The sequence below is a fragment of the Haladaptatus sp. DYF46 genome, assembly GCF_021083305.1.
Taxonomy (GTDB): domain Archaea; phylum Halobacteriota; class Halobacteria; order Halobacteriales; family Haladaptataceae; genus Haladaptatus.
On the sequence record NZ_JAJFAY010000003.1, the window covers coordinates 1 to 57,671 of the forward strand.

A 57,671-nucleotide genomic window follows, 5' to 3' on the forward strand; every position below is an offset into this window, starting at 1 on the left:
TGGGTTGCGCGGTCGGCTCGACTACACCGAGCGAAACCTGATCGAAAAGTGGTTTCACACGCTCAAACAGCGGATCGACCGCTTCCATACGTCGTGGGTGGGCAGTCGGCCCAGCGTCCAGCAGTGGATTGAACAGTTTGTACATTACTATAACCATCAGAGACCGCACCAATCGCTTGACAACCGAACACCTGTCGAAGAGGAGCTAAACTAGACAGTGCCGCCCGTTTCAAGATGCGTGATTGGTTTGATAACTGAAGTAGAACGTACGACGGCAGCGAGGTTGATTTCCTATAATCGGTGTTTTTGGGTGGTTTACTACCGCTGGGCAGTATAAGCAGAAGTGGATGTCTCCCAGAACTCTCAATTCGAGCTATGCGCAATTTGTGGTGATTGATTCGTGAGGGCTCCTCGATCAACGATTCTGAATCGCTGATTCGTGTTATGAGCAGTTCAGAGGAGTCAGCGCTGTCTCTTCACCCTTCTAAATCGAATAGGAGAGCACATCCGAAAAACACCAGAATTGCAAGTGAAATAGTTGTCAAATAGACTGCTGAACTCGGACGGGAGAAAATGGGAAGTGAAACTTCCACCAATTATGTGGCCGACTGAAATGAACGTCGGGCTATAGTTCCACTTAAGGGTTCACCGAGCATATTGGTTGTTGCATGCCAGAAGAAGTTTTGTTCAAGTCCGAGAGCGATCAGACAAGGGAAGAAATCGCTGCACTGCTGCGAAGAGTCGCGGACAATCTCGAAAATAAAGACGCGATTACGCTGAAAGCAGGGAATGAGTCCGTGACGCTGGATCCGCCCGCTCGCCCAACCTTCGAGGTCAAAGCAGAACGTGAGGGACCGGCGAATAGCCCTGGTGAATTGAGTATCGAATTTGAACTCGAATGGGACGAAGACGGTGGCGGTGACGGTAGCGGTGGGGGCGGTCCGTTAGAGATTGAGTGAGGCACAGACGCCAATTGCCTCTACGCTTGAGTACAACAATCCGGTCGAATCGGTTCATTCGATTTATGAACCAGTAGTTGAACTGATATTCAACCTGATCTTCCGTGATTTATTTTCCATATTTTGTCATTTTCTAACCGTCTCCACCGAGGAGTACGGACTGTGCGACCGAATCCAGCGGTCGCTTGCTGATTAAGCGGTTTTTCGAGTTCAGCCATCAACGCTTCACTTACGTGGGTCGCTGTGAGAAGTCCAATGAGCCTCCATCTTCGAAGCCACGCGGTAGTACGTGGGCTTCCCCTCGGAACTGATCGCACGTGTGGTTGACGATTGTCTCCGCTGTGGTCGGGGTCGATGTACTATTTATCGTTGAGTCGATTGTCGCGTGCATTGGTTGACTCGACCAGCGGGGGGAATCCAGATGGGAGAAATCAAAAACCATCACCTTGCCCTACGTTTTACAACACAATGAGTACTGAGTCTATTATCGGATATCGAATATAGAGAGATACTTTTAAACAATACTCCCAATGGTATGAGCAAGTGAATGGTTGATATCAGCACGATCGGTCGGTTGACAGCTGGACTGATTCTCCTACTCGGCAATGGATATTTTGTCACAATCGAATTCGCGATGACCCGTGTTCGCCAGTTCACACAAGAGGAATTCCAAGGATCACGTGGTCTTGAACGCGCCTGGGAGATGACCGAACGACTAGAAATCTTCCTCTCAGGATGCCAGCTCGGAATTACTATCTGCAGTGTTGGTCTTGGTGTCGTCGCTGAACCTGCGCTTGCCGCAGTGGTCAATCCACTCATTACTGCGCTTGGAATCGGAGGGTTCCTCGGCTCAGGAGGAGGTGGACACACTGCACTGGCAGCAATCACTTCCCTTGCGATCATCAACCTTCTTCATCTCACAGTGGGTGAACAAGCACCGACGTACCTCGGGATTGAGCGATCCAAACAGGTTGCAAAATACGGTGCACCCATTCTCTACTGGTGGACACGTATCTTCTCGCCAATCATTCGGCTTGCTGATTGGACAGCAAAAGCACTGCTTTCGCTCTTTGGAGTCGAAATGACCCGATCCTGGGCTGAAGAAGAGATTGAGGAGGGGGCAGACACGCGTCAGGGGTTGATTAATCAGATGGGATCAACCATGGCGAATATGGATATTCCTGCTGATCGACGGGAAGAAATCATCAACGCAGTTGCAATCGATCATATTCATGCATCTGATCTCATGATCGATCGAGATGCAATCATCACTGTCTCAACGGAGGAGTCATTTGAGAGGAATCTTGAAACAATCCGCTCACATCCACATACGCGCTTTCCTCTCATTGGAGAGAGCATGGACGACATTATCGGGACTATCTATCTTCATGCTGTTGTTCAGTCACAGCAGGCACTCGAACAGGAGGAGTCAAACCTTGCTGACATAGCGTCCCCTGCATTGACTGTTGCACCGGATATTCCGATCAGCGACCTAATCGACACGTTCCAAGAAGCAGATCAAGAGATTGCACTTGTAATAGATAATGGTCGAACAGTGGGAGCCATAACTGCAACTGACGCGTTTGAAGCGATTGCTGGCGAACTCGAAGATCCCCTCAACGGGTCGCAGTAATCTTTGGACTAATTATAGTCTCCGTCAAATATCATCTAAAATATGTACTCTCTCCAATGGCGAGTAGAGACTATCATAGCGAGGGCTGCACTGAGTACGGCAGAGAAAGCTATCTCAATCGAAAGGTGACTCAAAACGGGAAAGCGGAGCAAGACTTGTTGTAGAAACAGTCAAAAAAGTCAATGAGATGTGATTAATCCACGACAATGTCTACTACGATGAAGAACAGGAGATTGATAATAGTATGTCTGTAAACTATCTCTGAATGAATCTCGGCGATTTACACGCTGACTTACAGTATTCTGACTATTATCAGTTCTTGTTCATTTCACTGACTGTCGGATTGGGAAGTATTCTACGAGTTCATACGGTCGGCTTTGACAGCTTCTGGTTGGATGAGGCGATTACAATGTACTTCATCCACACCATGACGTTCCCGGAACTTGTTACTGAACTCCCAAAAGCTCAACCCCACCTTCCGCTGTACTATATTCTGTTGAAAGCATGGATTTCCATTAGCGGAACCGAAGAGGGAACGGTGCGGATGTTGTCCGCAGCGTTCAGTATCGCTTCGATTCCTGTTCTCTATGCCCTTGGAAAACGGCTATATGGGTTTCAAGTGGCTGCAATTGCGGCACTAATGCTGACAGTGAGTCCTTTTCAGATATATTTTGCGCAGGAAGCGCGAATGTATTCGCTTCTCGCTTTTCTCACCGTCGCATCGTATTACTGCTTACTTCGCTATTTGACCTCGAAGCAAACCAAGGAGATGGCTCTCTTCATCATTTCGGCTATCCTTCTCGCATATACCCACGTGTTTGGATTCTTCGTTATCACATCTCAACTTCTCTATCTCTTTTGGGGAGAGTGGATAGGTACCGAGAACTGGCGGTCTTGTATTCGAGAAGCAGGAAGAATAGCCATCCCGGTAGGTATAGGAGCAGCACCGGCGGTCGGGATGATTGCAGCGAAAGTGTTCATCCCGCATTCCTATGGGAGCGGAAGCCAAGTACAGCACATTCCTGCGCCACCAAATTGGCATGATATCATCTCTGCATACACCCATTTCACGGTTCGATATCCGCATCCACCGATGAGTATCGCCGTTCAGGTTGGGCTACTCATCGGCATCGGAGGTACGTTGTTCGTCCCCTCTCACTTTCTCTCCCGGAAAAAATCAGTATTCCTTTGGAGTTGGTTGTTAATCCCCACCAGTTTGGCAGTCGTCCTCTCGTATCTGATCCAACCAATATTCTTCCCCAAATATTTGATTGGCTGCTCCGTTGCACTGTATCTTCTCTTTGCGCGTGGTGCTGCGTTCATCCCGCGTCCCAATGTCCGAACAGTACTATTCGCAATCATCCTGCTCAACGCCGTCGCCCTAAATAGCTTTCAATTTACAGAACACCAGAAACGGGAATTTGAATCCGCTGCCAAGTTCGTCGATCAAGGCTATTCGCCCGATGACCTGATCATCGTCGATAAACGAAAGTCGTCGTCGCCATTCGGATATTACTTCGATCGAGCCGGGATGCCGACAGCTGGTGATATTACAGGACCACTTCGCCCAGAGATTCGAAAACAAGTCAGGAATGTCGACACAGTATGGGTCGTCTTTTCGTCCTCGAAACAACCACATCGACGAAAGGTTCTCCGTGTAGTACGTCGGACGCATAATCGTGCAGCCATCAAACACTTTGCCGGTATTACAGCATATCGCTTTGTCGAAGACCCGAAACACCCGGTACGATAGAAGACCCAGTTTTGAGTCAGACAGACACCTTCAAACTGCGAATTACTAGACGCCGTTATCACGCTATCTTTTTGAAGCAAATATCTTCTGGCAATCTGGGGATGCAGTTGCCTGGGTTAGATAATAGAATCCGATGAAGATAAATCCCTGTCCGAGAAATAAGAAGAAGAGCAATTCGATCGGAACACGGTACTCTCCAAGCAACCGGACTACTGCAAGACTAACAAATATACTCCCGATGACTACCCACGACAGCATTTTTAGGATTTGGTCGGAGAACAGGAATTCAATGAGACGCATACCTGTTCGGTCGAATGGATCTTGCCACTCCCCCTGATTGGTCATCCTTGGCTTGTTAAATGCCACCACAGGATATCAATCCCGACGATTATTATCTTAAAACCGACATCGTTTACTCAACTAAGAATATCCAGTATAGGTAAGAGTCAACGGCGGTTTTTCCACCACAACTTCACTACTCCCCAGATTAACACAGCAAAGAGGCCACCGAACACCGCAATGATCTCCTGATGAGTCACCATTTAATCGACGAATTCAGATTCTCCGTCATCGACGATAAGTGATCGGATTTCATTGTATCGCCTGATGGCGATACTAAATCATTCCTTGTCTATTATTCGGCATTTGTAGTAACGATTGTCCAGCGCAAATTTATCAGCTTTCTGTGATGAAGGGCCTGTTGTGGGGGATTAGAAGGCAAATACTTACTAATTGCTATCTCTCATTTTGTGCTGTGATTCCGTCTTGATAAGTACCGAATTCGGGCAAAATAGCGAATTACTCAACCTTGTTGACGGATTTAATCTCGCCATTGAAACGGCGACTGGATGGCCAGGCATTGGACTTGTATTCATCTACTCTTTCTTAATTGCCTTTGTATTACCGGGACCAAGTGAAGTAGTATTAGCTGTACCTCTGGAGCTGGGGCTCCCATCCTGGGCACAACTCGCACTTATCATGCTCTGCAGTGCTTTTGGTAAAGCTCTTGGTAGCTTATTAGCGTTCCATATCGGTCAAGAGGCGAAAAGGGCTGGACCAATCATTCGCTGGTTACGCCGTTCTCGTTTTGATGTCATAAAGTGGTCTGAAAATCGGTCTGTCCAACTGGCCCAAACCTATGGGTATGGAGGGTTGGCAGGTGCCTTATGTATCCCATTTTTTCCGGATACGATCTCGATCTATGCCTTCGCAGTTCTTGAAGACGATTATTTTAAATTCGCTCTTGCCACATTTCTCGGCAGTCTTGGCCGACTCGTGGTAACTGTTCTCTTTGTCGGGGGCGCCTTCACTTTACTTTAATATATAACTAGATTACGTCAGGAATTGTCTGCTAACAGTAGCCTAACAAGACGGCACAGAAACGCCACAGGTCGGACGAGATTGACACCAATCCCGTTTTTCACGCCTATGATCGGGAACAATGGCTGAAAACAGTTGTCTACCTATGATTAGTGCTTGTACCGGTTCTCATAGAATTTATACAGATTCGTATCGAGTGAGGTCACAGAGTCCTCCCTAGTTGTAGAACGCTCTGTATCGTGATGTATGATCGCATAGAAGAGCAATCCAAGCCCAAGTGGTAGCAACATTCCTTCACATGACTGGTAATCAAGAGTTTGTTGCCAATCAAATTGTAATCACCCTTTCGCTAACCGTGTTCTGATAGACACGTTTGTATACGTTCACTAGAAACAATTCTCTGCTCAGTCGGTAGCACTCGGCATTTCCCACCAGTGGTTCTTCACTCGAGATCAGGTGTGTCCACGTCTGCTTAGTGCAACATGAGGCAGTGGATCGCCACCACAGACACACTCATCTCATTCCTTTTCGACTCCGGTGGAATCATAGAGATCATCAATCCCTTCCACCACGAATAGGTTCCGTATCCACGAGTAGTGGTTGTCGTGTAAATCCGGGACGGCAATATCCTGATGAATCGAAACCCTGCCGGTGCGATAATAGATCCAGCCAACCACAGCGACGGATCCGAGAAGCAACGCAGCGAACGAGAGCAGATCAAGGGGGGTGACGTTGCCGATGAAAGTGACAGACGTCGTTGCGGTGGTCTCGATGAGTTTGTTCGTTGGGAGCTCGTGTGAGGCAAAAAGAGATGTTTCGGCCATATCCCATGCAGTATGCAAACCAATCGGGAGCGCAATCGAATCCGTCAGTGCATAGCTGAGTCCAAAGAGAAGCCCGAATACCACGGCAAAGATAAGAAAGTTGACTGACCGACCCCAGTGCCAGAAGCCAAAACAGATCGATGATATACCGATTGCAATCCAAACTGCCATCGACCGGTCAACACCATCAAACCAGAGCAACCCCTCCGCGACATTTGTCATTAGGTAGCCACGAAACAGGACTTCTTCTCGGACACCAATACAGAGATAGAAGACGAAAGTCATGATGAACCACGGGATCAGTTCGAGACTTACTTCGCCTGTCAGCCATCCGGTGATCGTAAGCCAACCGGCAGCAAGCCCGATGAGCAGCATAGCACCTTGCAGAGCGATACCAAGCAGAAATCCAACGCTGAACTCACCGACCCATTCACGGGTGATTTGTAGCCCCATATCAGAGGGATAGCGCCGGTCGAGAAACCAGGCAGCAACAATAAAGCCAAGAACCCACGACGCAGAGCCGATGAACTGGCCACTCACCGCCGAGACCATCCGCACGATAAGAATGTCGTCAAGACCAACCGATGGAAGATAGCCTAGGAGAGTAGTTCCGAGACCGAACACGACCTGTCCGATCACAATTGCAAACATGACGATTATCAATGAGAACAGGAGCCGAAGTGGGGTGCATGGTCGATCGGTGCGCTCGATCCAGCTGAGTTGGAAAACGTTCATCAGCGTGTGCAGGTAGTCCGTTCGGGTCATCAATACGTGAAGGGACTATTGCTGCGGATTCCATTTAAATTAGATGCGTCAACACTTCATGAGTATGTTTTCTGGGAGGGAGTCACACACCGATTAGAATAATACCTTAGTGTTAGTGAGAATTAAAACAAAAGCCGACACATGGGGTAATTATTAACTAGTCACAGCATAAGATAATATCAAATGGAAACGTTCCCAATCGCCGGCCAGATCATCAACACAAAGCTCATCTTTGGTCTGACCGCCCGCGACATTGGCGAAGCACTCGTCCTTCCGTTTCTCGGCCTCGGCATCGCGCAGAGTCTCGGCGCCTCTGGCGATCTCTTTCTCATGGCGACCGGCCTTGCGCTCGCGCTCGGTGTGGTGATTCTCCTCATCACGCCTGCCGCACAACGGCCGCTGAGCTACGCGCGAGCCTGTGTCCACTACTACCTCGGCACCACGACCTACCGTAATCGCCGGACGCGACCCGCCACAGAAATGACGAAAACTCAAGATGTGGTTGGTGTCCGCCACGCTGGCCTCGACATCGAGACGATCGAAGCGGAAGACGACCACGACTCCCATCAGTAAACGACCATGGATTCACCACCGCCTGCCACTGAACCCTCGACAGCCAGTACTGGACAGTCTACCAGTCGAGACGAAGCCGAAACCGAGACGGATGAATCTGATTCCACGTCAGCACCAAATGAATCATCCGCTGATGGCCCCACAGTACGGACAGCGCTCGGGATAACCGATCACGCATCCAAAACCGATGCGGAACGGCCCGAATCAGATTTGGACGTCCTCCGAGCGATGGATGCCGCCCTCGCAGACATCGACACGGATCTTCCGACAGCTCGTGACGAAGCGCGAGCTCGTGATCAGTTCCACCTCGAGGACAAACTCAACAAGAAAACGACAACGCAAGCCCAGCTTGGCTTTGACTACGTTCGTGATGACGGCGTTGCAGTCGACGGTGACGACTATATCGGACTCGTGAAAGTCAAGCCCCGGAACTGGCTGACACTCAATTATGACCAGCGCCGGCAGGTCATGAGCGACTACATTTCGTTTCTCATGGCGCTCGACTGGTCGATCGCTATTCCCTGTTATCCCCGGGAGTTCAACCTTGGTGAGCACTACAACAAGTTCATTCGCGGTGGCACCAGCGTTGCTGCACGCGGCCAGTCCCCGATCCTCCAGTATGGACGCCGATATTACATTCAGTGGGCCCAGGACAACATTGACGGCTCTGGGATCAAGACTCGAGACTACTACATCGTCATCCGCGTCAATGCAGCACAGGTCACAACAAACCTGGATACCGGAAGCGTCCTCAACCAACTCAGCACACTCCCGCTCATCGGCTCTGCTGGCGCAAACATTCTCAAACGGCTTCCGTGGGTCAAGAATCACGAGAACGCAGAAACCGAGCTGTGCATCCGGGAAGTGCACAATCGCCAGCGCCGCGTCATCGATAAACTCGGGCGAACAGACGTCGCGACTGAATTAGTCAGCACTCGCCAGGAGACGATGGAAATCCTGTATCACTACTACAATCACGTGAAACCGGAGTTCGACCGCTTTGATCACGCGACATTCTCCAAGGGGGAGATCTAACAATGGGCTCTCGTCTTCGGTCACTCATTCCAGGTCTGAAGAGTGAGCCGGGACTGGATGAGATCGATGATGAAATCTTCGACCGGGCGACCGCCATCCTCGAAGCGAATGGGGACGAACTCTCGAAGGAAAATATCCAGGCCCAAGCGAAACATCTCCTCAAACTCGAAAATGCCGAGGACGGTGAGATTCGTCTTGGCGTTCTCCAAGATGAGACGGAACGCTCGCTTGCCGATCGAGATATCATCGCCCCACACGAGATCTCCGAGGAATCAGGGCTCTTAGAGTCAGGGTACATGGTGCGTGGTGGTCAGTACGTGCACACCATGACGATCCACGGCTATCCAGAGCGTGTTCCGCTCGGCTGGCTTGACGACCTCTATACAACGCACGACAACATCCGAGTTACACAGCACATCCGGCCGCGTGATTCCCACGAGATCCTGCGGAAACTCCGCAATCGCCTCACACAGCTCCGTGCTCGTCTCTATCGGAAGGACGAGAAAAATCAGAGTGACACCCACGAACTCGAATCCGATCATGAGGCTGTCTCTGATCTCATTTGGGATATCATTCGTGGCGAGACGAAGCTGTTCACGTTTGCCATCTATTTCGAGATCATCGCCGACTCGAAGCAGGAACTGAATGAGGCAACCGAGCGTGCTTTGGAAATCATCGCCAAGGCGAATACAGAAGCGGTTCCCTTGGAGAAGCGCCAAGTCGAGTCCCAGGACGCGCTTGCGCCGCTCGGGAATGACCCGATCAAAGCCACGCAACTCATGCAGGAGACAGCTGTCGGCACGATGTTCCCATTCATCGAGCCAGCGTTGGCCGATGACGAGGGTGTCTATTACGGGTTCGACGGGACGCATACCCCCGTTCTCCTCGATCGTTACCGATTCTCCTCGTATTCGAAGGTGATTGCTGGTGAGATGGGCTCGGGGAAGACGTTCGCTGAGAAGTATGAGATGTTCCATCGGATGATGATGGATCCCGAAATAGAACTTCTCGTCCTGGATCCACTCGCGGATTTCGTCGACTTTGCAGAGGATCTCGGTGGACAGGTGATCCGCTTTGGTGGCGAGAACACGATCAACCCACTCGAGATTCGTCGTGGGATCGACGACGTCGTCGAAGATCCGTTCCTCAAGAAGTACCGATCGGTCATGGAGTTGTTCCGGCTGCATTTTGCTGCGGGTGATGGCCAAGCCCTTTCAAATGAGCAAGAGGGGATTCTTCGGCGTGCCGTCTTGCTCTCCTATTACCAGTACGGAATCACCGAGGATCCAGCCACGCACGAAAACACGAGTCCAATAATCGGGGATATCATCGATATCCTCGAACACATCACCGATGGCGATGATCCCACTGAGTTTCTCGACTATCATTCTGATGCCGATAAACGACGAGTTGCTCCGAAAGTGCAGGATATCGCCGATCGATTCCGAGAGACGGACGAACGACTCGCCTACCAGTTGTTGCTCGGACTCGAGGCCTTCCAAGAAGGTGGCGAAAATGCGAATCTGAACGGACGGACGAACGTCGAACTCGACAATCGGCTCGTGACCATCGATATGTCGATGTTCTCCGATACGGGACAAGCCCCGCTGTTTATGCACGTGATGTTCGACTGGATCTACCAGCGAGCACAGAGCAGCGATCGCCGGACGCAGGTGACGATTGACGAAGCTCACTATCTCTTGCGCCGAGCAGCCACGACGGATCTAATCGACTTGTTCATCCGGCATAGTCGTCACTTCAACACCGGCCTGACGCTGATTTCCCAGACGGTGGATGAGTTCCTCGTCGAATCCACCGAACAGTCCGCGGATGCACTCGAGAAAGCTCGTGAGATCTACAACCTCTGTAACATCAAGCAGATTTTCCGGCACGAATCAGTGAGCGAGGAGATGATCGCTGCCCACGATCTTACCCACAACGAACAGCGATTCATCGCCTCTGCACAGACCGGTGAAGACGGAACGCACTCGGAGAGCCTATTGCTCGTTAATGACTGGAAAAAGCGCATTCAGCTGCACGTTGATGAGTTTGCCGTTCATGTCCTCGACGAAGATCTCGATCCGTGGGAATACTTGATCGAGCAGAATGCGCTCGACACGAGCGATGTATCCTATTTGCTTGCGGACGGACGCGCCGAGGAGTATGACATCCCACCGTCGATTCTAGAAAAAGCTCGCGAATCCACACCGACCACCAGCTAACGCGCAAAATTACAGGAACCAATTCACCACCCATGACCAGCACACGTCGCTACATTCGAATTGAACCAGCCCACGAACGTGTCACACCCTCCGATATCATCTCTCGGCTTGCCGGCCTGCGTAAGCTGAAATCCGGCTGGAAGGTCAAATATGATCCACGGAAGAATGCCCCGACGTTCGAATTCCTCGCACTTACCCAAGGGAATCAAACGCCGGTGCGCTTCTATCTCGGTGCCACTGACGAATCGCTCTTGTCGACGGTCCGCTCGGAGTTGACTACTGCATATCCGGCGAGTTACAATCTTTCAGAGGAAGAACTCGTACTTCCCGACGAACTACTTGGGCCATCCACCAGGGAACCCGATACGGATACCGACGAAGATACTGTCGAGTCCCAGCCGATCAATGATGCGCGATCGGAACTAGTGAACCGGTCGCCAATCGCGGCTCGGTGGCAGGGCGTGGCAACGCGCACTGACGACTGGATGACGCCGCTCACACAGTATTCACAGCTCCACGCGACACAGAGTGGCGACAGTGCATCGGTGAAAGCCCCGCTCGCAACAGCCGTCGAGCGGCTTGCGAACGCGAGTGCCCCCACCGTGTTGCAAGTGCTCTTCACTCGGTATGCGGACTGGGAGAAAGCGGCCAACACTCGCAAAGAGAATATTCAGACGAAACGTGATGGGTTCGTCCAGACCACGAAGACCAATTTCAGAGATATGCTTCGGGGCTATGACGAAGAAGAGATTCGCGATCGACGGCGTGGCCGAGACGCACCGCAGATCGGGGAGAATATCCAACAGTCACCAAACGCCACAAGTGGAGGAGCTGCCTCCCGGCAGGCACTCATCGACCAGAAAAACCCGTCCCAGACGTTTCTAGTAAACATACGCGCAGCAGGGGTTCCACCCTCTGACGCTACCGAGACGACTATTGGAACGGTGCAGAGTGGCGTCGACGCACTTGCGAACGCGTTCAATCATCTCGATGGAGCGTACTATGAACTGGACGGGAAGCGTCTTACGAAAGGGCTGACCAATATTCGCGATCCGGCCAAGAAAGAGCTCAAACGACTGCTCGATCGGTCGCTCAAGATTTCACGCCAAGGACGGACGCGCCCACAGCTCATTTTGAATGCAGACGAACTTGCTAATTTCGTGGCTGTACCGAGTGCCCATGCATTGACCACAGAAGGGGCCCGTGGTACTCGTGGCAAAGAGCGGCTTCGACAGCCGTTGTCTCTCCCAGCACCGGAGATGTTAGACCGATTATCAGCACCCGGGATGGCGATTGGTTTGCCGCTCAAAGATCGAGACCAACCCCTTGATGACGCTGTTTATGCCCACATATCGACACTCGTTACACACTACATTCGCGCTGCCTCGACTGGCTCGGGCAAGTCCAAAAGCGTCCAGAATGACATGCTCACACTGAGTGAGCACGTCGGCGGTCCAACAGTGTTGCTCGAATCGAAAGGCGATGCAATGGTTGAAAACTACCTCAAAGCCCATTACGCGAAATTCGGGACGCTGGATAACGTCTATCACTTTGATGCGCCGGAGATGCTCCCAGCCTTCTCGTTTTTCGATATTCGTCCCAAGCTTGCGATGGGGCGCCGCCGCGAAGACGCGATTCAGGATACCGTCGAGCACTTCCACGAAGTCATGCGGCTGATTCTCGGGAAAGAAACGCACGATCGCGCGTTCGTTGCGAACGAGATCCTGACATTCTTGATCAAAGCGCTGTTCGATAAAGAGTATGGCCAGGATGCGTTCAGCCTTGATACGCTCATTGAGGCCGTGTATCAGATGCGCCATGAACGCATTATTCCGGAAATTTGTGCAGAGAATGCCCACATCGAGCGGGCGTTACTCCAACAATGTGAGTTGGACGAGGCGCAATTCCAGCAGTCAATGGGTGGGGCTGCGAATCGACTGAACAAACTGGTCGAACTTGAGCACCTCTACCAGATCTTCAATCACGTCCCTGAGTGGGACGACGAAGCCAACGAATACACCGAGAATGTCTTCGACTTTCGGCATTTTCTCGATGAAGATGCAGTGATTTTGTTCGACATCGGTGAATTGCGTAGCGACTCGCGCAACGCACTGACGATGGTTCTGCTGAGCAACCTTTGGGATGCTGCGCAGGGATGGTCCGATGAAAGCAGGACAGGCGAGGACGAACCAATGGCCGCTGATGAGAAGATTGCGAACGTCATCATTGAAGAAGCGGCAGCGGTTGCGACCTCCGAACTCGTTTATGAGGAGTTTTTGCCCCAAGGCAGGGGCTTCGGTGTGAGCCTTGGCCTAATCATGCAGTACCCCGATCAAGTGAATGATCATACGATATCCAATCGACCGTACAAAGAGATCTTGAACAACGTGAAGACGAAAATCATCGGGAACATCGAGGTTGACGATGAGCTCGCGAAATCAATGGCCCATGAGAATTTATCCAAACAAGATCTCAGCAAGCGGATACAACGGTTGCCGTCTGGCGAGTGGGTCGTGCAACTTCCGAGTCCCGGTTTTGGCAAAACAGATCCGACGACATTCTCACTCGCACCATTACCCATTCCAGAGGGACATCCGGAAAGTGATGAGCCGCTCGCCGGTGACGCACGCCACCTCTTTGAAGAGATGGCCCGTCCACAGGTCAGACGACGAACTCAAAACGAATGCAGTATCCTCAATCGCCCGAGCAAGATCGGGCATGACGATGCACGGGACACGCTTGAAGAGATGGGTGAGGAGAGCACCGCAGAGACAGACGGGTCTCAAGAGCACACAGCCGACGCTGAAGCTGCCGACGGGGGCACTCCAGCCGAGACACCTTTCTTCGGTGGAGAGGGTGTGAGTGACGCCACAGGCACAGCTGCAGACGGTGAGGTCGAATCGGGCACAGAAGACACACCAGCGAGCGACCGGCCGAGTGACGAACAGGATTTCGGACGCGCTTCCATGTTCGGTGCTCCGACGACGGAGCAGTCACCACCTGACGACACACCGAACTCCACATCGTCCGAGCAGACAGAAACGGGTACCCAGAACGGATCTAGTAGCGAAGGAGAGGCAGGAACCACAGACGCAGGCGAAGAGCCGAGGGACACGGACGATAAAGCTGAACGATCAAGTGACGCTGCGCTCTCCGAACACGTTTACTACGATACAGATGCCGACGGCTACGTTTGTGATCTCTGTGGCACCGAATATGCCGATGCTGAGAAGCGACGAGCAAGCGCCTGCTGTCAGTTTGCGTCGAAAGACGAGGTTTTCGTTGCCGCTCGGCGGGCGCACAAAACGACTGACTCCACGAGTGACCTCCTTGATCGACTCCGGAAAATCGCTGCCCATGCCGAAGACTACGGCATCGAAATCTCCCTCCCAGACTTTACATCGCTCGATGTATCTGCTGCTGCACCGCCCACGGATGGTAACGAAGACGAGTCAGAAGACATCCTCGAAACGGAACACCCCCACTCGTCCGATGACGGCACAGCGACGCGCTTCAGTGACGCAACGACACAAGTGCCAGATGCAACGCTTCGGGCAGAGGGAGTAATGCGTGATGAGGCAGCGTTTCTTGAGCTCGTACTGGATGCAATGAACTACCAACTCGACGAGTATTCGCTCCAAGAGAGCATGACTGTGCTCGAAGAACCATTTGCTGATCTCGATGTCGAGGCACTCATACAGAAAGGATTTCTCGAGGAACACCGCTCCTTCCGCCAGAAGTACTACACCGTATTGCCAGCTGGCCGGCAGTTTCTGGATCGGTCACTAGAGGCCGGTCCAGGTGTCGGCGATCTCGGTGAGAAAACGCCGCACAAGGCTGGAGTTGTCTTTCTCGAGGCTTGGCTCACCCAACAAGAAGACGTCGCCCGGACGGAGGTCTACTATCAACACCGGGAGGATACAGTCTTCGACGTCGCTGGCTTCGACACTGCAGACGACCTCATCTGGGTCGGTGAAGTGGAAACTCCGAGCAATAATTTCGAGGCATTGGTTGCGGACTACGAGAAGTTGGCGAGCGTCGACGCCGCTGCCGTGTGGGCCGGTGAAGATAAGGCATTCATCCTGGATGCAATCGAGACACTCACCGACGCCGGGAAAGTCGAGTTCTCGCTGAGTTCAACCCAACGACGGACGATCAGCTCGCTTCGTGCAGCGATCGGTGGGTACGACGATCCAGGGATGACGGCACTTCACACGTTCCGAAGTCTCGAAGCGGAGGTCTTCGACTAACAATGCCCCCACCATGGCGACCCGCGACACGTGAGGATCTTCACACCTACTACACAGAGACGTTTCCCGAGTACGTCGACGCGCTACCGTCATTCGTGACCGTCGATGGACCGAAGCAGTACGCCATCGCGTTCCGCGAGCCATACCCGATCCGGAAGCAGCACGCTCCCGAACGGTCGTTCATCCGCCGTGATACATGGCAGACCAATGGATCCAGCGACCGCATAGACCGACAATTCGATTCGCAGGATCATCTCGTCGAGTTCATCCAGTATCCCGCACGATACGACCCCGCTCAAGGGAGTGGCTATGCACTCGCCGATCCGGATCTCCTCGAACGCCCAGAGCCACGCCCCGACGCGGTTTACTACGCACTCGATCACTGGGAGCGGCCGTGGGTGCTCGCAGTTGATATCGACGCAAAAGACATCGCAGCACAGCGCGCTTCCCGTGAAAGCACCGCTGGTGAGACCGACGACGATGTCGAGACTGAAAAGCTGCGAGCAGCGGGTATTCTTGATAGTGCACCCGAAGGCTACCCGTACGCGTTCGCGGATATCGAGGACGCCCTGGAATACGGATTTATCGTTCAGGAAATTTTCGAGGAGGACTTCGCGGCCACAGAGACGTTGGTGGTCTACTCGGGGCAAGGCTGTCATATCTACCTGCTCGATACCGACCACAAGCACCGCTATGACGAGCAAAGTCGGGAAGTGATCAACGACTTATTGCTTGAAGAGTATGAGATCCCCATCGATCCCGTTGTCACGGCCGACCGCCGCAGGGTGATGCGCCTGCCCTACTCACTACACGCCGATGTCTCCCGTATCGTCCAACCGATCGAGAGCCCCGATTTCGACTTTCTAACCGAGGCCGTTCCCAGTTTTCTCGAACCATGAGCCGGAAGACTCCACTGAACGACGAGTACATGGCATATCGAGTGGCAGCACTCCCGCGCGATGAAGGCCAGGTCCAGCTCACACAGTTGTTCGAACGTGGGTATCAGCGGTGGACAGTCAATGATACGCAAGAAACTGAGAAACTGCTTGCGGATATTGAGCGGTTCACGTGTGATGCATTTGCGCCAAGTACACGCCGGGAGGCTGCAGAGCGACCCTATGTTGATGATCCAGGAATGCTCGCCGTCCTTGCAACCCTCGGTGCGGTCTGTATCATGGCTCACTCGAAACTCGAAGAGACACCCCCGCGTCATCTCGCACTGCTTGATGATTTACGGGAACTCTATGTGAACAATATCGCCTCGCTCATTCGTGAGTATGATGATTTCACCCTTCACCAAGAGATCGCCGAAATTCTCTATGCGAAAGAACCGGGTGAAGACGGCCCCCACTCTGGACGTGTCTGTACAGACATTACGACACGTCCAGAATTCAGCGGAGGCTACTATCTTGAGATTCCACTGGTCGCTGCCTCACGGAAATGCTTGGCACGGACGGATCGTGACGGCGACCAGCAAGGCGAGATTCAAGCACACGTCGCCAACAACCATCTGTACGTCCCTGTCTCGGATTTCATGCAGAAGTATCGGTCGTATGCTGAGGACGCGTTCTCACGGTTGCTCACGGCACAGGAAGAGGCGCTCACGCCTGAGCAACGCAGCTGGCTCACTGCGAACGAGTCGGCGATTACCGAACGGATCGACCGATTTTTCGCTGCTGGGCAAACGCACCGGATCTGGCGGAACTGGAGCCGCCAGACACAGCGACTCCGAACGATCATCAACGCTGTCCACGCGGCAGACAACGATGTCGCCCAGTTCGGCCAGACGCATACCGCACGCGAACTCTATACGGCTCTTGAGGCGTACGAGCCTGAGCGTCCATGGGAGCAACGTGTGTGCGCTTCTATTTCGACACCGCGCAGTCTCGGGACAATTCTCTCCACGAACCGAGATCATCCAAGCGTCACTGTCGAAAACGATCGTTTAAACCGATATACGCTTACTCAGTACAGCGATGGCGCACAACCGATCCATGCTGACGACCTCGAGGATCTCTTCGAACTCCCCTGTCTGGCGGCCATGGATGAGCGGCTGCAGGAGAAAAAACCCGTTCGGAAAGATCTCTACAATCTTGTGCGAGTGGCGTGGTGGCTGCCCCAGTACCGAGACGCGAGTGCGGGCGAATTCATCAATGATATGAAAGAGGTATTCGCCCGGTGGCCGTGGTACGATGACGACGTGACCGAGTACCAGATTCGGTACGAGCTTGAGAACGATATTGGTGGTGAGATCCCCCTTCCAATGAATTGTTCGAACAATGATATGCAGCGCTATTGCATCGGGTGTGATCAATGTCCATACTCGATCTATGGCAGTCTTCCATTTCCTGATGAGATGTATGATCTGCTTGAGGAGCGGTCTGAAACTTCACTCATCTAGGTCCCTGCCATCCGATTCAATCTCTTTCTCTATCAGATCACAGTACATTGATTGCTCTCGCTTTTCACTCCATCGAGACCTCGTTTTTGCAAACACGATTTAGCGGCTCTACCTCGATATGATAACGGTTTTAGCGGTTTTGACCCTGTATTTTTCACATAGCATCGGTGATAGGTTTCATATAGCATGTCGAACATGAATGGCCTTCAGACCAAATATGCTGATTTTGGCACGTAAAGTCTCTCAAACGCCACATTTATCATTTTGCGGTTCGGTTTCGATTTGCAAACGCGATTTTACGCCCTTAGAACAGCTTAATCCAGTTTGTATGACTTCTCCGCTAGTATCAAGCCTTTGCGTACCTCCAAAAACGTCCAAAGAAAGAGGGGGGTGCGAAGAACGAACGGGACTAGCGCAACCGGGGAAAAACAAGCGGAACAAGCAATCAGGTAAACCGTCGAATCATCAGAAATCTAGCAGAGATGTGCCGAGCAATCTGGACGCTGAAAACGGAGCGGCGTGCGATAGTGCAGAAGAACAATGAGCAGTCAAACGGCGGCTGGTGCTGACCTGATAGTAACTTCTGGATTCCCTCAATCGAGTTTTCAGAGTTTATATGATTTGAGAAGAGTGCGTGTATTGACTGTTGGTCGATCAACGGATGCTACGAGAGAGTGAATCGAGAGACTCCCATCTCGTGAGTAGCATGAAATCGTGATCGCTTATCACATTCTATCAGAACATACACCATGAGTAGAATGCAAATTGTACGTCCCGAGATGTGAAACGCTACGGCGTGAATAAGGATTGAGTGGCATGCGAAATGACCGGTCCTTCACCACCAAGAGTTAGTGTTCGGAGTACTGCCGTGATACACCCATGACGAATTGCAATCGCAACTGTAGAGGAAATAGTTCCTCAAAGTAAGAACTATATCCTGCCAGCTCGAACAATCAGTATGGCTAATTCACCCACCGACGGACCACCTCCCTTCGAGGACGCGTTCAGCGGCGACGACGTCGAACAACAAATCTATGGAACGATCCTCCAGATACGCGAGCCAGTAGCGGCGAGTGCAATCGCAAATCGGACTGACTGTGACCCAAAGACTGCCCGAAAATACCTCCAGTGGTTCGCAGATCTCGGAATCGTCACCCAACACGACGGGCATCCGACCACCTACGAGCGCAATGACGCCTATTTCGAGTGGCGACGCATCAATCAGCTCGCGGCACGTCATTCACTTGAGGAACTCCAGCAGCGCGTGCGTACGTTGACGACAACGATCAATAGTTACGAAGATGAGTATGCTGCCGCGACCCCGGCAGACGTTGATGCACTAGCCGTTGTCGAGACAACCGTTGATCAATCGATTGATGACGTGTACAATGATCTCGCCGATTGGATGACTGCTCGCGAAGAGAGAACACGCTATGAACGAGCACGCCAGCAACGTGCGGGTACCGCCGACCACGAACAAGTGTCTGGATAGCAATGGTACCGCCAACTGGCGATGGGAGCAGTCCTGCACCCATCGATCGACCAATCCTTGAGTTTCTACAGACGAGACTCAGCGCCACACAGCAAGTCGAACAGGCAGTCATCACTGACGTGAACGGCCATCTCGAACTTCGGGTTACATTCTCTCAGCCGTATTATCCGACGTGGGTAGATGAGGCGACGCTCGCTGTCCGGTGGTACACGAACGACGACTTCAAAATTCACTATCGAGAAGTACACGCCGATAGCGCCTGGGAGTGTCGCTGGGATCGCCATCGGAACCCGCACAATACTCGAGATCATTTCCATCCACCACCCACTGCTCCGACGCTTGGTGAGGATGCCGCATGGCCAACCGATCATCGTGATATCCTGACGCTCGTCCTTGACGAGATTGAACAGCGGATTACAACTCTGTGGGACGAATAGGCATTTGGACCGTCGTCAACGGACTAAGTCTGCAAATACGCTTGGCACTGGATGATACGGATACGCCTGAAAGCAAAGCCCCAGACCGTGGTTTCCATCGCAGGTTCAGACGCAATCGATGATACCGCAGACAAACCGATGAGTGAGATTCACAGAAAGCCCTCGGCCGTTCGGCATCCCGCGACCACGCGAGATGCAGTCTCGCTGCCCCACGTTCGCTCCGGAAGACGAACGAAGTGAGTCTTCCGTGCTCCCACTCGTTTTCACTCGCATTTTGTATTATTCGTGGGTACCAATTGCGTAGAGCCGACCATCAGCGACCCCAACGTAGCACATCTCGTGTGCCAACGCGACTTCTGTGTCCATGATGTACGCTGCCATCCCGATATCGGGGACTGGGATATCAATCGTCCACACAGGGCAGTCACTCGTCTCGTAGGCAACAACCGAGTCATCCTGCGGAACGACCACACCACCGTCACCGACAGCGGGAGGTTGATTGTCCCCATTCTCGGCAGATCGCCAGCGAATCGATCCGTCTGCAATATCGATTGCAATGAGCCCTTCGTGATACGTATTCATGTACGCAGTATCGGCCGTGACTGCTGGCGAGGGGATAGCGTTGTCGTCGTCCTCGTCGCCGACGGCCGTCCGCCACAGAACGGTTCCATCGGCGGTATCGGCTGCAACGAGTTCCCCAGCGAGGCCCGGGACGTACAGACGCCCGTCGGCTACCGTGGGGGTGGCCTGAATGTCCGGACAACACTCAACTGGTGTGGCGATCTGTTTGCTCCACCGTCGCGCACCCGTACTCGCATTAAGTGCCGCGATACGGCCGTCCGATAAGCCGACATAGACACCGTCGTGGTCCGCACAGGTCGCCGTGTAGCACTCCCCATCGATAGATGTTCGCCACTGTTGGGTGCCATCGAGCGAATAGGCGTACACCGCGTTCTCCTCGTTGCGCGTCGCCACGTAACACGTTCCGTCCACAATTGCTGGCGAGCCAGTCACGTCCGGAAGCGTGTCGGCCCACTGGATCGCACCATTTCGCGTGAGAGCCGTCAGAGTTGCCTGGTCGTAATCGGGGCTTCGGGTTACAGCAAGCAGTCTGTCACCAGCCAATCCGAGTCCCACAGTTCGACCTGTGTCGAGATGTTTCTCGAGTTGCTGGTTGCCCGTTTTCGCATCGAACCCAGCAAGATAGGCATCAGGATTGTCAGCGTCTGTTGACGATTCAGTATAGCCGATATAGACACGATTCGGACCGACAATTGGTGGCGTCGTTCCGTGAGGGTCCGTGCCTGGACGGCGCAGCCACGCGACGCCAACATCGCCATGGGGGAGTGTCGACGAAGCAGAGCTGGTTCGTCCCCCGTCATGGCCTTCGACTGCCCAGCGACCATCTGAGACGTAGCTCGCTTTGTATGCGTCGTTGGTGAACGGCTTGGGAATGCCCTTCCCGTTCGAAAGGCCTGGGATAGTCGGAGCGATACATCCACTCACACTCACTATCCCACTCCCAATCGCCATCTGTTGGAGGAGGGAGCGACGCGTCAGTGGAGCCATGGTAGGTGTCGACACGGCCATGGCATACGTTTTCTGGTGGGATCAACCGCCGCCGGGCGGTACAGTATCACCTCGAAAGCCCCCGTGCGCTCGACGGCTGCGCCTCGCTGCTGTTCACTCTGTTGCGGTGCTTTCGTCGTCTCGCTCGACGAGCGCACGGCCCCTTTCAGTCCCACCCGATTCGGGTAGTCGAGATTTGGTGCTCACTGTGTGACTGGTGGTTCTCTCCGGCACGCCCCGCTCGCCGCGTGCCGCCTTCCGGTGAGCACAGCTCACCGACGTCCCACTCACTGCGTTCGCGGGACCTCCGCATCGCTCGCGACCGATCAGTCTATATGGGATAGTGGTACGCCAAGTATGTCCCCCTAGAACCAGCGGTAGTCTGAAGTACATGGACTTCGGACTAGTTACTATGACTCAAACACCCGATTCCGGTCGGATCCTCCCAGATGGAGGCATTGACACGCTCGACCCCCCAACCGACGCACTGAACGAGGAAACGCTTGCCCCGGAAGCACTCGCACAGAACGCACCCAGGTTAGAAACCGTCGTTGAACTCCTCAACCACCCAGCACTCACCCGAGTCTACGTGTATATCTGCTACTGGGGACCCGTATCGCCACCGGAGGTGATGGACGGGCTCGGGCTCTCCAAATCGACGACGTACGAATATGTCGACCGACTCGTGGCACTCGGTCTCGTCAAGCGTGATGACTCAACCCGTCCTCAGCAGTTGACTGTTGATCCGATTGTGCTCATCGAAAAGCATCTCCCGATCATCATTACGCCGACTGTGCTGCATGCCTTCGCACTACAGGAAGTCGACGAGGATGTCGAATATTTCGTCGAGCGGTATGGGATCGGCAAGCTCGTCGCGGCACTGCGCGGTGCTGGTCTCCACTTTGCAGGGAAAACAACACAGCGAATGGTTGGGAGTGATATCGATGTCCGTGAGACGGAAGCGATGCTCATCGTGTACGCTCTCGTGCCAGCCCTTGCTGTCGGCCGTGATCACGATCCCTACTTCGACTATCTGTTCCCAGATGTCCATGACGAGATGGATCTCCCCGATCTTGAGGACATGGAGACGACGCCGGTCGAACCGCCACTGGACGACGAGTGAGCAGGACAGATGGATCAAGATACGCCGCTGTCCCCAGAGACGGATGTCCTTGCTAACGCTTGTGCGTGTGTCGTGTACTACCATGGGGACGCGAGTATTACCGTCAAATCCCCGATCGAACCCAAGTCAGAGATTGAGCGATTCCTCGATGAAACAGGGATCCACACCAATAAGAGTGGATTCATCAAGCAGGAAGATGACTGTGTTTAGCACATATATGGGTTCCCAGGACAAGATATATGAGCTGTGGCGCCGAATAGATAGTCATGACCGAGGATGGGACACCGGCATCTAACGCAGGTGAACAGTGGCAGGCAAATCGAACGACGTTCCAACGGGTGTATGACGTCCTCGTCGGCACATCCGATCCAGTGTCGGCACAGCAATTCGCTGCGTGGGCCGATTGCTCTGAGAACGGTGCGCGGCAAGCACTCGAACAACTGACGGAGATGGGCATCGCTGAGCGAACCGACACGCGGCCAGCAACCTACCAGCGTAACCCCTCGTACTTCCGTTGGAAACGTGTGGAACAACTAGCTCGTGAACACAGTCCGAGCGATCTTCGTGCTCGGATCGACGATCTCATTGAGGACGATCAGGCCTACCAAGCAAAGTATGACGTTCCCGACCCAGACGCTGTGGCCACTTCTGACGATGCAGTTGAGGATCATGAATCGTTGCACGAGCGCTGGAATGACCTTACCGAGTGGCGAACGATTCGACGCGATATCATCGTCCTCAAACAGGCGGTTCAGCGAGCTGAGTCCACGACTGATGATCGAGTGCAGGCTTAATCGTGCCAGAGCGACCTGAAGGTCCGAGCGGGCCACTCGATATCCCAACACTCACCGTACTTGCACAGCGGGCAGCCACGCATCCACTGATCAGTGGCTGGGAGTTCCGTCCAGATTCACTCTCACCACGTGTTCTCGAACTGCAAGTGTATTCGGAGCAGTATCCACCGTCAGTTCAGGACGTTCGTTTGGATATTCGGTGGTTCGAGGATGGGGACTATTCGGTCCATTACCTCGAGAGATTCCCAACCGAGACGTGGCAATGTCGATGGGATCGCCATCCCAAACCGAACGCGCCGACAGAACACTTCCATCCACCACCGACTGCAGAAGATATCGTTGAGCCATCGCCACTCGATGCCGATCACCACCTGGGTGTTCTTTTTGCTGTCCTTGACTGGATTGGTGAGCGAGTACAAGAACATCACGAGACATAACCAATTGTTACGCCGCCTTGGGAGATCCGTCGTCAGTAATCAATCCGACTCTATTTCTGAGACTCTCGAAAGCCCCCACACGCTCGATGGCTGCATCTCGTTGCGCTCCTATCCGGTTGCGGTGCTTGGCTGGCGAGAGCAGAGCTCTCGCTGCTTCTCACTCGCTCACGGACGTTCACTCGTCAATCGCACGGCCCCTTTCAATCCTCACCTGGAGTGGATGCTCGAGATTTGGTGCTCATTGGGTAACAGGTGATTCGTGAACGGCACGCCCCGCTCGCCGCATGCCGCCTTCCGGTGAGCACAGCTCACCGACGTCCCACTCACTGCGTTCGCGGGACCTCCGCGTCGCTCGCGACCGACCATTCGTAGAGGGTTCGATGTAATCACCGAGTTGGTGACAGTTTTTCACAGCCGTGCTGAATACAGCGCCCAAGTCGGTCACGAGCGAGCGATTAAAAGTGGCACGATGGATTGCTCGATATAGAACGTGAGTCAATTACTGACCACTCATGCGCTCGCAGTCCGTTGAAACTGGACTCTCTGTTACAACGTACGAAAATAACAAATATATTATAATTAAAACGGCGGTAGATTATATGAAGCGTGACCTCAGCGAGAACGTGGTCGACTGGAGCAACAACTATCCCCACTGAAAGACCACTACGAGTCAAATGAGCAAAAACGAGTCCGACGCACGCGTCGAAACGGTCGTTGAATGGGTATTCGCGATTATCGGCATCGTCTTACTTGCGCGATTGGCGTATCTGCTGTTCAACGTCGTTTTCAACTTTTCAGAAACTCTGATTGATCAGCGGCTGGTAAAAGGAACCCCAGTCGAATTCTTGCTGAGTCTGAGTCCCCGAGCGGTTCTCATTCAGGTCGTCACCTTCGTGGTGATCGCAACCGTTCTCATTATCTCCAATCGGAAGAAGGAAGCGTAGTTCTCGCACACAAGTCCATCGATAGACTGAGTGACTGAACATAGCACGGACGGAGGAGGAGATGCCATTTACTGAGGGAGGCTTTTTGTGGTTCCCTTTCCATCGTCCGATATAACAATGCAGGCCGACAATACGAACAATCTCGCAGCTTTCAACCGGGCGAGGTTTCGCCGGTTTGTACCGGTGTTCGGTTTGCTCGTTCTCGCGCCGTGGGTCGGGGAGTATCTGCTCGGCAATATCCCGCTCAGTATTCTCATCGCCCTCCCGTTTCTGGTGCCCCTCTATGGCGGCGGTGCACTCTTGATTCGAGAGATATCGCGCCGAACGGGACGTGGTTGGCCCACGATAGTGCTTCTGGCCTTGGCGTACGGCGTCATCGAGGCGGGCCTAGTGGACCAGTCACTCTTCAATCAGAATTTTTCAAACGTACCAAGCGCAGGAGTCACGCCCATCCCCAGTCTCGGCATCAGCGCCTACAACGCGATGGCCTTTATCGTCGGACACGCAATTTGGAGTATCAGCCTCCCGATCGCAATTGTCGAGATGTTATCACCGAAGAGAAGGAAAACCCCATGGCTTGGCAACGTCGGCCTGGCCCTGACTGGCCTCTTGTATCTCTTTGGCTGTTGGATCATATTTCAGGACCTACAGGTCACCGAGGGATTCCTTGCATCACCTACGCAGATGCTCGGCGCTGGTATCGTGGCGCTCGCGCTCATCGTCACCGCCTTCGTGTTCGAGAAACGCCCGAAGGATGCCGACGGATGGGTGCCGAAGCCATGGGTCCTAGGTGTGGGTACGCTCGTGTGGATAAACGCGTTCTTCCTACGACCGGAGAGTTGGGCCGGAGTCCTCTTCGGTGCCGTACTACTCCTCGCGGGAGCACTCGTCCTTCTCCGTCTCTCACGGCGGCGAGAGTGGAACATCCATCACGAGTTCGCGTTAGTGGCGGGGACACTGCCGACCTATATCTTCGCTGGCTTTCTTCTGACGTTCCTCGTTCGACCACAGGATACACTCGCGTGGATTGGCAACGTACTTTTTGCATTGGTCGCCATTGGACTGTTGGTCGCTACCGGTTACAGGGTGCGTCAGGCGAAGTTACATCGAACGTAGAGACGCGTTAGGTTATCCAGTAATCGCGTCTCGGCTACGTGAACGTGGCAGTAAGGCTGGAACGCTGGAACCATTGAAGTTCCACGACCGATCAGCCGGAGAATTCTACCAGAAGTGAGAACCAATAGCACATCATAAGCTATCGCTGAACACACCCTCTATATTCAGCACGAGGTTCTTGTCATAATTTGAAGATTACCAACAGAACCCCTTACTCCAATCTCGCCGATAGAGAGTTGTTTTTCGCCAGTCAGGGGCGCAGGCGTCTCAACAGGCCTGTGACGCAACTTCAGTGACGCAAAATGAACCAGCGTATCCAAAGACGTGAGGTGAACCCGATCAATGTCGGTTGACCTCAACGAGATCGAGCAAGCAGAGGTCGACCTCGAAGAGTGGTTAGTCGAACAGGTAGCATCCGGTGTTCCCGAACTCGTCCTCGTCAATCTCCTCCGTGACTACGCGGACGACGTCGAGGACCTTGGCTACGTCCCACGAATGTGGGGCAACAGCAAGCAGTGATGTGAATCCCGTTCGACTCGCCGTTGTTTTTTGCGCCCGCGATGGGCGGAGGCGCGCGGAAGTGCAGACGTGCCTCGACAACCATGCCAGACGAACGAATCCGAACGGTCGTTGCGTCGCTCGTCGAGCCGACGACCCATAAAGAGCAGAAGCTTCAGAACCTGCAGTCGACCTATCGGGAAGCCCTCTGTGAAGCGTTCGACGCCAACGCAACGACGATGACGGCAGTCAACGATATTGTAACGCCCTACGACCTCCCGTACCAAGCGAAGGACGCGTTGAAACGCCATGTTCCAGGCCTCCTCAAGAGCGGGTCAGCAGAGCTCAGCGAGACCCAACCGATTCGGTTCACCAACCGAGCGGCGGTGTTCGATCATTCCATCGACCGGACGCACGCATTCTGCTGGGAAGTCCCCCAACCCGGCCGCGGCACCAACTTTTGGATTCCGCTCGCAATTAATCCAGACCAACGCGAGTGGTGGCTCCAGTTACTCGGCAGCGAGGCTACTGCCGGGCAGTTACAGCTGATCACCCGGCCACGACAGGCCCACTGGGAACTGCACGTTCCACTCAAACTCCCAACAACGACATCCGAGGTCGATTGCGAGACCTGCACGCCGGTCGGCTTCGACGTCGGCGAGGCGATTCTCTTGACCGGCTGTGCGCTCCTGGACGGGCGGCCAGTCGATCCGTTGCTCGTGGATGGTGGCAGAGCCCGCCACCTCAACCAGACGTTGCAGACGACACTCCAACGGCTGCAGGAACGCGATGCCGCAGAGTGGCGAATTGACGAGCAGGCGGCATACTTCCGGAACGCGCTTCGGGACGAGATCGAGACGGCGACGCGAAACGCTGTGGAGTATGCCGCAGGGTTCAATCAGCCAGTACTCGTCCTAGAGCAGTTGACGTCGATCCAAGACGACCTCGACTTCGGCCCACAGATGAATCGGCGACTCCATGCGTGGGCTTTCGACCAGTTGCAAACGCGACTCGCGGACAAGGCAGCCGACGCTGGGATTCCTGTTCGGTACGTCGACCCAGCCTACACATCCCAGATCTGCCATGCGTGCGGGGAGATTGGAACCCGTTCCAAGCAAACGGAGTTCCGCTGTACGAACGACGACTGCTGGGTGTCTGTTTTTCAGGCCGATATCAACGCGGCGGCCAACATCGCTGGTCGCCTCGATCCGTGGGGTGAGAGCTGTCCCTGGAAACCGGACAGCGATGACACGCTACGGAACGGCCGCACCCGTGACAGTACCACAGGACCTCGTGAAAAGAGCCCGTCACAGCGATGACGCTCACGAGTACAGTCCTGAAACCTCAGTATCGCCTCCTGTGTGAGGCACCGACTCGGTGAGGCTGTCACTCCGGGTGGTCTACCTACGGCCGTAAGTAGGCCCTTGGTTCAGCAAGATTTGGTCACGTGGAATGCAATGACTTGCGATGAGAGAGCCTGTCTTGAAAACTGAGAGGCGGTGACTCGTCGCGGGATGGGCACACTCGTGATAGTGCCACGATCCACTGGGAGCCAAGCGAGAAACCCTCGTGGTTGACGCTTCTGGCGTAGTTGGATCGAAACCCGTTCACATCCTCCTGTGGAGGATATCGTTCCGTCTCGGAACGTGGGATATCACTCCGGGTATGCGGGCACTCCTCGATCAGATGGAGTTCGGACGGCACGTACCGCTCGCCGCATTCCGCCCTCCGCGTCGCTCGCGACCGACCATTCCGGGCGGGCTTCCGCTCCAGTAGGTGCGGTTCCTGCCGGGCTAAAGTGCATGTGCCCTCGACGCCAGCGGGTATCCCCGTCGGTTGCGCCCCTCGCGGGCTTTCGCGTTCCAGGGCGACAGTCGCCCTGGACACGAACCCGCAGTTCGGGCCGGACACGAGCGGGCATATCCCGCTGGCTACTCGCGTCGGGCGGGTCGCCGCGCGGTGCTGGTCGTGTCCCTTCGATAGCGCGCTCGCTTCGCGCCCAGAGGACGCTCGCGAAGGCGCAAGCGAGCGCGCGTAGGTGACAGATGCGTTGTGCAGTGTAGAGATGTGACTCGTGTAGGAGTGAGTGTCGGAAAAGACGCGGTAGGAGACGCGCCTTCGGAATTGTAGGTAAATTCCAATGAGTAGTAAACACGCAATCGGTCAAATAGTTTCGGTTGATGAACAGGCGATTGAATGTGACGAGGGACAATCCGAGGTCGTTGCGGAAACACCCGAGCTGCGGCCGTCGGTTGAGCAGACGATCCAAGGGAAAGTCGATACAAATCATCCGGATGGGGTTGGGCGTGGACTGACGTTAGCGGCAGAAGAGCGATTGGTGGCACGAGAGATGGAAATCACACGAACGCGTGAGCGGTGGGATCGGACACAGGATTCGAAACGGGAAGTGCAGTGTCAGCGAGCATCGAAAGCAGTGAGTCGAGAGCGGCGTTGTGCGTTCCAGGAGCGAGCGGCAAGCGTGGATCCGTGGTGTGACCCAGAACGAGAAGATCCTCGTGAGGAGTTAGCTCAGGAGGAGTTGGCGGCAGTGAACAAGCAGGCGATGCGGTTAGCGGAAAAGCTTGATGGGTGGTCACGAGCAGCGATCAGTCGGCGGTTAGCTGAACGCGTCGTGGGTGGGACAGGTGTGATGAGTGCGGTTGTGGGTGTGTACGAAGAATTGCGGACGGCTCCCGGGCAGGTGATTCCGATCGCGGATGTGCAGGACGTGAATCGGAAGGAAGTAAGCATTGAGGGGCAAGTTACCCAGCTGTGGACTCCTGGGAGTCCAAAGATCCAACAGGTTGGACTGATCGAAGACGACAGTGGTCGTATCAAATTCACCGTGTGGCGAGCATCGCAGAAGACGATGGTTCGAGAGGGTGAGACGGTGCAGTTGCGGTCAGTCGCAAAGAACTGGTACGAGGGGCGGGTTTCGGTGGCGGTCACTGGTTGGTCGACCCTGCATTTCCCTGAGCGCGATCGGTGGTGGGACGTATAGCCAGCTAATGCGATCTTCTTTTTTTGCTACGTGCCGAACCGACCCAAGCCCCGCCGCCCCACCCTCCGCTCCGTGCTCGCTACGCTGCGCGCGCAGCCACGACCTAAGGACAGTACGCTGGTCTATTGGATTCGAATGATAGAGCAGAATGATGAGCGCTGCAGGATTTGAACCCGCGGCAACCTGGTCCGAAGCCAAGCCCTACAAATCAGAACTATTGATCCGTTTCCACCGTATCCAACGTTTGGTGTTTCTACCCTCGAAAAAGTGGAAGACAACAACTAACTGTTATGAGCCCGACTCTAATTCCTTAGCTTCGAGTTCACCAGCAAGGTATGCGATTCCCTGATCAGTGATTCCGTAGTAGCCCTTTTCTTCATCAACCTTCAGTAGAAGGCCATGGTCGGCGAGTGTTCGCATCCGGTTGCGGACATGAGAGTAGGAGAAGTCGATGTTATAGGCGACAGCTGCAGGGGGAAGGGCGATAGCATGTTCCTCGAAAAACTCGAGGATAGTATCGTCAGCGTTCGTCATCCATGAGACCCGCGGACGCATATCCGCGTTAATTCTGGTAGCACGTTTAGTCGCGTCGATAATAGAAAATAGCCATCTATAAAAGCTACTGTAGTAGCCTATATGAGCTACAATTTTATTAGGATAGAGTAACAAGGATACACCAAGAGCTCACTCGGAATACACTGCGTCTGAAAGGAACGTAGTGGATTCGTGCCGTGAACACGAATCCGAGTTGGCTCTCTACCGAGAGGCCATGTACGTATTCGAGAACATGGGACAAAAATGTCCCGTCCGAGAGCCGCAGCACCCGCCAACCATCATCCACCGGCAGACAAAGCCATGTTTTTCACACCCACGGAGGGGTGAGGTTCAATGACTAACGACTCCTCACAGACAGAGACGATTCTCAGTCTCGAACCAACCGATTGCATCCAGATCACCACCACGAACTGCACACTCACGGGGGTCGTCTATCAGTGCGACCACCGCGAACCAGAACTCACCTGTCGTGGCCCCGAACCGGGTGAGCACATTCTGTACGTTGTCACTGCCTGCAATGACCGCTATCGATTGCAGTACCGCTACTACGACGAGATCGAGCACACTGAGACTACCCTCGATCGCTATGGGCGAACACCAAATGGGCGGTACAGCTGGCTCCGTACTGGTGTGCGTATCCAGGACATCGCCACCCCAACGGGAGGTGAGCAGGAATGACGACCACCCAGCGTGCAATCGTCCCGCGGCCGTTGACCCCACGCGACACCAACGCACTCACCCACCAGCTCTCGGCAGGAGATCGTGTTCGCATCACGACGACCAAACAACCCCGAACGATGCTCACAGTGAGCGAGACGCATCCATCGACCAGCCACACACCACAGCTGGTCTTGACGGCGCCACCGAATACGACTGCACAGCACGCGACCTACCATTGTACGGCTTTCCAGTCCGACGCTCCCATGACTGTTATCGAGTATACCCACACTCACAGTGACACGACTGTCCGCTGTCTCGGGTCACTTACCACCATCGCTCATTTTCCTCGGCTCTCAACGTCAGCAGACGACACTATGACCAAAACGGAGGTGCGTGCCAATGAGTAACACCACTGTTTCCGGAGCATCCAGGAGTCTCGATGGCGACAACCCATCGGTCAGCGACCTCATTGATCATGTCCAGACGCTGACTGACCGCATCGACAACTTCGAAGCAGACGTGGCCAAGAAAGACGAACAGATCAAAGATCTCCATGCCGACCTCGAACAGAAAGATACCCGGATTGAGGAACTTGAAGAGCGAGTAGAAGATTTAGCCAACAAAGTAGACGACGCAAAAGCCCATCGGACGGCCATTACCCGCAAAGCAGAGACTTGCGACGAACGGATCGATGAACTCCAAGCCCGTGAGTTCGAGAAAGGTGCCCACTTACTCGCCAAGAACGTCGACGAAGACCGGATCATCGTTGCGGGGAACAGACTCGAACGCATCACCAAAGACGACGGCAACACCTACTTTCGACTCCCTGGTGAGGAAGACGCGCTCGGTCGTGGTGGTGCAGTCGCGCATTCGACAGCCGATCTCTTACCGATCCAGCGGCTGGCTCGCTATGATGACGAGATGCTGGCGTCGGTAACGAATCGCAAGCCCGACGAACTCGCGGGGAAGGTATGGCGCGAGCGCGATGAGGCCGGTCGCTATTCACTCTGGTCGACGGGCAGTGGAGAGATCCGAGCCTACCTTGATGCGTCAGAGCTGGCTGATTGGATTCGCCTGAAAGAGTCCGGTGTGAGCAAGAAATACTCGCAAGAACTTGCCCGGCGGACGATAGACGCGATGCATGAACTCTCGCACGGACGGCTCGGGAAAATCAAGCGTCAACGATCGAAGGACGGACTGAGCTACCAAGAGACTCGTCTCGTCCTCAAGGCCGATGTCGAGCTTCCCGGTGAAGTGAACAGCAAAACTACGGACGACGGTCCGACCACAGACGGGGTTGCCGGAGAGTAGCGTGGTCGGGACGAAAACACGCCCGAGAGGGACACAAATCTAACACAAACACCAACGCAAACGCGGTCATGGACGTCCCGAATTGACACAGTTCGGGACAGACGCCGTATGGCTACTTGTGAGTATGGTAGTTGTATCGGCGTCTATCGGCGTCTATCGGCTAGAAACTAGCGGGAGGGGGAGAGCTGATACCGGCCACCGCGTCTGTGGTCGGAGCGGGACACCGAAATCCCGTGATTGCTTGAGTGCTACGTCTGATTCGCAACAGTGGGGGAAGGTTTCTTAGGCTGGCACACAAATGGCTATGTAATGAGTATCTTAGCGAGCGACTTCACGGATCTGACGAAAACCACCGATGAAAAAGCGCGATTAGGTGACGCGCTTGCTGGCGAAGCAAGCGAGCTTGACGTGGATTCTGTTGCTGCGGTTCGGGAGCTACGGGAACGCGAATGAGGTATTTTGTCGATACGAATATTTTCATTGCGGCACTTACAGATGAACCGAACCGAGGAGATGTTGCAGTTGACTTCTTGAACCACGAGGCAGACTTCTACACTTCGCTGCTGAATGTGATGGAGTTGCGGAGTGTTCTTGGCAAAAAGAAGCAGCTCAAACAAGAGCGTGTGGCCGAATTGGAGCGACGGGTTACATCCCAGGTTGAAATTGTCGTTCCGGATGCATCCGATATACTTGCTGCAAATAAACGACATCAGGAAACTCTACTCTATCCGATGGACTGTCTTATTTTGGCGTGTGCCGAGAGCCAAGACACGACATTAGTCTCGTTCGACAAGGAGCTCATTGAAGCAGGAGCGCGCTCACCGGAAGAAATTATCGACGGTTCATAGATAACGTCATCGAACCGGTAAACATTGGCGTTTGCTTCGTTTTAACGCAAATAAAAGCACCAGCAAGTCGAGGACAAATATCTGAATGTTCTCGAGCACGCAAAGAACGTCGTCAAGACAAACGATGTGATGGTCGCACGATTGGGCTACCGTGAAGTCGCAACGCACTATGGCTGTGCGTACACAAACGACGGCTATCGTGTGATGGAAGAGATGTTCGAGCACGTTCCCGGTGTGACCGACAAGGAATCTCGAACGCTGTGTGTGGACGACGCCATGGGTGTTGGTGGCCATCACATCGAGATTAGGTTCGTGCATCCCGACTTAGCCGGATGGATGCGAGCCCATGAGGCGAACGCGGAATGAAACGGAGGACACTAATTATAGCGTTGTAATCACGGGGGGTTGCAGAACTCCCTCTTGGAACAAGCCACCATACGAGATTCACACCGCACTGCCGGTGAAACATGGTGGTACTAGTCGGTTGGGTACGGTGGAGTGCGTCTATTCTGCGACTCGAACAGGATGCTGCAAGCCACTGTTCGCTCTGGTCAAAGGAGAGCGGTGAAACTCGTACCGATCCCGATGTCACCAACCTCGCAGAGTGGATCCGGCTGAAAGAGGACGGTATGAGCAAGAAATACTCACAAGAACTCACTTCGCCAAAGTGCAGAGCTAATTGGGTATCCAGCTCACATCTTCTATGATATTATTCTAACTATTGGCCTGAAGATTAACAAGCTCCTCTCAGAGTGATCTATCTGTAGAGTACTCATGTTCCGAACAATCCTTACGGCACTCTTCATGCTCTGTGTCATCAGTACGGCAGTCACACCTGCTGTTGGGGCACCCAGTACTCAGGCATCCCTTCAGACAGAACAGCCGATGAGTTTGCAGGGGTGGCTTGATACTATTGCGGATCTGCTGCACCAGCTTGACCGTGTACTTGACAATCTGGCACAAGTCATGGAGCATTTCGGTGAGAGTGGCGAATCTGAAGCCGGCGATTAGCGTATCCTCGTTACATAACCTGAGTGCAGATTTTGAGGCGATTAAGTGATCGCACTCAGGAGTCCTACTCAACAGAATGGCTGCAACCCAAATTTAAGATACTCTCTCGATTCCGCTCGATTTTCGATTTACGACAGCCCAACGGCGACAGTATCCTCGTCATAACCAACCATCAGATGGTTTGCGAAGGCAACCGACTGTGTCTCGGATGTGGGCGGTGAAGAGTCTTGAACGGAGCTAGTAAACACGCAGTACTCAACTGCGCCGACTCTAGTTATGCAGAGAGTTCGAGAGACAATAAGAAAGCAGCAGGCAGCTCTCGGTTTGGCAAGCATACCTGAGAGGGATGAGAAAAGGCATGACGGGGCTTAGAGAGTATACTCACGCTAGCAGTGCTAAGGGAGACAGAACAAAACACCTAGACGAAGTATGGCAACTATGGCTGAGTCACTTATAGATCACGCCCACAAAATAAGGGATTCCGACTGTAAATGAAGGTCTTGCAGTTAGTGACAGGTGCAAACGATAGTTTTTACAGCCATCAGATTCGTGCCCTTGAGGCAAATGGGATCCAATGTACAACACTCACGCCACCAGGTAGCCATACGCATGAAAACACAGGAGAAAGCCGCTCAGTAGCAAATTATCTCCGATATTTGCCCCAAGTCCTCAGGGAATCGTCTGGATCATACGACCTCCTCCACGCCAACTATGGGTTGACAGCTCCGTTCGCACTTGCTCAATCACACCTTCCAGTCGTTCTTTCACTGTGGGGGTCGGATCTGTTCGGTTCCTATGGCTGGCTGAGTAAGCTCTGTGCACGCCGGTGTGACGCCGTCATCGTTATGTCCACCGCAATGGCAGACGAACTCGACCAAGATTGCTATGTTGTTCCGCATGGCGTTGATACCGAGCAGTTTCGGCCGATACCACAACCCGATGCTCAAGCGGCAGTTGGCTGGGATCCAACCCATTTGCACGTCTTTTTTCCCTACTCACCCTCGCATACAGTGAAAAATTATCCACGTGCCAAGCGAATCGTGGACGCTGCACGCGATCGTCTTAACAGACCGATCACCCTCCACACGATTTCTGGAGAACCTCACGCTCGGATGCCGTTGCACATGAATGCAGCGGATGTCCTCCTCGTCACCTCACGCTGGGAGGGGTCGCCAAATTCAGTGAAAGAAGCCCTTGCCTGCAATCTTCCGATCGTCGCGGTAGATGTTGGCGACATACGTGACCGTATAACTGGCGTATCACCCTCATACGTCGGTACGACGGATACTGAGCTTGTGAATGGGCTCGTCAATGTGTTGGCCACCCCTCGAGAATCGAACGGACGACACGCTGCTCACGCTGTGAGCCGTTCACAAATGGGCGACCGTCTCCAACAGGTCTACGAAACCGTACTCTCGACATCTCATGTCAGCTCGTCAGATGTCCATCAGGCCCAGCCGCCGCCATAAATCACCTAGACACCGGGTGGTTACCGGTTCGCGATGTATCGGGCAATGATTGCAATCGGAATAACAGGGGTTGCAGCAGCCGTCACTATCAGAACCACTAATACAATGAGTTACATGAATATCCCAGAATCATCCCAGACCGCGTTGGTGATGCTGTCGGTTCCCCGTGCAATGCGTTTGATTCGTCCAGCCATCTCAATCACTTCCCCCGTCTACTAGGTTTCTGATTGCCAGTATGATCTCGTACGTTTTTTGGCTCGTGTTCCAACAGGAAGTACAATCCATAACAAAACGACGTCGGTGAATTCCTTTTTTGTGATGTTGTAATCGGCATCTAGTGCGTCGTAGCTTCGCCACCGGTTCTATAGGATGAGTCTACAAACGAGAATGCAAATGATAGCTCCAAAATCAAACAACCTAGTCGCTGATAGTCACAGAATCACCAATTCGGGTTCCTGATTGGAAATAGACACTTCATTAGCTCGAACAGGGAGTTCCTTCGAAGCGGAACCAAGACCCTTCAGTCGGTGAATTCCCTCATCACTGAATAGAATACGAGTAACAAACGCAAGCAGCCGTACTACAACTACTGTTCAAACATTCTCTCGACAAGGAGTGATAATTCTACACCACCTGATATCGGCCGTATAGGTCTGCTAACCACAAACAGCAGCTAGATAACAATGCCGAAGAAGAGAGAGTAGACTGTAGAATGATGATTCTCGTAGCATTAGATCCGATCGCGGCCCATCAATGATAGTGACATGAAGGCATTCACTGAACGCATGAACGATTCAATGAATCGAACTGAACTATCACGCGATCAAGTGTTCGAGGTGTTGCAGAGCATGCGACGGCGATATGCAGTTCACTACCTACGACGAGAAAATTGCACTGTTGACTTTGCTGATATAACCGACCATGTCGCGGCATGGGAATACAATACATCGCCAACAGATCTCCTTAGCGAACAGCGAAAACGAGTCTATATTTCTCTGTACCAGACCCATATTCCGGCACTCGCCGATGCTGGAATCATCGACTACGACCCAGAATCCGGGAAAATACGGCCGACGAGCCGCATACGAGTGTTTGACGACTATCTGAATATGTTCACCAGACCAATGCTCCCATGGGATCGCTATTATCGTGGACTCGCACTGGGGAGTGTGCTCCTTATCACGGGAATCTGGATACATTTCTATCCAGTAGCCATTCTATCCTGGTTTGTAGCGATCCTCGGGATTCTAACGGCTTTCGGGATACTGTCGGCTACCCACTATTGGTATACACAGAACACAGTTCCGGACACACCGCCAGAGCTCCATTCTACCGATGATTAAAAGCGACCGCCTTGACATTCTCCCTCCTCTGAAGGGCAAGGTTTCCGTGTTGAAATGATAAATGAAGAGTCCCCTGCCAAAACATATTTTCAGCGCAAGTGGCTACCGTCACACATGAGCACGCTTGCTGATGCTACGACCGAGAAGTTGATTCGGGCGTGCCGTACACAAATCGGCGATGAGCTACGCAGTCTCACGTACTTTACTCCAGACGAGGCTGAACACCTCTATCTCCGCGACGAACTTGAACGCGGAGACAAACTTGGCTTCATTGAGACCGAGCGCAGAGGGTTCAATCTCCAGCGGACGTACAACTGGTCGGAACTCGGTGAATACAACTTCACACTCAGAGACTTCGACAATGGCTATCTCGTGCGTGTGATCACCGATCACGCCGGACTGTATCTCACGACTGATTCGTTGACGATGACGCAATTTGAGGAGGTGACGAGCGCCGTCAAACCCATCCTTGCCGAAGCCAACTAGACCATGCTATGCCAAGACCGACACCAGATACGGATGAGTGTCCCCTCTGTGGAAAACCGTACGACCAGCAAATCGCGAAAGTCCAGTTCTCGACGGGCAAGGTATCGAACGGGACTGAGTTAGTATAATATACTAACTACAGACACAAGATATCGGCGGTGAATCGTGTTAAACGTGCTTGTTAATTGATAGTGTGACCTGACCGCAGGGAATTTTTTCGCCCCTGAAAGGTGCGGGGCGTTCCACTACAAGCGTCCGACAAAGAGTGATTTCGATGATACGCAGCAACAGCTACGCGACCGGCTTCGATGAAGACGTACCGAGCGAACTAACCAACCAGTGTCCCAGATGTGGCGGCCTGGTCACTACCAACGTGATTGAAACAGTCTGTGAGAACTGTAGGCTCGTCATCGACGACCAACAGACCAATCACAGGCTGGAGTTCGCATGAAAGACCTCCTGATGCAGCTCACTAGTCGATCGCGCAGCACCATTATCGCTGAGTGCCGTCAGTGTGGAACCACGGTCGAGGTCGAAACGAACGAGTGTCCGGAATGCGATCACGATGGGATTGCGATTTACCGATTCGACTAACCGACCTAATTTCCTTTCTACCCTTGCTACGAGAAATCCCGTGCTGCAACGTCGAGAACGTGTTTTTGTTGCCCCCGAGAGGTACGGGGCACACTGTGTGCTCGTGGAGATGGCATGTCCAGTGAAACCACTCAGAAGATTATGAGAGGGGGCGACTAGTGGTGATGGGATCTCTTCCACTGGAATGAAAACACGCTTAACTACGGTATTCATCGGTCACATCTTCGAGGTGTACTACCCCTTCCGGAACGCGGTAGGCCGCGACGACGGTTCGATCTGCGTCCGGCGAGTTCACGGTCTTGTCGACAGCGTAGCCGACGTACGTACAGTCATCGCGAGTGAATTCGACGATAGAGTAGCCCCAGTTGTGGCTGTCGAAGAATTCGATATGTGGATTCATTGCTGGAATAAGCCACGAAAGCAACGGTTCGGTGATCTTGTTTCGCCATCCGCGGGTCAGGTGAAGCGCCTCGGCAACATTGAGCGAGGTAAGGGCGGGAGTCATGAACTCGATGCCACAGCGTTCGCCTTGGGCGACGCCCTCGCCACCCGTGATGCGACCAGGATAGGAGGTCTGCTGATACGCAGCGACATAACAATGGAGATCGCCGGTGAGCGTGATGAAATTGTCCACGTCCGCAGCGGCAACCCTTTCCATGATACGCATACGTTCGCGGGTGTATCCGTCCCACCCACCTTGAACCGGGTAGATCGAGAGCGGTCCAGACCCGAACCGGAATGGGACGGTTAGCACCTCGTCAGCCCACACCGTCCACGTCGTCTCAGATCCGGTAATTGTGTCGACAAGCCACTCGCGCTGCTCGGTGCCGAGCATGGTTCTTCCCGGGGGTTCGCGGTGTGGGCCGACATTATCGACCGTAGGGATGGCCTCGCGCGGAGGATCCCGAAAGAGCCGCTCGTCGGTCAAGATTAGCGTCATGAGATCTCCAAACTTGAATGACCGCCAGAGTTGAAACCGTTCTTGAAGGTTCTCGCCGTTTGGGTCGTACTTAACGCGGGCAGGCATGAACTCCCACCACGCGTGCATCGCGTCGGCGATGAGCTTGGTCATGAACGCCGGATCGTCACCACGTGGATGATCACCGGCAGGTGCATCAGTCTCCTTGTCCCAGTAGAGATCGTTGATCATCTCATGGTCGTCCCAACCGGCGATAAGCGTGTGTGACTCCAATGCCTCCTGCAGGAACTGGTCGTTGCGATATGTTCGGTACAAATATCGATAGTCCTCGAGATTCCAGACACGGTCATTGCCACTCGGCAGCGACTTCTCGCGATTGGGATAGTCGTGGGATCCAAGGCCTTTGAAATCGCCCGAACCAGACTCGTAGATAAAATCGCCGACGTGAATGAGAAAGTCCACGTCCTCCGAGGCAATATGGTGGTATGCGGGAAAGTAGCCGTTGAGGAAGTTCTGACAGGCAAGTACTGCAACCCGTACTGACTCTGGCGAGTCGTCGGAATGTGGCAGCGTCCGACACCGGCCGATTCGGGAGGCGACGTCACGGTAGATGAATCGGTAATAGTACTCGCGATCCGGATCGAGATACCCGTTGAGATCCACCTTCACCGTGTAATCGTGGGCTCGAATCCCCACTGAATCTGTAATCAGCCCGCTGTAGACGACGTCCTCCATACTCTCGTCGTGTGCAACCTGCACGGCGAGCGGTTCCCTGGCAGTAAACACATCGGGGGCGATACGTGTCCATAATATTACGCCTGTCGGGGTCGGTCCACCGCTCGCCACGGACTGTGGGAACGTTTCAGTCGGATCAGCTTGGGAGTCAAACTCGAATTCGGCCCCGTTACCGGCGTCAGTAGGGTTGGTTGCCACTGCTAGATCGTGTGAGTCAAGTTCGGAGAGTAGTTTTGAATGGTCATCTTCCCCACGGGACGGCTTATCCCGTCCATTCAGACCGAATCCGTCAGGCATGGCTTCCGTTTTGTAACCGAGTGATTTCGCCGTTGCGGTTATTGCCCCTTTCAATCACTTTCGGTGACATTCTCCCCAAACCGAGGTTGCATGACTCAAGCATCGTAAATCATTGGCTAGCATGATGATTCTATGGCTGAGATCAAATGTGGACGTGAGTGTGCTCCAATTTTCCGGTACGCATGAGCAGCGATACCGCAGGGAGTTTTTCGCTCCTCAAAGGGTAGGATCGTTCCAGAAAGAGCGCCTCGATAAGTAGTGGTATGATACCCAGCGACAGCTATGCAACGAGCTTCGATGAAGACGTACCGAGCGAACTAACTACCCGGTGTCCGGAATGCGACCACAACGGAATCGCTACCTACCGATCCATTGACCAACCTGTTTTCTTGGCAATCCTTGCTACGAGAGATTTCATTCTGAAGCGTTAGGAGAGTATTTTGTGCCCCTGAGGGGTGCGGGGCACACTGCATGCCTCGTGTAGCGAGTATGCCCAATACCAACGTCCTATCCCAGCTGACGTTCACGAACCGAGTTGCAAAGCGCGCTCAGTACGAAGCCCTCGAATTTTCACTCACAACGAGGGGTGTCCTCGTTCGGAATACGAGTCACGCAAAACCAGCCGATCATGAATATCTCGTCACTGTTCACAATGGAATACCGATTGCCTGTGAGTGTCCTGCGGACGACCGCTATGATGGGGCATGCAAACATCGGGTTGGCGTTGCGATTCGAACGCCACTCCTGCAGGCAGCAACAGACCATTCCCTCGTCGCAGACGGTGGGACACAGATCGAGAAGGAAGCTGAAACTCATGAAAACGATAGCGACACAGACCAACCAGCTGACTGTGACTGTGATGGGCTTGGTGGCTTTCCGTGTTGGCCTTGTGTACGATCCGGGCGTCGAGATCTCCCGGCAGAGTAGGACGAATCACGTGTGAATCTGCGCTTCTTGCAGGAGGATTTTATTGGCGCCGGCGATGGGTGCCGGCGCATAGATGAAGTGTTGTGTGATAGAGTTGTGTCGAATCAATGCGTCGGCGAGGTGACCGATATGCACCAGGTAATTTACGCACTCGTAGAAGCATCGACTGAAGACACTGCGCTTGCATGCGCAAAAGCAGCATTCGACCGGCTTGTTGGAGCGGGGCCTGACACTGCTGCCATCTTTGACTACTACGTGATATTCGATGACGAGCGGTCGTCCGTCGCCGGGAAGGCTCGGTGGGGCGAACTTCCGAAGTCAATCGTTACCACTTTCAGTGGAGTTCTGGTCAGCGCCTGCGACGGTATCGGTTAGAAACCGGTCAAATTCGAATCGTTTCAGACCGCTATAGCAGATAAATCCGATTGGCAATCCAATCATCCACGAGATGTCGAGGAATGGAACACTCACCGCTGCTCCCAGCAGAAGGCTCACGAGTGCGGATATCGAGAAGCCATGAATGAACCAGAACTTGGAGTTGGTATTAACCGTGTAAAGGGATGTGATATCGGTATCGCGTTTTCTGATGATCCAGTAGTCTGCGATCAGAATCCCGAGTGCCGGACCGAGGAAGACGGAATATGCATTGATGAATGTGTAGAAAATATTGCTCGAAAAAAGATACCATGGGAAGGAAACTACCGAAAGCGCACTCGTGAGAACGACTCCTTGCCGCCACGAGATACCAAGTGAATCTTGGAAAACGTGAGTGGGTGGGAGAATGTTAAGGGTGAGATTCGTGGATATCTGTGCTCCCAACACGAACAGTAACATTGCACTACCGACGAGGGGATTAGGGGCGACGATCATTATCGCCTCAATTGGGTTTGCATTTCCAGTCGAGACACCAAAGACAAGCCCCACCAGCAGCATGAACATCATCGGTGGTGCGATACCAAAGGCGTGACCCAATACCTGGTTACGAGCACCTCCTTTTTCCTTGAGATGACGGCTGAGGTCCGAAGCATTGAGGGCACCAGTAATGATGAACCCGACTGCTGCCGAAATCGTCGCGTAGAACTGACTTCCCCATGATCCAGAATAGTTGATGACGTCGCTCGGTATTTGCTGTGTCGTTAAAACGAGATACACGGTATACGCCAGCAACAGCCCTAGAATCCCGGCGGCGATCGAATCGAACCACTTGATCGATGTGATCCCATTGAGTGCGAGACCAACGTTCAGAAGAACGAACAGTACGAAGTACACCCAGACGTTTCCAAAACCCCACAACGTCGTCGTTATCGTTTGAATCGCGAGTGCCCCGATCCAGTTGCCGATACCAAGCCACCCGATGGCAGGGATAATTCTGAGATAGTTTGGGATGACTGCTCCTCGAATGCCGAATGCGGACCGTGTCTGTACTGCAAACGGAATTCCTTCTTCGTAGCCGGGGAACCCGTTCAGAATGAAAAATATTGTTGCGATGATCGTCCCGATCCCGATCGCGACACCTGCTTGAACAAGATTCAAATTTCCGTGCGGATAGACCGCGAAAAACGCGACAGCGAAGGCTTGAACGATAATCAACGAAGACCACCAGACAGGAATATAATGGGAGAGACCCATCGTCCGTTCTTCCCGTGGAATTGGACTTAATCCCTCAAGCTCCGTCGTATCGCCAATATTGTCTTGTGGGTCCTTACTCATGGATTAATCACCGTTTCTCGTGATATCATACTCCATGGCATTGCATACACCTATTTAAACTTTTGTCCTAGATTAGGACATTGTAAATTATACTGGTTCAATATTAGTATAATCCTCCTAATTACCGGGAAAAGACTTAATAGTATTTACATCGCCATCGTTGGTATGCCCATCGAGATAAACCGGAAACGGTTTGTAGATACGATGAAAAACCAAGCCGAAATCGGTGCAACTGAAAACGGTGGACTTCATCGTTTGACCCTTTCTGACGACGACCGAGAAATTCGAGACTGGTTTTACGAGCAGATGGATGTCGAGGGGCTCGACATTCGTATCGACGAGTTCGGAAACATGTTCGGCCGAAGGGAAGGTCGTGATCCCGAAAAGGGGACTATTCTACTCGGGTCACACCTCGACTCACAACCTTACGGAGGGATATACGATGGTGCACTTGGTGTCATTGCTGCCCTCGAGTTCATCCGTACTCTCAATGACGAGGAAATAGAAACCGAACATCCAGTCGAGATCGTCAACTGGACGAACGAGGAAGGGTCACGGTATCAACCTGCGATGCAAGGGAGTGGCGTGTGGGCCAGTAACCACGATATCGAGGAAGAATACGACAAAACGGACGAAGATGGGAATCGATTCGAGGATGAATTGGAACGAATCGGATACAAAGGAGATGTACCTGCAGCTCCGACGGAGAACTACGACGGCTACTTTGAGCTCCACATCGAACAGGGACCCTATCTAGAAGAAAACGACATGGACGTCGGAATCGTTACGGGTATCGTCGGATTCACCTGGGGTGCCATTACCTATTATGGTGAGGCCGATCACACAGGCCCCACTCCTATGCATTATCGCAGCGATGCACTCATTGGGGCGACAGACGTAATCACACAAATTCGGCGAATAGCGAATTCGCTCGGGGAACGAACCGTCGGCTCGACCGGTTTTATAGACGTTCAACCGAACTCGATCAACATCATCCCTAGTGAGGTGACGTTTACTTGGGGCTTTCGTGATCCAAGTGATGAGATCGTCGAAGACGCCTTCGACTGCGTTCTTGCTGAGGCGGAGAGGGCGGCGGAACGAGAAGGGCTCGACTGGGAATGGGAAGAACGCATGCGTGCCTCATCCGTCGATTTCGCCGAGAGAAACATCACAGCAGTCGAAAACGCCACGGAAAACTTGGGATACGACGCAATGCGGATTTTCAGCGGAGCTGGCCACGATGCCACACACGTCGCCGATGTCATGGACACGTCGATGGTATTTGCAGTCAGTGAAAATGGAAAAAGCCACTCCGAGGAGGAGTATACGAGCTGGGATGACTGCTACATGGCGGCAAACACGTTCGCGAACGCTGCATTCGAACTCGTAATGGAGGACTAATCATGGCCGATCCACAATTCGATCGTGTCGGTATCTGGAACTGGGAGCGCGAGGATATCGCCGATGAAGTGCGATATGCTCAGTATGCAGAATCCAAAGGATTGGACTCCGTTTGGCAGGGTGAGTCGCGTCTCGTTCGAGATGCGATGACTGTTATGGGCGCATATACGCAGGTCACCGACAAGATAGACATCGCCCCTGGTGTGACGAATTGTTATACACGGAACGTGGCGTTGATGGCCCAAACGTTTTCCACACTTGACGAACTTTCCGGGGGACGGATGAAGCTCGGCATCGGTGCCTGGTGGGATCCCCTCGCATCCAAAGTCGGAATCGATCGGCAGAGGCCGCTTCGAAGGATGTGGGAATACTGTACAGTGGTCCGGAAATTGTTCGACCTCGAGAACGTGACCTACGAGGGTCAAACACTCAGCGTCGAAGATATCGAACTTGATCTCGTCCGTTCGAATGCGTCACCGCGTGATGTCCCGATATATATCGGTGCAACGGGCCCGACAATGCACAAACTCACCGGCGAACTAGTGGGTAACGGAATTGCGGGCGGTGTGTTCATGAACTATCTCATTCCACCCGAACACAACGAACTCGGCATGCAGAAGCTCAAGGAGGGAGTCGAAAAACAGGGTGGTACAATCGAGAATGTCGATCGACCCCAGCTGATCGCAGTCTCGATGGACGAGGATCGCCAACGAGCGATCGACCAAGCCCGTGGGCTAGTTACGCAGTACATCGGACAGCAGCCACATATCAAGAAAGGATCGGGAATCGACCCCGAACTCGGTGAACAGGTCGAAGAGGAATTGGGAAGTTGGCCCGCGACTGCCGAGGATATCGAACGTGCAAGCGCTCTCGTAGATGATGAGATCGTGACGAACGTCGTCGCCGCGGGGACCCCAGAGGACGTCGTCAGTCGTGTACAGGATTATTGTGACGCAGGATGTACGGAGCCCGTTCTCTACTCGTTGGGTGATAACGTAGAGGAGGTCATCGACGTCTTCGCCGAGTTCAATTCGAAATAGCGATTCCAACGAGTTTCTGTTATTTAGCGTGTATCCCAGTCGGGGACCTCACGCTCGATGAACTCCCCATATCCTGGTTCCCCGACAACTTTTCCGTCTTCTGCGACAACTTCACCACGGACGAGGGTTTTCTTCACTCGACCGGTGACCGTTCGTCCTTCATAAATCGAGAACTCTGCCTTGCTTACGTTGTCGTCGGCAGTGATGGTATACGTTTCATCCGGGTCCATGAGGACGATATCCGCGTCCGTCCCCGTCTCTAACGTTCCCTTTTGAGGGAGTCCAAACGTATCGGCGGGGTTGGTGGACATCACCTGTACCACGAACGACGGTGAGAAACCTCTTTGATTCACCGCTTCGTCGTAGAACACTGGCAAGCTGACTTGGAGAGCGTTGGCTCCAAACGCACTATCCCACCAGTTTTCGACTTGCTTTTGGTCGAGTCGATATCCACAGTGGTCGGTAGAGACAACGCTCAGACAGCCGTTGTGAAGATGCTCGAACATCGCTTCGACGTCATCCGGCTTTCGAATCGGCGGTGCAATCATGGGTAGATTGCCCATCTCCTCGAAGATCGAATCGTCAAGTGTACAGTAATGAGTACAGGTTTCGGCACGAATCATACTACTATCGTCCTGGAAATACTCGAGAATGTCAGCTGCTTTTCGACACGTCGTGTGTATCCCGTAGTATTTCATCCCCGCTTCGACTGCCATTCGCGCTGCATCCTCGGCCGCCAAGGCTTCTGCATAATCTGGGCGTGATTTCGGATACCACTCCGGGTCTCCTTTTCCTTCCTCTTTGAATTGCTCGGTCAGCGAATCACAGATGGAGGGGTCTTCCGTGTGAAACACACCGACGGCATCTTCCTCTGCGAGATGCTGGATAGCCCTGTTCATGAATCCGTTCGAAAGGCCATGCTCGTATGCAGTGAACATCTTGAACGACGTCACACCGGCATCGATTACGTCGGAGATTTCATCGAAAACATCGGGGTCCTCTCGTGTGATTGCACCGTGAAGGCTGTAATCGACCAACGCATCTTCTCCTTTCTCTTGCTTTCGCCTGACTCCTTCCAGTAACGTTCCATCTTCGTCCCAAATTCCCAGTTCACCCTCCCATGCCTGCCATGCAAAGTCGATGTAAGAGGTCGTCCCACCGACAGCAGCAGCACCAGTCGCAGATTCGTAGCTGTCGATGGAGAACATATCGTCGATATGTACGTGAGGGTCGATTACGCCAGGCATTACAAGTAAGCCGGATGCATCGATCGTTCTGGTTGCGTCCGGTAACGTTTCATCCGTTCCTATCCCAACGATTTTCTCATCGTTGATCGCGATACTGGCGTCGGTTTTTCCTGTAGTAGTCACTACGGTTCCACCACTAATGATGGTCTCAACTACCATGATCGGAAATAACTCTTATAGGTGAAAAGTATTATGTCCAAATATACATAAATAAATTTTATTATTTTGTATTATAAAATATATGGTCGGGGGAATTGGAAATATTTATCCAACCATCGATCTAAGATGGGAGAACCCCGATGTTGGTGTCGGCCGATGAGAAGGAACTCAGGTCATGATTCATTCCCCCATCGCATTATCCGATACCTCAAGGGCGATATCGAGTGCATCAACCGCATCGTCGATTTCTGCATCCGTAATCGTGAGTGGTGGTGCAATGATGAGTGTGTTAATCATGTTCGCAACATAGACGCCGTTCTCGTAGGCTTTGCTCGCCACTTCATCGACGACCGTACTCCCCTTGCTGACCTTGTCCTCTCGAGTTCCGAACGGGACGCGTTTTTCCGCGTTCTTCGTCAGTTCGATTCCACGGAAGAGTCCAACACCCCGTGTGTCACCCACACTGGGATGATCGTTTGCGAGGTCATCAAGACGGGTTCCCAAATACTCTCCCGTCTCATGAGCCTGATCGATGAGGTTTTCCGATTGGTAGGTTTCGACCGCTGCAAGCCCTGCCGCTACTGCTGCTGGATGACCGGAATAGGTGTGTCCGTGGCAAAACATGGAGTCTTCGAAGTACTCGGCAATTTCACTGGTGACGATAGTGGCACCAAGTGGTTGATACGCCCCTGTCAACCCCTTCGCCATCGTCATAATGTCGGGTTCGACGTCGAAAACGTCACAGCCAAACCACTCGCCAGTTCGCCCAAATCCGGACATCACCTCGTCACAGATCAAGAGAGCGCCATGTTCGTGTGCGATTTCCTTGAGTCGGGGGAGATACTCATCAGGTGGCACGAGAATACCATTCGAACCAACGATCGGTTCGACGAGTACTGCCGCGACTGTATCGCCCTCCAATTTCAGCATTTCTTCTATGTACTCGAGACTCTGCATCGGATCTAATGTCGACCCATATGCGTATGGGTCTGGGGCTTTGATCGTCCCAGGGATCCCGGGCTCTGCTGCGAGCCGACGAGGGTCTCCCGTAACGCTAATGGACCCATAGGTCGCTCCGTGATAGGATCGGTATCGGGAGATGATTTTTTGTTTTCCAGTATAAAACCGTGCAATCTTTATTGCAGCTTCAACCGCTTCCGTACCGCTCGTCGAGAAGAACGTCTTCGAAAGGTCGCCAGGCGTTACCTCTGCTAATCTCTTTCCGAGTTTTGCACGTGCTTCCGTAGTAAAACCCGGGGCAACATACGCCGTTTCGTTGATCTGATCGGAGACAGCTTCCGCAACTCGCTCGGCGGAATGACCGAGATTAGAACACATGAGCTGCCCTGAAAAGTCGATGTAATCGTCCCCGTTAGCATCGGTGAAGGTGATGCCGTTGGTGTCTACGACCTGTGCTGGGCTCACTTCACTTTGAAACGACCACGTACCAAAGACGTACTCTTTGTCGGTTCGTTCGATTTCGTTTAGAGAGCTATCGGATTCACTTTCTTGACCGGACATCGTTGTCTTCTCTCTACTCTGTATGAGTTGATTAATCTTTGGTGGATTTGTGATATTCTAGGATATTGTCCTTCAATGCATCTTGATTCAGAACATCATCCGCATATTTATCTTCGGGTTGGATTTAGTGAGAAACTGTTATGAGGAGAGGGAGACAAGTGAACACACGACTCATGACGATAGAAACTCCGATCGACATTGATTCCGTACAAAATTACATCGATGGAGAATGGCGAGCCCCGAACGGTACCGACGGCCAAGATATAGTAAATCCCGCGACGGAAGAGACGATCGCGCATACGGATTTCAGTGCCAGTTCCGATGTCGACGAGGCGGTAGCGGCGGGATATGACGCGTTCGAGGGGTGGCGGGAGGTTCCGGTTGAACAACGGATCCAACCCTTGTTTCGATTGAAACAGTTGCTCGAGGATCATCAGGACGAAATCGCAAAACTGCTGGTTAAAGAGCACGGAAAAACGTTTCAAGAAGCGAAAGGAGAACTTCGCCGCGGTATCGAAAATGTAGAAGTCGCCTGTGGTATCCCGTCGCTCATGCAAGCGGGTCATCTTCCAAACGCTGCCCCCGAGATCGATGAGACTGCTGTCCGAAAGCCACTTGGGGTATTTACTGCAATCACGCCGTTTAACTTCCCGGGAATGATACCACTCTGGTTCCTCCCCTACGCAGTTGCTACTGGTAACGCGTTTATTCTCAAACCCAGCGAGCGAGACCCGTTGACTGCCCAGTATCTGTTCGCACTCGTCGAAGAGGCTGGATTCCCTGACGGGATTTTACAACTCGTGAACGGGAGTAAGGAGACGGTCAATACACTGTTGGAACACGATGATATTGCGGGGGTATCCTTCGTTGGAAGTACTCCGGTGGCCAAGTACGTGTATGAAACCGCTGCTGCTAACGGAAAACGGGTACAAGCGCAGGGTGGTGCGAAAAATCACATCGTTGTCGCCGAATCTGCTAACCTCGATTTCGCTGCCGAGCAAACTATCGGATCCGCTTTCGCGAACACCGGCCAACGGTGTCTCGCCAATCCCGTTGCTGTTGTTGTCGACGAGGTGTACGACGACTTCGCCGAGCGAGTGGTCGAAAACGCAGCAAACATGACCGTCGCAGACGGGTTAGCTGATGACTCTGAAATGGGACCACTCATCACGCAGGAACAGCAAGAGCGGGTCGAAGGATACATTCAAGAAGGTATCGAGGACGGCGCAGATATCCTCTTAGATGGCCGCGAACTCGAAACACCCGATACCGGAAACTTCCTTCGACCAACGATCTTCGGCAATGTCGATTCGGAGATGAGCATTGCTCGTGAGGAGATCTTCGGACCTGTCCTCGCACTTATCCGCGCTGACGATTTCGAGGACGCCCTTAGAATCATAAATCGAAGTCGGTTCGGTAACGCTGCGAGTCTCTTTACCGACCGAGGAAGCGATGCCCGAAAATTCCGCCATACGGTCGACGCTGGTAACCTCGGTGTGAACACAGGAACCGCCGCTCCGATGGCATTCTTCCACTTTGGTGGCTGGAAGGATTCCTTCTTTGGAGACCTCCACGCCCAAGGTGAAGACATGATTCATTTCTACACCGATAAAGCGATCTACATCGAGCGATGGCCTGACGAATAACACCGCCTTCTCCGCATTTCTCTATCCATACTCAGAAAAATCCTATGGACAAGGACGAACCGTCAGTCGAAAACCGCTGTGATCGAGTCATCGAGTGCATTCATTGCCCGGTCGATCTCTGACTGCGTTGCGATTAGCGGTGGGGAGACGATGATCTGGAAACCAGGGCGTCCGCCGCCCAGCAAAACGCCTCGATTCCGACATTCGTGTAAAACTGCTCCAACGGGATTTGCGTCGTCGTCCACACGGGGGTCGTGGAAGGAAGTCTCGGTCTCTGGGTCGGCGAATTCGACGGCCCATAACCCTCCTCGTCCACGAACATCATGCACGACCTCATGGTTCGATGTCACCTGTTGAAGTCGAGATGAAAGCCCTTCCTCCAGATCGGAAACACCATCGATTACGCCGTCTGCATACTCGTCGATTGCTGCACAGCCAGCAGCACACCCCATCGGATGTCCTCCAAACGTCTGTCCAATATCGAAACCGTCCGTCCGGACGAACGATGCGATATCTGGCGATACCGAGACACCAGCAAGTGGGGAATATGCGCTCGTAACACCTTTTGCTAACGTAATCATGTCCGGTTCGATGCCTTCGGTTTGAACACCAAACCAATCCCCACATCGACCGAAGCCGGTGATAACTTCGTCAGCAATGAGGAGGATGTCGTACTCGTCACATAGGTCGCGGACGTGGTCAAAATATCCTGGAGGAGCAGGAAAGGCGCCACTCGTCCCAGCGATAGGTTCCGTCAGGATCGCGGCAATGGAATCGGGGCCCTCGTTTCGGATCACGAACTCGAGGTGTTCGCCGGCGCGTCGTGCCAGTTCCTCGGGATTGCTGGTATCGAAGGCCTTCGGAATGGGTGGCAAAAACTTTGCCGCGCCCGAGGTGGCAGCGTGTCGTTCTATCGTTGCCCGTGTTTCGGGATCGCCCGTTAACGCTCCCGTACCGTACGTCCCGCCGTGATAGGATCGCCAGCGGGTGAGTACTGTCGGTGCATCCTGATACTCGCGCGCGATTTGTACCGCGATCTCATTGGCCTCACTTCCGGACACCGAGAAAAATGTGTGAGACAGGGAGTCAGGTGTGATACGTGCAAGCTTTTCGGCGAGCCGATCACGGATCGGTGTGCGTTTAGCCGACGAAACGTACGGTATCTTTCCTGCCTGTTCTTCCATGGCCGTGATCACTGCCTGGTTGCTGTGGCCGAGGTTGGTACAGTACAACTGCGAACAGAAGTCGAGATATTCGTCGCCATCCTCGTCCCAAACTGTCACACCATTACCGTCAGTGATACTGAGGGGCTTAGAGTCTGGGTCGTACCAATGGTGAATCGAGACTGCCTCCGTATCTTCGGAATCCTGCTGGGACATATAGGGAGATTTTTCTCCAAAATAATAAACGCTCGTTTGAACAACGTTCGAAAATTGCATCGGAAGCGAGCCATGATACGGTAATCTCGTGTCTGAATGTAGTCGATCAGCGAGCAACTCGATAGTGTCCGGTCGGGTTTCATTTCCATCAGTGGCCGGGGGCGCACACCCTACGCTATCCCGCTATTCATCAAGCCGATACGTTCGATAGTCTTCGTCACACGGTGGCCCGTATGTGGCATGTAGGGTCCGATCGTGGAGGTCGAGAATCACACTCGTGTCCGTCTGACTGCGCTCTTCCGGGAGAGAATTCGGATCTTCGTGTCGACAGATGCTCGCGGGACGTCCGAAGTGATCTCGAAGGGAGGACCTTATTGTCGCATCGTCTATCTCTCCACGTTGGTGTTCGAACAGTCGGTGAAGTCGGTTTGCCCGATAAAGCGAGTCGGGAAGTTGTCGTTCCATTCGGCTTTCGAAACCCGGCGTCATGAAGTGGTTGGCGTGTGTGACGATTCCATTCCGTGGGTAGATGTAATCGGTTCGGTGGGGCGACGTTTCGATGTCTATCACCTCTCCCTCGCCATGACCGACGACGTAATTGACCGAACAGGCGTGCGGCGTGGCGATAATCGATTCGAGTGCGCTGTCGTAGCGTTTTGCATCGAGAATTTCTCGACAGCGGAGATGGAAGGGTTTCCGAAACGGGTGTTCTCCATCGTCCGGTGAAACGAGGCCGTTAATCACGAGTCCGATACCGTGTTCATTGACTCCCATCTTTCCACCGACGATACCTGCCTCCGTAATCGCTATGTGATCACTCCCGTCGTTCTGATGAATCTCGTTCACGACGAGTGTATCCGCGATAGGAGATGCCCAGTCCCAATTCTGGCCAACGTACGTCTTCCCGTCGGCTGTCGCCGTCGGAAGGAGACCGAAACTGGTGCATCCGTCCGTCCCGGCAGTTTGTTCGGAATAGGACGCATAGAGTATCTCGTATCGAACGTTGAGAAGCATTACCTCCTCGATTGCAATTCCACTTCCGTCGGCGATGCCGCGTAGTTCCGAGGCGTAGTCGGCGTTCCAATCTTCGACGAGGGGAACATACTCGCTCGCTTGATTTCGAACGGTTTTCTCCTCGGCCCCGTGTTGTTCAAATCGTGTTAGGTACGTTTCAACGTTCGTACGAATCTCTTCAGCGAAGTGTTCTCCGTGAATAAGACCGCGTTCGTACGGTGACCCAGTTAGAACGAGATGCGGTAATGACGTCATCGTTCTTAATTGAAGGTGCTAATCATCCGAAGTAGTATACTCCCGTCGTGGCCCACTCCCCTGTTCTGGAAGGGCAAAATAACCAACCAGCAAAACCAACGCGGCCGACCCTACGCCAATGAACGTCGCAGGGATACCAAGACTCCCACCGAAGAAATTTGCAGCGAGACCCAAGACCGTCCCAACGACGATGGAGGCGAGTACGGCCCACCCGTTGACACCCGAGAGATAGAGAGCCGTATAAACGGGGACAAGGAAGGCACTCGTCAGCAGGATCGCACGAAGGTTGTAAAGACCAATAATGGTGTCAGGCGGGTTGACGGCCGCCGCTGTCGCAGTAATTCCAAAGAGAACGGTGGCTATCCGTGAAACGCGGAGTTGTGACTCGTCCGATGCGTTCGGCCGAAAGTAGCTGTAGATGTCTCGTGCCGTAGTGATACCCGTCGAGTGAAGCCGTGTGTCGGTCGTCGACAGGATCGCGCTCATGACGGCGAGGATGATAACGACACCTATCGAGGTCGGTACGTACTCGGTTATCAGCGTCGGGAACGCGTTGTCGATGTTGTTGATCGACAATCCGGCGTTCTCTAGTGCGACGGTTGTCGCACCACCGAGGATCACGAGAGCAGTGTAGAACACCGAAAGAATGACACCGGATGCTGCAAGATGGATCTTCGCCGTTCGGACATCTTTCGTCGCAGCGATACGCACGATCATGTTCTGTTCTGTGAATATCGTGCCGAAAAACGCGACGATGGATGCGACGACCCCGATAACCGTGTAGGCACCTGCTCCGAGGGGCGCGACGTTCGCTGAATTCATCGCGGCGAATTCGGTATTGATGGCAGTGAACCCACCCAGATCGAGCATCATGTATCCAAGCGCGAACAGAACGGCCGCGACCATGATCGTTCCTTGAAGAAGATCCGTCCACGCCACGCTAACGAGGCCTCCGAGGACGGTGTAGGTGATGAAAACGACGCCGATGACCCATACCATGTACTCGTACGGAACGCCGGTAATGGTCGTGACGAGGAGGCTGGCACCGACGAGTTGCATGATGAGGTACAGCCAGCCATTTGCAAGCAATACCGCTCCTGCAATCGGTCGTGCCGCTTGCCGCCCGGTCAGATCCGCGATGATGTCCGGCAACGTCAGGTGGTTTAACTGCCGAACACGGCCGACGACGAAGTAGAGACCACTCACACCGAGCATCAATCCCAAAATAGTACCAGTCATGAGCGAGTAACCGCCGCCGTACACAGCTCCGATAAATCCGATCACGCTGACTGCGCTCACAAAGTTGGCTACAAGCGACCACGTAGCCAGGGTCGGTCCCATGCTCTGACCCATCACCCAGAAGTCCATGACATCGGTAGTCTTTCTGTATCCCCAGATACCGATGGCAAGGACGATAAGCAGATACACTACGAACACGCCGAGATAGTACGGGTTGACGTCAGCCATCGTTGTGGCCTCCATCCGTGGCACGTGGTTCCGTCGCTGTTTTTTGAATGTTCTCGTTAACCGGTTTTCCGAACAGTACGTGGACGACCGTGTAATGGATCGCCCCAAGGCTCCCGGCTAAAATCGTCGCAACGAAAACCAGGAACATCGTCGTTGGCATGCCAAGTATTGTCATGTTTGGGTCTACCACATAGGATACCATTTTTGAATGTAAATCTATCGGTTCTCATTGTACAATATATTATAGAAATATATGATTATCGTATAATGTCCTTGATCACGCCAAAATATAGATATAATCTCCCTGGAGAGATCTTCCCAACTCCTTTTGAAAAATATTGTACGACAGGCTCAGCTTTATTCCGCTACGTGATTTTCCGAGAGTATTTCTTCAGTCGCGCCGAGAAGGGCAGAAAGCCCATCTGCTGCGGATGAAAGCTCTACATGTTCGTCGTATGTATGTGCCTGTGCCAAATCTCCGGGACCCCAAGTGATTGCCTCAGTATCGGCGTCATTGATAAAGTTACGAACGTCGGTCGATGCACTCACCCCCCACGGTTCTGGAGACACGTCTGCAACCCGTGCAGAGTGCTTTCGGAATACATCTGCAAGGACGCTGTCTTCGTCTATTGCAGCCGATTCGTAAGTTCGCGTCCGATTCCAGGAGATCGTAACACCATGTTCCTCTTCGACGCTACCTACTAGCTCGTCGATCTCCGAGTCGATTTGTTCGATGGTTTCATCTGGGAGGAAACGACGGTCGATGGTGATTTTTGCTTCTTCAGGCACGACGTTCTCTTTTGTGCCTGCTCTAAGCATCGTCACAGTCGAATAAGCTTGCCCAACCAGGTTGTCAGTACGTTCCCGGACAGTGGAATCGTACTCATCAAGTGCGTCCAACACAGGTTTTGCGAACTGAATCGCGTTCGTTCCTTGGTCGGGACGACTCGCATGGGATGGGTCACCCGTTACAGCGATTTCGTACCATGCTAGACCCTTCTCGCTCGTTGCAGTGTGCAACCGAGTCGGCTCGAGAACAACACCATAATCCCCATCGTACCCGCGTTCGAGGAGAGTTTTCGTTCCCGGTTCGGCCGTTTCTTCACCAATCGCAGCGTGAAAAACGAGCGAGCCAGGAATTTCTCCGGATTTGATATCGTCTGCAAGGCGAGCCACTGTCAACATTCCTATCGCAACACCGGTCTTCATATCGACGCTACCACGACCGTAAAGACGTCCGTCTACTTCATCACCGGCATACGGATCGTGTGTCCACTGACTTCGGTCCCCGGCCGGTACGACGTCGATGTGGCCATTCAACACCAGTGTTGGTTCCCCTCTCCCAACCTTGACGCCAACCTGCGGTCGGTCGGAATACGGTTCCTCGATAACCTCCGCTTGGATATCACGTTCTTCGAACCAGTTAGCGATATACTCCGTACACGCTTTTTCGTTACCAGGCGGATTTTCCGTCTCAATACGGACGAGGTCTCCAATTAAGGTAGTCAGCTCTTCTACTTGTTCCGTGTTGCCCATGTACAAACTCACTCTCCATTCTTCAAAACATTTGTGATTAGGTGTATCATGTCCGTTTGTATCGTTGACTCCGGAATTATATTCTAAAATGAAGACCTTGTCTGGAAATTATTCTGTATTGTGTGTATGTACTTCCCGAGATACCGATCAGAATTAGGCTCCTGGAAGCGTACCGCTCCCCTCTTCACTGATGTCGATTGCCACGTTCTTCGTTTGAAGATACGAGTCTAGTGCTTCCAAGCCTTTTTCGCGACCAATACCACTGTGTTTGTAACCACCGAATGGGGTTTGTGTCGTATCTCCGAACCATTTATTCACATAGACATTGCCCGCCTCAAGGTATCGTGCGAGACGGTGTGCCCGAGTAATGTCATTTGTGAATATTCCTGCTGTCAGTCCGTACGTCGTATCGTTAGCTATCGATAGTGCCTCCTCTTCATCACGGAAGGAAATCACCGAGAGTACTGGGCCAAATATTTCCTCCTGAGCGATCCGCATATCGTTTTGGACATCAGTGAAAATCGTCGGTTCAACAAAGTAGCCCGGCCTGTCAAGTGCATTCCCCCCGAGTAGCGGTGTTGCACCCTCTTCTTTTCCGATTGCGATATACTCCAGTACCCGATTTTTGTGTTCAGCAGACGCAAGTGGACCCACGTCGGGGTCCTCTATTCCTGGGCCGATTTCATACTCGGCGACTATCGAGGTGATTCGATCGACCAATTGATCGTGGATATCTTCGTGAACAAGGAGTCGATCGGCAGCAGAACAGACCTGCCCAGCGTTCGTGAAAATGGCAGAAGCGATACTTTCGGCTGTCCGATCGAGAGGTGCATCAGGGAATACCATTGCTGGATTCTTCCCACCGAGTTCGAGTGTCACTGGTGTAACGGTGTCTGCTGCATGCTTCATGATCGATTGACCTGTCGTGACACTTCCTGTAAAGGTGATCGTATCGATATCGGGATGTGACACGAGTGGTTGTCCAGTCGATTCACCAGTTCCAGTTATGATGTTGACAGCACCCTCTGGAAGGCCGGCTTCAGAACAGAGTTTGGCAAGTCGGAGAGTCGATAGTGCTGTCTGCGGTGCCGGTTTGACGACGACCGTGTTTCCGGCGACCAACGCCGGTGCGACACCCCGAGCAAACAGGTTCCCGGGGAAATTCCAAGGTGTAATCTGTGCACTTACTCCGTACGGTTCACGGAGCGTGAAATCGACTTGGTCCGACCCAACTGGTACGCTTTGTCCTTCGAGCTTATCAGCAACCCCGGAATAGTATTCGAAATATCGCCACGCACCGCGCATATCACTTTGTGCCTGAGATATCGATTTCCCCTGGTCTTTGCATTCGATTGCCGCTAGTTCGTCGGTAGAATCGCGGATCTTTCTTCCGATGCGATGGACGATACGACCTCGTTTCTCTGGTGAGACATTACGCCAGGATTCGAAGGCAGTACGAGCAGTTGAGACAGCTTCGTCGACGTCTCGTGAGCCAGCCACCGCGATCTCTGTGAACGAATCCCCCGTTGCAGGGTCGTAGGACGAAATATATTCGTCTGTGGATGGGGGCATTTGTTCTCCACCGATGAAGAGGAAATACCGTTCTTTGAAAGAGATATCTGGTTGAACCATGCTCCCTCTGTGTTCGCCATAACGATAGTGCTTTGGCAATAATACAGTGATAAATTAATAAACAGAACAATATTCATATATCGAGGCCCAATTAGGATAACAGACTAAATTGAAGGCAGATAAACCGAAGTTTGATAATAAATGGCACGAGACTGGTTCACATGAGCTTTTCCGAGAAGACGGTGATAGTAACGGGGTCGGGTTCTGGAATGGGCCAAGCTATCGCAGAGAGATTCGCTTCCAAAGGGGCAGCAGTCGTGTGTGCAGATATCGATAACGCTGCTGCTACCCAAACTGCCGAAACAATCGAACACGACGACGGCATTGCACTTGCAGTCGAAGCCGATGTCTCGTCCGAGAACGACGTGAAAACGATGATCGAGCAAACAGTGGCGGAGTTCGGTTCGCTCGATGTGTTGCACAACAATGCAGGCATCCCTCAACAGGCGACCCCGGTTGAGGACGTTTCTGGGACGGAATGGGACCAGATCATCTCCGTCAATCTAAAAAGCGCCTTTCTCGGGGTGAAATACGCTGTCCCACATCTTCGCGACGGCGGTGGTGTCGTCCTTAACACAGCATCTACGGCAGCGATTCGACCACGAACCGGACTTTCGGCATACGTAGCATCGAAAGGCGGGATGATCGCTCTCACAAAGCAACTTGCCTACGAACTTGCACCGTCCATCCGGGTGAATGCCATTTGTCCCGTGGCGACGGATACACCGATGCTGTCGAAGTTTGCGGGGGAAGACCTCAGCGTAGCCAGTATGAAAGAGACGATTCCACTCGGACGCCTCGCAGAACCGAGGGACATCGCTGCGGCGGCTACGTTCCTCGCAAGCGATGACGCCGAAATGATAACGGGAACAACTCTCGAAGTCGACGGCGGGAGAGATATCTAATGGCCACTAAGCAGGCCATTTACGACGAAGTCGATGACCGACGCGATGAGATCGTTTCACTCCTCTCTTCGTTTCTCGAAATCCAAACAGAAAACCCACCGGGTAGAAATTATCGAGAAGGGGCTGCCTTTCTCGATACGGTGCTTTCGGAACGGGGGTACGATGTCGAGCTAGTCGACGTCCCCGAAGATATCGTAGAACACCACTATCCGGAGCGATCCCACTTGGAGCGGGTAAACGTGTTAGGTCAGAAATCATACGGGGATGGGCCGAACATCCACTACACCGGTCATTACGATGTCGTTCCAGCAGGAGAAGATTGGACTAGAGACCCGTTCAACCCGACGTTAGAAGACGACCGAATGTATGGACGCGGTGCCAGCGATATGAAATCCGGTATCGTCGCCAGTCTGTTTGCAATCGACGTGTTAGAAACCGTCAATGCTGAATTGAACGGA

Annotated in this window: 45 protein-coding genes and 1 pseudogene (1 of these 46 running past the window's edge); 33 read left to right on the forward strand and 13 right to left on the reverse strand. The window is 53.1% G+C overall.

All coding sequences use genetic code 11. From position 1 onward, the window contains the following. The 5 genes from LJF34_RS16150 to LJF34_RS16170 all read left to right on the forward strand — a co-directional run. The coding region (locus LJF34_RS16150; protein ID WP_231186336.1) for an integrase core domain-containing protein at window positions 1-214 on the forward strand (214 nt) is incomplete at its 5' end. 454 nt (window positions 215-668) lie between these two features. Then, on the forward strand, window positions 669-959 hold the full coding sequence (locus LJF34_RS16155) for an amphi-Trp domain-containing protein (RefSeq protein WP_231186337.1): 291 nt from the start codon (window positions 669-671) through the stop codon (window positions 957-959). Window positions 960-1,506: 547 nt separating this feature from the next. Further along, window positions 1,507-2,592: a hemolysin family protein gene (locus LJF34_RS16160; RefSeq protein ID WP_231186338.1), complete on the forward strand. Its 1,086-nt coding sequence runs from the start codon at window positions 1,507-1,509 to the stop codon at window positions 2,590-2,592. A 265-nt stretch (window positions 2,593-2,857) separates the two neighbouring features. Beyond that, window positions 2,858-4,345, forward strand: a complete 1,488-nt coding sequence (locus LJF34_RS16165; protein WP_231186339.1) for a glycosyltransferase family 39 protein — start codon at window positions 2,858-2,860, stop codon at window positions 4,343-4,345. Between the two features lie 768 nt (window positions 4,346-5,113). After that, the gene (locus LJF34_RS16170; protein WP_231186703.1) at window positions 5,114-5,665 is read left to right on the forward strand and encodes a VTT domain-containing protein; all 552 of its coding nucleotides are present in this window, start codon (window positions 5,114-5,116) and stop codon (window positions 5,663-5,665) included. Between the two features lie 518 nt (window positions 5,666-6,183). Here LJF34_RS16170 and LJF34_RS16175 read toward each other — a convergent pair. Further along, complete coding sequence (locus LJF34_RS16175) at window positions 6,184-7,254, reverse strand: CPBP family intramembrane glutamic endopeptidase (RefSeq protein ID WP_231186340.1); 1,071 nt, start codon at window positions 7,252-7,254, stop codon at window positions 6,184-6,186. Window positions 7,255-7,437: 183 nt separating this feature from the next. Between LJF34_RS16175 and LJF34_RS16180 the strand changes: the two genes are divergently transcribed. The 7 genes from LJF34_RS16180 (at window position 7,438) to LJF34_RS16210 (ending at window position 19,227) form a co-directional block, all read left to right on the forward strand. Then, the gene (locus LJF34_RS16180; protein ID WP_231186341.1) at window positions 7,438-7,827 is read left to right on the forward strand and encodes a hypothetical protein; all 390 of its coding nucleotides are present in this window, start codon (window positions 7,438-7,440) and stop codon (window positions 7,825-7,827) included. Window positions 7,828-8,055: 228 nt separating this feature from the next. Continuing rightward, window positions 8,056-8,862: a hypothetical protein gene (locus tag LJF34_RS16185; RefSeq protein ID WP_231186342.1), complete on the forward strand. Its 807-nt coding sequence runs from the start codon at window positions 8,056-8,058 to the stop codon at window positions 8,860-8,862. Window positions 8,863-8,864: 2 nt separating this feature from the next. Then, window positions 8,865-11,084 carry a hypothetical protein gene (locus LJF34_RS16190; RefSeq protein ID WP_231186343.1) on the forward strand — a complete coding sequence of 740 codons (2,220 nt, stop codon included), beginning with the start codon at window positions 8,865-8,867 and terminating at the stop codon, window positions 11,082-11,084. A 32-nt stretch (window positions 11,085-11,116) separates the two neighbouring features. Continuing rightward, a complete protein-coding gene (locus LJF34_RS16195; protein WP_231186344.1) occupies window positions 11,117-15,334 on the forward strand; it encodes a hypothetical protein in 4,218 nt (1,405 codons plus the stop codon). A 95-nt stretch (window positions 15,335-15,429) separates the two neighbouring features. Further along, the gene (locus LJF34_RS16200; RefSeq protein WP_231186345.1) at window positions 15,430-16,233 is read left to right on the forward strand and encodes a DNA primase; all 804 of its coding nucleotides are present in this window, start codon (window positions 15,430-15,432) and stop codon (window positions 16,231-16,233) included. Next, window positions 16,230-17,735, forward strand: a complete 1,506-nt coding sequence (locus LJF34_RS16205; protein ID WP_231186346.1) for a primase-associated protein — start codon at window positions 16,230-16,232, stop codon at window positions 17,733-17,735. Before LJF34_RS16200 ends, LJF34_RS16205 begins: the two co-directional genes overlap by 4 nt. 958 nt (window positions 17,736-18,693) lie before the next feature. Next, window positions 18,694-19,227, forward strand: a complete 534-nt coding sequence (locus LJF34_RS16210; RefSeq protein WP_231186347.1) for a sugar-specific transcriptional regulator TrmB — start codon at window positions 18,694-18,696, stop codon at window positions 19,225-19,227. A gap of 716 nt (window positions 19,228-19,943) precedes the next feature. On the opposite strand, the gene LJF34_RS16215 is transcribed toward LJF34_RS16210, so the two are convergent. Beyond that, window positions 19,944-21,254, reverse strand: coding sequence for a PQQ-binding-like beta-propeller repeat protein (locus tag LJF34_RS16215; RefSeq protein WP_342765878.1), 1,311 nt, complete (start codon window positions 21,252-21,254; stop codon window positions 19,944-19,946). 391 nt (window positions 21,255-21,645) lie between these two features. Between LJF34_RS16215 and LJF34_RS16220 the strand changes: the two genes are divergently transcribed. From LJF34_RS16220 to LJF34_RS16245, 6 genes are all read left to right on the forward strand, one after another. Continuing rightward, on the forward strand, window positions 21,646-22,356 hold the full coding sequence (locus tag LJF34_RS16220; protein ID WP_231186348.1) for a helix-turn-helix domain-containing protein: 711 nt from the start codon (window positions 21,646-21,648) through the stop codon (window positions 22,354-22,356). 266 nt (window positions 22,357-22,622) lie between these two features. Further along, window positions 22,623-23,150 carry a hypothetical protein gene (locus LJF34_RS16225; protein ID WP_231186349.1) on the forward strand — a complete coding sequence of 176 codons (528 nt, stop codon included), beginning with the start codon at window positions 22,623-22,625 and terminating at the stop codon, window positions 23,148-23,150. 1,111 nt (window positions 23,151-24,261) lie between these two features. Beyond that, complete coding sequence (locus LJF34_RS16230; RefSeq protein WP_231186350.1) at window positions 24,262-24,531, forward strand: hypothetical protein; 270 nt, start codon at window positions 24,262-24,264, stop codon at window positions 24,529-24,531. A gap of 117 nt (window positions 24,532-24,648) precedes the next feature. After that, on the forward strand, window positions 24,649-25,647 hold the full coding sequence (locus tag LJF34_RS16235) for a hypothetical protein (RefSeq protein WP_231186351.1): 999 nt from the start codon (window positions 24,649-24,651) through the stop codon (window positions 25,645-25,647). 342 nt (window positions 25,648-25,989) lie between these two features. Beyond that, window positions 25,990-26,166, forward strand: a complete 177-nt coding sequence (locus LJF34_RS16240) for a hypothetical protein (protein WP_231186352.1) — start codon at window positions 25,990-25,992, stop codon at window positions 26,164-26,166. An 83-nt stretch (window positions 26,167-26,249) separates the two neighbouring features. Beyond that, window positions 26,250-27,464, forward strand: a complete 1,215-nt coding sequence (locus tag LJF34_RS16245; protein ID WP_231186353.1) for a transposase — start codon at window positions 26,250-26,252, stop codon at window positions 27,462-27,464. Window positions 27,465-27,799: 335 nt separating this feature from the next. On the opposite strand, the gene LJF34_RS16250 is transcribed toward LJF34_RS16245, so the two are convergent. Continuing rightward, window positions 27,800-27,949 (reverse strand): hypothetical protein, encoded by a 150-nt coding sequence (locus LJF34_RS16250; protein WP_231186354.1) that lies wholly within the window; start codon window positions 27,947-27,949, stop codon window positions 27,800-27,802. A gap of 336 nt (window positions 27,950-28,285) precedes the next feature. On the opposite strand from LJF34_RS16250, the gene LJF34_RS16255 reads away from it, so the two are divergent. Further along, window positions 28,286-29,146: a DNA-binding protein gene (locus LJF34_RS16255; protein ID WP_231186355.1), complete on the forward strand. Its 861-nt coding sequence runs from the start codon at window positions 28,286-28,288 to the stop codon at window positions 29,144-29,146. A gap of 288 nt (window positions 29,147-29,434) precedes the next feature. Here LJF34_RS16255 and LJF34_RS16260 read toward each other — a convergent pair whose 3' ends face one another. Then, window positions 29,435-29,680 carry a MarR family transcriptional regulator gene (locus LJF34_RS16260; RefSeq protein WP_231186356.1) on the reverse strand — a complete coding sequence of 82 codons (246 nt, stop codon included), beginning with the start codon at window positions 29,678-29,680 and terminating at the stop codon, window positions 29,435-29,437. A gap of 354 nt (window positions 29,681-30,034) precedes the next feature. Here LJF34_RS16260 and LJF34_RS16265 point away from each other — a divergent pair, with 354 nt between their 5' ends. The 7 genes from LJF34_RS16265 (at window position 30,035) to LJF34_RS16295 (ending at window position 36,829) form a co-directional block, all read left to right on the forward strand. Next, on the forward strand, window positions 30,035-30,379 hold the full coding sequence (locus LJF34_RS16265; protein WP_231186357.1) for a hypothetical protein: 345 nt from the start codon (window positions 30,035-30,037) through the stop codon (window positions 30,377-30,379). Between the two features lie 381 nt (window positions 30,380-30,760). After that, the gene (locus LJF34_RS16270; protein WP_231186358.1) at window positions 30,761-31,672 is read left to right on the forward strand and encodes a hypothetical protein; all 912 of its coding nucleotides are present in this window, start codon (window positions 30,761-30,763) and stop codon (window positions 31,670-31,672) included. Window positions 31,673-31,981: 309 nt separating this feature from the next. Further along, window positions 31,982-32,125, forward strand: a complete 144-nt coding sequence (locus LJF34_RS16275) for a hypothetical protein (protein WP_231186359.1) — start codon at window positions 31,982-31,984, stop codon at window positions 32,123-32,125. Next, a complete protein-coding gene (locus LJF34_RS16280) occupies window positions 32,122-32,520 on the forward strand; it encodes a PIN domain-containing protein (RefSeq protein ID WP_231186360.1) in 399 nt (132 codons plus the stop codon). The genes LJF34_RS16275 and LJF34_RS16280 overlap by 4 nt, the downstream gene beginning before the upstream one ends. A 129-nt stretch (window positions 32,521-32,649) precedes the next feature. Then, on the forward strand, window positions 32,650-32,886 hold the full coding sequence (locus LJF34_RS16285) for a hypothetical protein (protein WP_231186361.1): 237 nt from the start codon (window positions 32,650-32,652) through the stop codon (window positions 32,884-32,886). A gap of 1,136 nt (window positions 32,887-34,022) precedes the next feature. Continuing rightward, window positions 34,023-35,000 carry a glycosyltransferase gene (locus LJF34_RS16290; protein ID WP_231186362.1) on the forward strand — a complete coding sequence of 326 codons (978 nt, stop codon included), beginning with the start codon at window positions 34,023-34,025 and terminating at the stop codon, window positions 34,998-35,000. A 1,457-nt stretch (window positions 35,001-36,457) separates the two neighbouring features. Beyond that, window positions 36,458-36,829 carry a hypothetical protein gene (locus tag LJF34_RS16295; RefSeq protein ID WP_231186363.1) on the forward strand — a complete coding sequence of 124 codons (372 nt, stop codon included), beginning with the start codon at window positions 36,458-36,460 and terminating at the stop codon, window positions 36,827-36,829. A gap of 790 nt (window positions 36,830-37,619) precedes the next feature. Here the strand turns inward: LJF34_RS16295 and LJF34_RS16300 are convergent. Next, window positions 37,620-39,374 carry an alkaline phosphatase D family protein gene (locus LJF34_RS16300; RefSeq protein WP_231186364.1) on the reverse strand — a complete coding sequence of 585 codons (1,755 nt, stop codon included), beginning with the start codon at window positions 39,372-39,374 and terminating at the stop codon, window positions 37,620-37,622. Window positions 39,375-39,863: 489 nt separating this feature from the next. Here LJF34_RS16300 and LJF34_RS16305 point away from each other — a divergent pair, with 489 nt between their 5' ends. After that, window positions 39,864-40,301, forward strand: coding sequence for an SWIM zinc finger family protein (locus LJF34_RS16305; protein ID WP_231186365.1), 438 nt, complete (start codon window positions 39,864-39,866; stop codon window positions 40,299-40,301). A gap of 129 nt (window positions 40,302-40,430) precedes the next feature. Further along, window positions 40,431-40,622: pseudogene (locus tag LJF34_RS16310) on the forward strand (hypothetical protein); the annotation flags it as partial. Here LJF34_RS16310 and LJF34_RS16315 read toward each other — a convergent pair. Next, complete coding sequence (locus LJF34_RS16315) at window positions 40,620-42,011, reverse strand: cytosine permease (protein ID WP_231186366.1); 1,392 nt, start codon at window positions 42,009-42,011, stop codon at window positions 40,620-40,622. The pseudogene LJF34_RS16310 and the gene LJF34_RS16315 sit on opposite strands and share 3 nt — an antisense overlap. A gap of 165 nt (window positions 42,012-42,176) precedes the next feature. Here LJF34_RS16315 and LJF34_RS16320 point away from each other — a divergent pair, with 165 nt between their 5' ends. Together LJF34_RS16320 and LJF34_RS16325 are read left to right on the forward strand one after the other, a co-directional pair. Further along, window positions 42,177-43,412 (forward strand): Zn-dependent hydrolase, encoded by a 1,236-nt coding sequence (locus LJF34_RS16320; protein WP_231186367.1) that lies wholly within the window; start codon window positions 42,177-42,179, stop codon window positions 43,410-43,412. Between the two features lie 2 nt (window positions 43,413-43,414). After that, window positions 43,415-44,452 (forward strand): LLM class flavin-dependent oxidoreductase, encoded by a 1,038-nt coding sequence (locus LJF34_RS16325; protein ID WP_231186368.1) that lies wholly within the window; start codon window positions 43,415-43,417, stop codon window positions 44,450-44,452. 23 nt (window positions 44,453-44,475) lie between these two features. Here the strand turns inward: LJF34_RS16325 and LJF34_RS16330 are convergent, their stop codons facing one another. Next, window positions 44,476-45,858, reverse strand: a complete 1,383-nt coding sequence (locus LJF34_RS16330) for an amidohydrolase family protein (protein WP_231186369.1) — start codon at window positions 45,856-45,858, stop codon at window positions 44,476-44,478. 180 nt (window positions 45,859-46,038) lie between these two features. Further along, the gene (locus tag LJF34_RS16335) at window positions 46,039-47,379 is read right to left on the reverse strand and encodes an aspartate aminotransferase family protein (protein WP_231186370.1); all 1,341 of its coding nucleotides are present in this window, start codon (window positions 47,377-47,379) and stop codon (window positions 46,039-46,041) included. A 158-nt stretch (window positions 47,380-47,537) separates the two neighbouring features. On the opposite strand from LJF34_RS16335, the gene LJF34_RS16340 reads away from it, so the two are divergent. Continuing rightward, a complete protein-coding gene (locus tag LJF34_RS16340) occupies window positions 47,538-49,025 on the forward strand; it encodes a CoA-acylating methylmalonate-semialdehyde dehydrogenase (RefSeq protein ID WP_231186371.1) in 1,488 nt (495 codons plus the stop codon). Between the two features lie 62 nt (window positions 49,026-49,087). Here LJF34_RS16340 and LJF34_RS16345 read toward each other — a convergent pair whose 3' ends face one another. From LJF34_RS16345 to LJF34_RS16365, 5 genes are all read right to left on the reverse strand, one after another. After that, window positions 49,088-50,404 (reverse strand): aspartate aminotransferase family protein, encoded by a 1,317-nt coding sequence (locus LJF34_RS16345; RefSeq protein ID WP_231186372.1) that lies wholly within the window; start codon window positions 50,402-50,404, stop codon window positions 49,088-49,090. A 183-nt stretch (window positions 50,405-50,587) separates the two neighbouring features. Next, a complete protein-coding gene (locus LJF34_RS16350; protein WP_231186373.1) occupies window positions 50,588-51,673 on the reverse strand; it encodes a C45 family peptidase in 1,086 nt (361 codons plus the stop codon). 18 nt (window positions 51,674-51,691) lie between these two features. Beyond that, a complete protein-coding gene (locus LJF34_RS16355; protein WP_231186374.1) occupies window positions 51,692-53,140 on the reverse strand; it encodes a sodium:solute symporter family protein in 1,449 nt (482 codons plus the stop codon). Between the two features lie 357 nt (window positions 53,141-53,497). Next, complete coding sequence (locus LJF34_RS16360; protein WP_231186375.1) at window positions 53,498-54,676, reverse strand: M20 family metallopeptidase; 1,179 nt, start codon at window positions 54,674-54,676, stop codon at window positions 53,498-53,500. 153 nt (window positions 54,677-54,829) lie between these two features. Next, entirely contained in the window at window positions 54,830-56,308 is a 1,479-nt protein-coding gene (locus LJF34_RS16365; protein WP_231186376.1) for an aldehyde dehydrogenase family protein, read from the reverse strand. 161 nt (window positions 56,309-56,469) lie between these two features. Here LJF34_RS16365 and LJF34_RS16370 point away from each other — a divergent pair, with 161 nt between their 5' ends. Then, window positions 56,470-57,213: an SDR family oxidoreductase gene (locus LJF34_RS16370; RefSeq protein WP_231186377.1), complete on the forward strand. Its 744-nt coding sequence runs from the start codon at window positions 56,470-56,472 to the stop codon at window positions 57,211-57,213. Then, window positions 57,213-57,671 carry the 5' portion of an ArgE/DapE family deacylase gene (locus LJF34_RS16375; RefSeq protein WP_231186378.1) on the forward strand. 798 nt of this gene lie beyond the right edge of the window, so only the first 459 of its 1,257 coding nucleotides appear in the window; the start codon lies at window positions 57,213-57,215; the stop codon falls past the right edge of the window. Before LJF34_RS16370 ends, LJF34_RS16375 begins: the two co-directional genes overlap by 1 nt.

Bases quoted from the DNA above. Each gene is read 5' to 3' on its own strand.
- LJF34_RS16155 (WP_231186337.1), top strand. From the start codon at position 669: ATGCCAGAAGAAGTTTTGTTCAAGTCCGAGAGCGATCAGACAAGGGAA.
- LJF34_RS16160 (WP_231186338.1), top strand. From the start codon at position 1,507: ATGGTTGATATCAGCACGATCGGTCGGTTGACAGCTGGACTGATTCTC.
- LJF34_RS16165 (WP_231186339.1), top strand. From the start codon at position 2,858: ATGAATCTCGGCGATTTACACGCTGACTTACAGTATTCTGACTATTAT.
- LJF34_RS16175 (WP_231186340.1), bottom strand. From the start codon at position 7,254: ATGACCCGAACGGACTACCTGCACACGCTGATGAACGTTTTCCAACTC.
- LJF34_RS16180 (WP_231186341.1), top strand. From the start codon at position 7,438: ATGGAAACGTTCCCAATCGCCGGCCAGATCATCAACACAAAGCTCATC.
- LJF34_RS16185 (WP_231186342.1), top strand. From the start codon at position 8,056: ATGGATGCCGCCCTCGCAGACATCGACACGGATCTTCCGACAGCTCGT.
- LJF34_RS16190 (WP_231186343.1), top strand. From the start codon at position 8,865: ATGGGCTCTCGTCTTCGGTCACTCATTCCAGGTCTGAAGAGTGAGCCG.
- LJF34_RS16195 (WP_231186344.1), top strand. From the start codon at position 11,117: ATGACCAGCACACGTCGCTACATTCGAATTGAACCAGCCCACGAACGT.
- LJF34_RS16205 (WP_231186346.1), top strand. From the start codon at position 16,230: ATGAGCCGGAAGACTCCACTGAACGACGAGTACATGGCATATCGAGTG.
- LJF34_RS16210 (WP_231186347.1), top strand. From the start codon at position 18,694: ATGGCTAATTCACCCACCGACGGACCACCTCCCTTCGAGGACGCGTTC.
- LJF34_RS16215 (WP_342765878.1), bottom strand. From the start codon at position 21,254: ATGGCCGTGTCGACACCTACCATGGCTCCACTGACGCGTCGCTCCCTC.
- LJF34_RS16220 (WP_231186348.1), top strand. From the start codon at position 21,646: ATGACTCAAACACCCGATTCCGGTCGGATCCTCCCAGATGGAGGCATT.
- LJF34_RS16225 (WP_231186349.1), top strand. From the start codon at position 22,623: ATGACCGAGGATGGGACACCGGCATCTAACGCAGGTGAACAGTGGCAG.
- LJF34_RS16230 (WP_231186350.1), top strand. From the start codon at position 24,262: ATGAGCAAAAACGAGTCCGACGCACGCGTCGAAACGGTCGTTGAATGG.
- LJF34_RS16235 (WP_231186351.1), top strand. From the start codon at position 24,649: ATGCAGGCCGACAATACGAACAATCTCGCAGCTTTCAACCGGGCGAGG.
- LJF34_RS16240 (WP_231186352.1), top strand. From the start codon at position 25,990: ATGTCGGTTGACCTCAACGAGATCGAGCAAGCAGAGGTCGACCTCGAA.
- LJF34_RS16245 (WP_231186353.1), top strand. From the start codon at position 26,250: ATGCCAGACGAACGAATCCGAACGGTCGTTGCGTCGCTCGTCGAGCCG.
- LJF34_RS16250 (WP_231186354.1), bottom strand. From the start codon at position 27,949: ATGCACTTTAGCCCGGCAGGAACCGCACCTACTGGAGCGGAAGCCCGC.
- LJF34_RS16255 (WP_231186355.1), top strand. From the start codon at position 28,286: ATGAGTAGTAAACACGCAATCGGTCAAATAGTTTCGGTTGATGAACAG.
- LJF34_RS16260 (WP_231186356.1), bottom strand. From the start codon at position 29,680: ATGACGAACGCTGACGATACTATCCTCGAGTTTTTCGAGGAACATGCT.
- LJF34_RS16265 (WP_231186357.1), top strand. From the start codon at position 30,035: ATGACTAACGACTCCTCACAGACAGAGACGATTCTCAGTCTCGAACCA.
- LJF34_RS16270 (WP_231186358.1), top strand. From the start codon at position 30,761: ATGAGTAACACCACTGTTTCCGGAGCATCCAGGAGTCTCGATGGCGAC.
- LJF34_RS16275 (WP_231186359.1), top strand. From the start codon at position 31,982: ATGAGTATCTTAGCGAGCGACTTCACGGATCTGACGAAAACCACCGAT.
- LJF34_RS16280 (WP_231186360.1), top strand. From the start codon at position 32,122: ATGAGGTATTTTGTCGATACGAATATTTTCATTGCGGCACTTACAGAT.
- LJF34_RS16285 (WP_231186361.1), top strand. From the start codon at position 32,650: ATGGTCGCACGATTGGGCTACCGTGAAGTCGCAACGCACTATGGCTGT.
- LJF34_RS16290 (WP_231186362.1), top strand. From the start codon at position 34,023: ATGAAGGTCTTGCAGTTAGTGACAGGTGCAAACGATAGTTTTTACAGC.
- LJF34_RS16295 (WP_231186363.1), top strand. From the start codon at position 36,458: ATGAGCACGCTTGCTGATGCTACGACCGAGAAGTTGATTCGGGCGTGC.
- LJF34_RS16300 (WP_231186364.1), bottom strand. From the start codon at position 39,374: ATGCCTGACGGATTCGGTCTGAATGGACGGGATAAGCCGTCCCGTGGG.
- LJF34_RS16305 (WP_231186365.1), top strand. From the start codon at position 39,864: ATGCCCAATACCAACGTCCTATCCCAGCTGACGTTCACGAACCGAGTT.
- LJF34_RS16315 (WP_231186366.1), bottom strand. From the start codon at position 42,011: ATGAGTAAGGACCCACAAGACAATATTGGCGATACGACGGAGCTTGAG.
- LJF34_RS16320 (WP_231186367.1), top strand. From the start codon at position 42,177: ATGCCCATCGAGATAAACCGGAAACGGTTTGTAGATACGATGAAAAAC.
- LJF34_RS16325 (WP_231186368.1), top strand. From the start codon at position 43,415: ATGGCCGATCCACAATTCGATCGTGTCGGTATCTGGAACTGGGAGCGC.
- LJF34_RS16330 (WP_231186369.1), bottom strand. From the start codon at position 45,858: ATGGTAGTTGAGACCATCATTAGTGGTGGAACCGTAGTGACTACTACA.
- LJF34_RS16335 (WP_231186370.1), bottom strand. From the start codon at position 47,379: ATGTCCGGTCAAGAAAGTGAATCCGATAGCTCTCTAAACGAAATCGAA.
- LJF34_RS16345 (WP_231186372.1), bottom strand. From the start codon at position 50,404: ATGTCCCAGCAGGATTCCGAAGATACGGAGGCAGTCTCGATTCACCAT.
- LJF34_RS16350 (WP_231186373.1), bottom strand. From the start codon at position 51,673: ATGACGTCATTACCGCATCTCGTTCTAACTGGGTCACCGTACGAACGC.
- LJF34_RS16355 (WP_231186374.1), bottom strand. From the start codon at position 53,140: ATGGCTGACGTCAACCCGTACTATCTCGGCGTGTTCGTAGTGTATCTG.
- LJF34_RS16360 (WP_231186375.1), bottom strand. From the start codon at position 54,676: ATGGGCAACACGGAACAAGTAGAAGAGCTGACTACCTTAATTGGAGAC.
- LJF34_RS16365 (WP_231186376.1), bottom strand. From the start codon at position 56,308: ATGGTTCAACCAGATATCTCTTTCAAAGAACGGTATTTCCTCTTCATC.
- LJF34_RS16370 (WP_231186377.1), top strand. From the start codon at position 56,470: ATGAGCTTTTCCGAGAAGACGGTGATAGTAACGGGGTCGGGTTCTGGA.